Genomic DNA, 57,671 nt, shown 5'->3' on the forward strand with positions numbered 1-57,671 from the left:
AGCAGCGTCGCGCTTTTCGCTGCTTCCGCGTAGACCGGGTTGGCCGCGGCGATCAGCGCGGGCACGGCGGCCGCATTACCTGCCGTATTCGCCGCGGCGGTGCCCGCGACTCCCGTGCCGCCCGTCAGACGGTCGGCGAGATAGAGCGGAATGCCGGTAACGATCACGACGGCGATGCCAAGACCAATGCCGAGCACGCCGGCCTGCCATACCTTATGCAGGTCCAGACTGGCCCCGAGCGCCAGCGCGAAAAAAGGAATCATGACCGGGACAGCTTTGCCGAGAAACGCCCGCATTTCGCGGTCCAGATTGCCGAGCAGCATGCCGAAAACAAGCGGCAATATGCTGCCGACGAGCGTGGGCCACGGAAACGCGGACAGGCCGGCGACGCCCAGCGTGACCATCGTCAGGAACGGTCCCGATTCGAGCGACATGATGGTGTACGCGCCGACGTCCTCGGAACGGCCGTACTGGCCCATCAACGCCATGTAGAGCCCGCCGTTGGTGTCGTTCATCGCCGCGACCACGGCAAGAGTCGACAGGCCGGCGAACAGCCCGGACGAAATCGGCTGTTCACCGAGGAAATGGCCCATCACGACGCCCACGACGATTGCCGCGCCGACCTTGGTGACAAACAGCGCCCCGCCCTTTTTGAGCAGATAGGGGGTCGCTTTGACATCGATGCTCGCGCCCATGCAGACGTAGAACACCGCGAGAATCGGCAGCGCGCCAGTGAAAAGCGCATTCGTGAACGAGCCGAAAAACTTCGGCATGCCCGGCAGAAAGGTCGCGACGAGCGCGCCTAACAGCAGGGGGACGATCATCATGCCGCCGGGTACGCGTTCGATGCCGCGCTTGATGTTTATTTGGGCCATGCCAGTCTCCGCTCTGATTGGGTTTTGATCGGATCGGTCACTTTTTTGATTGAAACGATCATGTCCAAGTGTACTGCGGTCGGCAGACTTGCGCAAATCGCTCATTTTTATGATCGATGTGATCAAAACGGCACAGTGGGAATTAAGGAGTCTGGGCGGTGGCGTCTCGCTAATCATGCGCGCCACGCGTTCGAACGCGGGCAAGCCGCCAGCAAAGCGCAGGCGCGCATGCTCCGCGTAGGGTCGACACGCGGGAGGCAGCGTGGACTAGCTATGGACGTGCGGGGGCATGAGCTTCGGTTACCAGGGAGGGCGATAACCTGCGGACGCGGCGACAGGCGACACTTATCGCCGCGTCCGCGAATGCTTTTTCCGGCGCGGGCAGCGCGGCTGCGAACCCGCCCGCTCCGTCAATCAACGTGCTCTCTGTCGCCCTAGGCAGCAAACGCCGTGCGCAGCGCCTCCAGAAAGCGCACGTAAGCGGTCGCACCGGGGTCCGCATGGCCGATGCTCCGTTCCTGCACCCAGGCGGCACGGCCTTTTCGCGACTGCATCGAGGCCGTGGCGGCGACTTGCGCCTGCGCTGTCGCGATCATCGCGTCGAGCAGTTCGACGGCGCTGCCTTCCGATGCCTCCAGGGTGTCGAGGCTCGGAACAAGCGCATCGAGCACAGTCTTGTCGCCGACCTGACTCTTGCCGCGCTCGACGATGCGAGCCGCCACCGCGCGCCCGATCGTCAGCGCGTCGGCGCGCCCGGCGCTCTGTACCCCGGCCGTCGCCTTGGCAGCAGCAAGCAGGCCGCCGCCCACGAGCGCCGCGAACGTTGACGGGTTGGCGGTCGAGAACGCCTTGCCGGCAGCCAGCAGCACATCCGCAACCGATGCTTCGTCGGGCAGTGCGGAAAGCGCCTTCACCACCGCTGCCGATCCTGCGCGTACCGTGATGCCGAGATCGCCGTCGCCCAATGCCGCGTCGAGTTCGCGCAGTTCGTCGGCGTGGGCCGGCAGCGCGTTCAGTGCGCGCGTCAGAACCTCACGCATTTCCTTGCTGGATACAGTCATTGCCGGACCTCTTCAGGATGCCGTGCCGTCGCGGAAGAACGGCGAATTCGCCGGCGCTTCGAGCAGCGCCTGAAGCTCGTCGTCGAGCAGCATCACCGTAATGGATGCGCCCGCCATCTCGAGGCTCGTCACGTATTCGCCGACATAGGAGCGCGCTACCTTCAGGCCGCGATCCGCGATCAGGCGCGCCGACCGTCGATAGAGCAGATACAGCTCTTCTAGTGGCGTCGCGCCGAGGCCGTTGACGAGCAATGCCACGCGTGAGCCTTTCTCCGCGTCGAGGTCGTCGAGAATTTCGCGCGTGATGCGCTCCGCAATGGCATCCGCGGATTCGAGCTTGCCGCGGTGCGTGCCGGGCTCGCCATGAATACCGATACCGATCTCCATCTCGCCTTCAGGCAGCGTGAAGGTCGGCTTGCCGGCGGCGGGCAGGATCGTCGGCGACAGGCCGACGCCCATGGTGCGGCAACTGGCGTTCGCCTTGCCGCAGATGCGCGCCACGTCGTCGAGCGAATCGCCGCGCTCCGCTGCCGCTCCCGCGCATTTGAACGCGAACAGCATGCCCGCCACGCCGCGCCGGTCCGCGGCGCGTTCTTTCGGTGCGGAAGCGACGTCGTCGGTCAGCACCACTGTCTGAATTTCGATGCCCTCCGGCTCGGCCAGATCGGCGGCGAGATCGAAGTTCAGCACGTCGCCGCCGTAGTTTCCATAGACGTAGAGCACGCCGGCGCCGCCGTTCACAGCCTTGGTGGCCTCCAGAATCTGCTCGGCGGACGGCGACGAAAACACGTTGCCCACCGCGACGCCGCTGCACAAACCCTCGCCCACGTAGCCGAGAAAGCCGGGCAGATGACCCGAACCGCCGCCCGTCACGATGCCCACGCGCCCCTCTTTCGGCGCGTCCTTGCGGACCAGCGCCCGCTTGTCGGCCGTTGCGCTTTTGATCCACGCCGGATGGGCGGCAAGCAGCCCTTCGATAATCTCGTCGACGAAGACATCCGGTTCATTGATGATTTTCTTCACGTGCTGCTCCTCCGGTTTTGGGGTGCTTTCACAGATGCAATAAGGCGCTTACTGCTTGCGCCGCTGACTGAGCGCATCCAGCAGGACCGCCGCGAAGATGACGCCGCCCTGTATGAACTGCGTCCAGAACGGATTGACGCCGAGCAGCGACAATCCCACATTGATCACGCCGATCAGCACGACGCCGATAAACGTTCCGACAATCGACCCGCGCCCGCCGGCAAGCGACGTCCCGCCAATCACGACCGCCGCGATGACCTGCAACTCCAGCCCGTTGGCCGCCGAAGGCAGCGCGGAATTGAGCCGCCCCGCCAGCACGATCCCGGCAATCGCGGCCGTCACGCCGGCCAGCATGTAAGTGAGGAACACGACGCGATGCACGGGGATGCCCGCAAGACGCGCGGCTTCCTGATTGCCACCCACTGCGAACACCTGATGGCCGAATGTCGTCTTGCGCAACAACACATGGCCGATGGCGAAGATCACCAGCATGACGATCATCGGCATGGGCAGGCCCGCGACCGTCTTCGCGCCGAACGCGGTGAAGGCATTCGGGAAATCGAATTTGGTGCGGCCGTCCGAAATGGCGAGCGTGAGGCCGCGCGCCATCGCCATCATCGCGAGCGTGACGATGAAGGGCACGAGCCGCAGCCACGCCACCGCGAGGCCGTTCAACGCTCCCGCGGCTGCGCCGACCGCGAGCGCCACGCATAGCCCAGCAATGCCGAGGCCGACCGCGCCCGGCGTGGACCCCGCCATCACAGTCGCGGCGACCATGCCGGTCAACGCGACGAGCGAGCCGACCGAAAGATCGATCCCCGACGTGATGATCACGAAGGTCCCGCCCACCGCCGCTATGCCGACCACCGACACCTGCACCATGATGTTGGTCAGCGTGCTGGTCGTCAGAAACTCGGGCGATGCGATCGACAACGCGATGCAGATCAGCACGAGCGCCGCGAACAGTGGCCCGATTCCGCTCCTCAGTTGGCGAATCACGCGGCGCGACAGCGCCTCCGTATCCGCGCGGTTGGCTGCCGTGGAGGTCATGCGCCTGCTCCTGTTGTAGCCCATTGAATGACAGCTTCGGAATGCGCGTTGTCGCGCGCAATTTCCGTCACGATGCTGCCGCGATACATCACGAGCACGCGATCCGACATGCCGAGCAGTTCCGGCAATTCGGAGCTCACCATGACGACCGCGGCGCCCGCGCGCGCCATCGACACCATATGCGCGTAGATTTCCGTCTTCGCCCCTACGTCGATGCCGCGCGTCGGCTCGTCGAGCATGATCACAACGGGTTGTGTTGCGGTAGCGCGCCCGAGAATCACCTTCTGCTGGTTGCCCCCGGACAGCGTGCCCGTGACCTGCAGGACCGACGACGAACGCACGTTAAAGCGCGTGCTGGCGTCGCGTGCCAGTTTCCGCTTTCTGGCGCGGCTGACGAATCCGCCCGTGGCGAGCGCCTTCAGACTGGACAGCGCGATGTTTTCCTCGATGCTGGCATCGAGCACGAGCCCCTCTAGCTTGCGATCCTCGGACGTATAGACGAGGCCATGACGCACGCCTTCGGTCGGCGAATGATTCGAGATCTTCCTGCCCTTGACGCGTATCTCGCCGGCCGTCGCAGGCAGCGCGCCGAAGATGGTTTTCAGCAGTTCGGTGCGCCCCGCGCCCGCGATTCCCGCTATGCCGACAATCTCGCCCGCGCGCACCTTGAAGCTCGCATTGCGCAGCAGCGGCGCACTGGCGAGATCACGCACCTCGAGCACGACATCGCCGTACTCGCGCGGCTCCCACGGATAGAACGACTCGAGATTGCGCGCGACCATCGCCTGCACGAGTTCGGCTTCGGTCCATTGCGACATGGGACGCGCGCCGACAGTCGCGCCGTCGCGCATCACGACCGCCGAATCGGCCAGCTCGAACACCTCTTCGAGATGATGCGAAATGAAGATGATGCCCATGCCCGCCGCCCGCAGCCTGCGCACCACAGCGTACAGATTGACGATGTCCTGGCTTTGCAGCGCCGCGGTCGGTTCGTCCATCACGAGAATGCGCGCATCGCGCGTAATGGCTTTCGCGACTTCGACCAGTTGGCGCTTGTTGAGCGGCAAATCGCCGAGGCGCATCCACGGCGGCACATCGTCGAGGCCCACGCGCGCGAGCGCCGCCCGCGCGAGACGATTGGCTTCGCGCTGCATGAGGAAACCTTTGCGCGCCGGCATGCGGCCGAGAAACAGGTTTTCCGCCACCGTCATGTCGTTGATCAGCGAGAGTTCCTGATAGATCACGGCGACGCCTGCGTCGATGGCCGCATGAGTGCCGCGCGCCAGCGGCACGCCGTCTATTTCGATCGTGCCTTCGTCGGGCTCATACGCGCCCGACAGCGTTTTGACGAGTGACGACTTGCCCGCGCCGTTTTCGCCGACGATCGCCATCACATGCCCGGCCTGCAATTCGAGACTCACGCCGCGTAACGCCTTCACGCCCGGAAAACTTTTGACGATGCCCTGCATGCGCAGCAGCGGCACAGGTGTCTCGACGGGCACGCGCTCCCGTTCTTCGGCTTGCACTGTCATGTCGCCTCATTCCGTTTGCGGGCTGCGCGCACTGTCCGCTGCAACGCAGCCCGCGACCCGTCTTACTGTTTGACTTCCTCGGACCACAGCCCATATTTCTTCGTCGCATCCGAATCGATATTGGACTTGTCGATCAGCAGGGTCGGCCACGCATAGTTCGCCGGTACGTCCTTTTTCGCGGTGTAATCCGCGACGAATTGCAGCGACTTGGCGGCCATCTGAATCGGGTTCTGCGAAATGGTCGCGTCCTGCTTGCCCGCGCGAATCGCCGACAGTGCCTGCGCCGTGCCGTCCGCGCCGATCACGAGAATGTGCTGCTTGTCGTCGAGCGGCTTGTAGCGGCCCGCATTGTCGATGGCCTTTTCCGCGCCGACGGTGTTGTCGTCGTTAGCACCGAACACCGCGTCGATCTGAGGGTATTTCTGCAGGATATTGGTCATCGCGTTGAGCGACTTCTCCTGATCGAATGCGCCTTCCTGACGCGCGACCACCTTGATGTCGGGATACTTCGCGATCTCGTCGCTAAAGCCCTTCTCGCGATCGGTGGCGGCCGTCGTGCCGACGAGCCCGATGAGGTCGACCACGTTGCCTTTCGCCGAGCCGTAACGCTTCGTCAACTGGTCGGCGATCCATTTGGCGGCCGTCTGCCCTAGCGCAACGTTATCGGATGCAACAAAAGACGTGACCTTGCCGCCATCCGAACCACGATCCAGCGTGAACACCGGAATGTTCATCGCATTGGCTTTTTCGACAGCGGGAATGATGGCCTTCGAATCGATCGGATTGAGTACCAGTGCTGTCACGCCCTGGCTCAGAAGATTGATGGCGTCGTTGACCTGCTGCTGCGCGTCGCCGTTCGCATTGGTCTGCACGAGATCGAAGCCTTGCTCCTTGGCGCCCTTCTCCACGCCCGCCTTGAGGCCGACAAAGAACGCATTGTTGAGCGTAGAGACCGAGAAGCCGATCTTCGTCTTGCCGCCCGCTGCGTTCGCCACGGGCGCGCTCGCCGGCGCGCTCGCGGCTTCACTCGCGCTGCCGGTCGAGCTGCTGCTGGTCGAACTGTTGTCGCTTTTCGAACACCCGGCAAGCGCGGCTGCCGCACACAGCAACACCGCGCAGGTCGATTTACCCAATACGTCCCATCCGTCGAATCTTGCTGAACTCCAGGCCATAGCTGTCTCCGTTGTAGGATTTCTTCACTGCGATGCGAACGACCACTTCCTTCAAGCAAGCGTGCTAATGCTTGGCTTCCTTGCGCCTGCCATACGTCTTGAACTTTTCCAGCACCTCGTCCATCTGCTCACCCGACAGAAGCGGCGGCGCTCCGAGCTGACAGGCGAGCAGATACTGCCTTGCCAGCACTTCCACTTCGTGCGCGAGCCAGACGGCGCGCGCCAGATCGACACCCAGCGCGACCACGCCATGATGCGCAAGCAGGCACGCGCGGCGGTCTTGCAACGCCGCGAGCGCATGGTCCGAAAGCAACTGTGTGCCGAACAGCGCGTACGGCGCGCAGCGAATCGAATCGCCGCCTGCTGCCCCCACCATGTAATGCAGCGCCGGAATGTCGCGTCCATGAATTGCCATCGCCGTGGCCGCGATCGAATGCGTATGCACGACCGCATGCATCTCCTGCCGCGCGCGAAGAATGTCGCGATGAATGCGCCATTCGGACGACGGACGCTTTTCGCGCAGCACGTCCGCGTCGTCGGCCACGTCGAGCGATAGCCACACGATGCTGTCTTCGCGCAGCTCGCGCGCCGGCACGCCGCTCGGGGTGATCAGAAAACCATCGCCGAGGCGCGCGCTCACGTTTCCCGAGGTGCCCTGGTTGATGCCGAGCCGTTCCATCTCGAGCGAGGTCTCGACGATGTCCCGGCGCAACGCGCGCTCCGTTGCCGCACTCATGCCGCGTTCCCTGCCGCCGGAAAGAGACTGCCGAGCGATCGTTCGAACGGCGCCCTCACGATGCCGCGTTCAGTAATGAAACCCGTGACGAGTTCTTGCGGCGTGACATCGAATGCGGGATTGCGGACCTTGATGCCCGGCGCCGCCGTGCGTTGTCCCGCGATATGCGTGACCTCTTCGTCGCAACGCTCCTCGATTTCGATCTGCGCGCCGCTCGGCGTGCGAAAGTCCAGCGTCGACGACGGGCACGCCACGTAGAACGGTATGCCGTAATGCTTCGCTGCAATGGCAACCCCGAGCGTGCCGATCTTGTTGGCAAAGTCGCCGTTGGCCGCCACGCGGTCGGTGCCGACGATCACCAGATCCACGAGTCCCTGCGACATGATCGAAGCGGCTGCGCTGTCCATGATCAGCGTCACGTCGACGCCCGCCTGCTGCAATTCGAACGCGGTGAGACGCGCGCCTTGCAGCAGCGGCCGCGTTTCGTCCGCGAATACCTTGAAGGTCACGCCTTCGCGATGCGCTGCGTAAATCGGCGCGGTTGCAGTGCCGAGGCCCGTCGTGGCAAGCGCCCCCGCGTTGCAATGTGTGAGCACGCCGCTGCCCTGTCCGATGAGCGGCATGCCATGACGGCCGATGCCTTCGCACAGCGCCTGGTCCTCCGCGTGGATCTGCTGCGCCTCGTCGACGAGCGCATCGTAAAGCGCAGCGGTATCGCTTGCGCCGCACGTGAGCACACGTTGCAGCATGCGTCTGAGGCTCCAGCTCAGATTGACGGCAGTGGGACGCGCGGTGTCGAGCCAGCGTGCGCGCCGTTCGAGTTCCGCCCGAAACTGCGCGAGCGGCAATGCGCGGGCATCCTGAACAGCGACGCATAGTCCATACGCCGCCGCGACGCCGATGGCCGGCGCGCCGCGCACCCGCAATTCGTGAATGGCTCGCCACACTGCGGCTGCATCGGCGACATGCTCCACGACGATCTCATGCGGCAGGCGAGTCTGATCGAGCAGCAGAAGATCGCCGTCGCGCCATTCGATCGTAGGGGCCAGCGCGGGGAACAGGGACTGCGCAACCATGAAAGCTCCGTGTGCGTTAAACGTGTACAGGCGTCTCGCGGCGAATCTCGCGCGCGAGCATGGCGACCTGCTCGATGTCGGTGAGCGTCTCGCGTTCGACGAGCAAGGCTTCGGCGCAGCGCAGGCAACGCACTTCGATTCGCGCCCGCGCCTGCGCATCCGGTATGCGCGTGATGTCGGCGACCTTCGCCATGCCGACGATGCGGCGGATCATCTTGCAGCCGGCAAAACCGAGCGTATCGGCAAGCAGGCGGCGCATGAAATGCGCGCAATAGCCTTCGAGCGCGCGTGTCTGCCCCTGTCCGCCGATAAAGCGGCGCTCGCTGCGGCTTTCGTGATCGCGCCACAGCGCAACGAACTGCTCGCTAACGCCGTTCCATATGCCGATCACCTGAGCCAGCAGCCATTCCTCGTAAGCCGCCGGGTCGCCTCCGTCAGCACGGCCATGCCAGTCGCGCGAGAAATAGGCCAGAAGGAGATTGGCCAGCACCGCGCCGATGTCGAAACCCATCGGCCCGTAGAAAGCGAACTCCGGATCGATCACGAACGTCTCGTCCTCGTTGACCATGATCGAGCCGGTATGCAGATCGCCGTGCAGCAAGGTCTCCGCGCGGTTCATGAATGCCCACTTCATGTCGCCCGCGGCAATACGCAATGCTTCGTTCGTTCTCAAACGTTCAAGCGCGGATAGCGGCAAGGCCGGGCTATAAATATTCGACGGATGATCTTCGAAAGGAAACGTGAACACCAGATCTTCAGTGATCCTGCACAGTTCGACATTGACGGCTGCGCTCACCGCCTGCTTTTTGATGTCGGGCGCAAGGAACAGATCCGAGCCATGAAAGAGCGTCTGCGCGAGATAGGTGGACAGATGCGCCGCGAGCTTCGGATAGGTCATGCCGCTCATCAGCCCTTGCCGCAAAATGCAATGCGACGCGAGCCGTTGCATGACCATCAGAAAACGCTGGCTGTCGGCGTGATACACCTTGGGCACATGCTGCGGGCAAAGCGCGCCGAAGCGGCGCAGGGCCGCAACTTCGTGCTCCATGCGCTGACACGACAGCGGCCACGTCTTGCCGACCAGCCGCAAAAAGGGCGGAGCCTGCTTGACCACGACGCTGCGCTGCGGCGCCTTCGCATTCGTCACGAAGTACACATAATTCAGATTGCCGTCGCCGACTTCGGCGACGTCCAGATCGTCCGGCTCGCCGAGCAGCGCGCGCACCTTGGGAATGGCGCCGAGATACGCTGCGAGCTCGCTTGCGGTAAAGGCTTCAAACTCCATCGGTGCCTCCTCCGATGTTGCTTCCGGCGCTCATCGACCAAAGACGTCTTTAGCGACGCTTGCGCACCAGGTCGAACTTGAAGATGCTCGTGTTGTAGTAGTCGTTGCTATAGCAAAGCGGCTCGCCGCTCTGATCGAAATCCACTTCGTCCAGCAGCAGAAACATGCCGAAACCATCGCCCAACTCGGGCAGATCGCGCGGCGTGAGAATAGTGGGCTGTATCGACGTGTGCGTATGCGACAAACGCCGGCCAGTCCGCGCGAACATGCCGAATAGCGATTCGCCCAACTCGCCCTGCGCCTCGTCGAAAAGCGTTTTCGGAATCGTGTCGATGCAGTAAGCGGCAATTGCATCGTCGGCGCGGCGCACCCGTTCGATGCGGATGCAACTGTCGCCCGGCGCGATTCCAAGCTTCTCGGCAAGACTCTCCGATGCGGCAATGCTGTCCATCTGAATACGGCTCGTGGAAGGTACGGCGCCCACGCTCCTGATCATGTCAGTTACAGACATCAGATCATCGAGGCCGCCTTGCAGCTTCAACGAAATTTGTCTGATGAAGGTGCCGCGCCCCTGAATCCGTGACAGCAGTCCATGCGAGATCATTTGCGCCACTGCTTCGCGCAAACTCGAACGGCCGACGCCAAGCAGTTCGCAGAGCTCCAGTTCAGTAGGAATCTGGTCACCCGGCTTGAGCTTGCGCTCACGAATCATGGTCAGCAGCGACTCCTGGATCTTGTCGCTCATCGATCGCTCTACGCTCAGGCGCATGTTGTCTCTCGCTCGTCACTGCGCCCAATATACATCAGACATCTGATGTTTTTGTAGGGAGTTTCCCTTGGTTTTTTCTCGCGTCTACCGCCCTTCACGAGCCGCGAATTGCGTCGCACGCGCAGCAAGTCCAGACGCTCATCCTTGTCGATGCACGCTTCTCGCCGCGCTGCGTTGCGCAAAATCCGGCTTGCGCGGCGATGCCTTGCAAAGTACTGAACGCGCTGTGCCGAGCGCGTTTTTATGGTCGATGTGTAGAATGAATCGCACAACGCCGCGCTATTACAAACGCCTGAATGGGCGCTGCATTCGCAAGGCAAATTTAAGGAGACGACAATGTGGTTTGTCGGCAAGAGCGAACTGCTCTCTTTGATCGAATGTCATTGCCTCGACGAGGTCATGCCTGCCTTTAGCGACCATCGCACGCTGCGTAAGAACGCCGTGATCTATCGGCCGGACGAATCGAGCGAGCACGTGTACCTGCTCAAGAGCGGCAGCGTAAGGCTCTACCGTCTGACCGAGGACGGCCAGGAAATCACGCTTGCGTTCGTGAAGGCGGGCATGATTTTCGGCGACGGCGACGTGCTCAACGAAGAGAACTATTCCCATCACGCGCAGGCGCTGACGCCAAGCATGGTCTGCTATATCCGCAAGGCCGATTTCAAGGAACTGCTCGCGCGTTACGACGTCATCAATCAGTTCGTGCTGCGCAATCACTATCTGCGCTGGCAGGAAGCACAGCAGTTGATCGAGAATCTCTCGCTGCACGATGTCAGAAAGCGGCTCGTCAATATCCTCGTCATGTTCGCGGGCCAGGTGGGTGCGGCCCACGAGCACCCGGAGCACGGCGATACCATCCTGATCGACTTGCCGATCGCACAGGACAAGCTCGCGGAATTCATCGGCACGTCGCGCGAATCCGTCAACCGGCACTTCAGCGACCTGAAGGCGGAAGGCTTCGTCGACATGCACGAGCGCAAGATCGTGCTGACGCCTGCGTTCGTCACGCGCTACATCACCAGGGCGCCCAGCTTTACGGCCGTGCCGGCAAGCGCAAGCCAGGCGCCGCGCGAGTTCAGAGCGCCGCTAATGCGCGCTTGACCGACGCCACGCCGCTCTGCGGACTCGACAGCACCGGCACCGGGAGCGAGCCGAGCGACGGCACGAGGCGCGCCATCGAGACTTGCGCGAGCACGATCACATCCACCTGTCCGGCAAGCTCGATAATCGCGCGCTTGAGGATGTCGTCGTGCTTCGCGGCGTCGCCAGCAAGCAGCGCTTCGAATGCGCCTTGCGCGATGCATTCCGTCACCTCGATCTCAACGCCGCGCTCGACAGCCTTCCTGCGAATGAGGCGCACCGTGGGCTCCAGCGTCGTGGACACGGTAGCGACCACGCCGACCCGCGGTCCCAGCGCGCAGGCCTCGTCAGCCATCGCTTCGTCCACCTTGACGATTGGCGTGCGGATCATGCCGCGCAGCAGATCGGTCGCCTCGCCCACCGATGAGCACGCGTTGAGAATGATGTCCGCGCCGAGCGCTTCCGCATTCGCCATATAGCTATAAAGGCGGCGCGTTACTTCGGGGGTCAGGTGTCCCGCCGAACGCACATCGGCAAGCAGGCTGTCGTCGACGATATTGACGACCCGCGCATCGGCTAATTGCGCGGCGAATTGCGCCTTGAGCGGGTCGACCGTGACTGGGCCGGTATGTATAACGACGATCGTGGTCATGTTCGTGTCCGTTACTTCGTTGAATGATTTTCAGGCGGTGGCGAGTGCCATCACCTTTTCCTGCGATGCTTCCGCCCTGCTCAATTCGCCGCTAATGCAGCCTTCCCGCACCGTCAGAATCCGGTCGCTCACGGCAAGTACTTCGAGAAGATCGGAAGAGATGACGATCACGCCAATGCCCTCGGCCGCGAGCCTCGCAATCAGCGCGTGCACCTCCGCCTTGGCTCCCACGTCGATCCCGCGCGTGGGCTCGTCGACGATCAGCACTTTCGGGCTGCGCGCGACCCACTTGGCGATCACGATCTTCTGCTGATTGCCGCCGCTCAGGTTGACGACCTTCTGCTCCACGCCCGGCGTCTTGATGCCCAGCATGCGCACGAAATGCTGACAGCTCTCGCGTTCACGCGCATGCTGGACGAACTGGCACGGCGAATAGCGCTCGAGATGCGTGAGGCTGAAATTCTCGCGCACGCTCATGCCGAGCACGAGCCCCTGGGCCTTGCGGTCTTCGGTAACGAAGCCCATGCCGGCTCTGATTGCATCGTGGGGATTGCGGATCTCCACCGGCTTGCCGTCGATCCTGATCGATCCCGTGCATGCCCGCATGCCGAAGATCATTTCCATTATTTCGGTGCGCCCGGAACCGACGAGGCCGGCAATGCCAAGCACTTCGCCGCGATGCAGCGTGAAGCTCACGTCGCGAATGCGGGGCGCCGCCCCTCTGACCGGTTTGAGCGACAGCGCCTGCACTTCGAGCACGGCCTCCCCGCTCGCATGAGAATCCGGCTCGCCGTAGAGTTCGCTCAACTCGCGCGCCACCATCATGCGCACGAGTGTCTCGCGGGTCATCTCGGCAATCGGCGCCGTGCCGACCGTGCGTCCGTCGCGCAGCACGGTCACGCGATCCGCGAGTTCGAAGATTTCCTCAAGACGATGCGAGATATACACCACGGCGATGTTCCGTTCGCGCAAGCGCTTGACTATCCCCAGCAGTATGCCCGTTTCGTGATGACTGAGCGACGCTGTCGGCTCGTCCATGATGATGGCCCTGGACTGCGCGCACAATGCCTTGGCGATCTCGATCATCTGCTGCTGTCCGACACTCAGTTCGCTGACGCGCGTGGCGGGATCGATATCCATGTCGATGGTGGCCAGCACCTCGCGCGCCTCGCGATACATGCGCGGACGGTCGATCAGCCCGAGCCGCGTGCGCGGTTCCCTCGCGAGAAAGATGTTCTCGCCGACGGTGAGATTGCCCACGACCGCCAGTTCCTGGTAAATGATGTTCACGCCGAGCGCGCGAGCGTGATGGCTGTCGGCCAGCGTGACTTCCTGCCCTTCGATGAGAATCGTGCCGCCTGCGTCGGGCGCATAGATACCGGTGAGTATCTTCATCAACGTGCTTTTGCCGGCGCCGTTCTCGCCGGCAAGCGCGAGCACTTCGCCCGCGCGGATCTCGAGATTCACGCGATCGAGCGCCTTGACGCCGGGGAAGGTTCTGGAGATGTTGCGCATCTCCAGAAACGGAACGCCTGTCACGGGGCTCATCACTTCGTATAGCTGGTCATGTTGTCCTTCGTGACCACGGTCACGCCCGTGTCGATGTCCTTCGGCTGGCCCTCCTGGCCCTGGATCTGCGCGACGAGATGGTCGACCGCGAGCGAGCCCATCGTCACCGGGCGCTGGACCATGATGCCCTGAATGTAGCCGTCCTTGAGACCTTTGAGCGTGTCCGGAAGATCGTCGAAGGCAAGCACTTCGAGCTTGCCCTTCATCGCGCCGAATTCCCGCGTGTTGAGCACTTTCGCGACCGCCGGCCCGCCGACCTGGCTCACGCCGAAAATGCCCTTGAGGTTCGGATGCGCGCGCAGCGTGGTTTCGACGACCGACACGCCGCGCGCCAGGTCGTCGTCGGTGCCTTGCGTCTCGACCACCTTGATGCCCGGATACTTCGCCAGGCCCTTCTTGATGCCGGCAATGCGTTCGTTCAGATTGACCGCGCCGAGCTGCCCCGTGATGATCGCGACTTCACCCTGACCATTGAGCGCCTTGCCCATCGTTTCGGCCATGGTGGCGCCCGCCTGTTCGTTGTTCGTGCCGATGTACATCGACCGGCCGCTTTTCGGCGAATCCGAATCGTACGTCAGCACCTTGATGCCGCTTTGCTCCGCGCGCTTCATCACGCTCTCGACCGACTTCGGCTCATTGACAGATATCGCAATGCCATCCACGTGCCTTGAAATCAGATCTTCGATGATCTGTACCTGCGTGGAGCCCTGGGTGTTTTGCGGCACCACCCATTGGTATTTCACGCCGGCTTTGTCGGCCGCCGTTTTCGCACCCTTGTTGCAGTCGTCGAAGAACGGCACGGCGACTTTGGGAATGACGGCTACCGAAATATCTTTTGCGTCTTTCGCGTGAGCCGTTGTGCCGACCGATGCGGCCAGCGCGACTAATGCGCCCGCCGTAATGCGTTGCGTGAGTTTCATGCGTGTCTCCTGATGTTATGTTCGCGGCATTCGGTATGACTCGTGTTTCTAGTGTTTCTAGCGTTCCTTGCGGCGCACGCGCCAGATGTCGATGCTGACGGCAATGAGGATCACGCAGCCGGTGATGGCCTGCTGCGCATAGGTATCGATATTGAGCAGCACCACGCCGTTCGTGATGATTCCCGCGAGCGCCGCGCCGATGATGGCGCCTTCCACGCTGCCCGCGCCGCCCGACAGGCTTGCGCCGCCGATGGCAGCCGCCGCGATCACGTCGAGTTCGGCGCCGAAGCCGGAGGCCGGCTCCGCCGATACGAAGCGCGAGAACGCGATGACGCCCGCCATCGACGCGATCAGTCCGGACAGCACATAGACCGAGAACTTGACGCGGGCCGTGCGCACGCCGGACAGGCGCGCGGCCACTTCGTTGCCGCCCGTCGCATAGACATGACGGCCGAAGCGCGTCTGCCGCATGACGATGGAAAAGACGGCTGTCATCGCCAGAAGAATGACGACCGGAAAGGGCACGAAACCGATATAGCCCTGACCGATGAAGGTGAAACTGTCGGGCACGTCGGGCGTGACGGGCACGCCTTTGGTGATGATGTACATGAGGCCGCGGCCGATCGACAGCGTGCCCAGCGTCGCGATGAAAGGCGGCAACTGTATCCACGTGATCATGAAGCCGTTGAACGCGCCGACGGCAAGTCCCACGCCGAGCCCCGCGCCGATCGCCACCGGCGCGCTGTAACCGTGCTGGAAGGCGAGCGCGGTGACGAGCGACGATAAGCCCATGACCGAGCCCACCGACAGGTCGATGCCGCCTGTAATGATCACGAGCATCATGCCGATCGACATCAGCGCGATCAGCGAAAACGAGCGGAACACGCCCATCAGGTTGTTGGTCGTGAGGAAGTATGGCGAGAAGACGCTGATCAGCAAGCCGACCAGCAGCAGCACCGACAGCACGTTCAGCTCGCGTATCCGCAGACACGCCTTGATCCGTTCCGCGGCACGCGACGGCGCAGGCTGGGGTTCCTTCTTCGACGATATTGCGGTCACCGATCGCTCCTCTTTACAAGCCCGGAACAGATCATAGAAGCGCCGGCCCGCGGAAATCTGTGACGCCCGTCATAGATCCGTATCGGGATTCACCCGTAGATTGCGTGCGGATAGCGCGATGAAAGGCCCCGTGCCTATGACGCGCGTCACAGCATTAGCGCGAGGCGCGGCGTTAGGATGCGAGTGGTGTGATCAACGGCGCGGCAAAACCGGACGGCTTTATGAACTGTAAAGGAGACAAGGCATGACCAAGCGAGTGATAGTGACGGGCGGCAGCGGACTTGCCGGCAAATGGGTGGTCGAGGATCTGGTGGCGCACGGCTATGAAGTGCTCAATGTGGACCGCGTACCGATGGCCAAAGGCACGGCGCGAACCCTGATCACCGACATCACCGATGCGGGACAGGTATTCAATGCGTTCGCATCCACTACAACGGCGAAGGAATTCGACGACGACATCGAGCCCAAGCCGATTGACGCGGTCGTGCATTTCGCGGCGATTCCGCGCATTCTCGTCACGACCGACAACGAGGTGTTCCGCATCAACGTGATGGGCACTTACAACGTGCTGGACGCGGCGGCGAAGCTCGGTATCAGGAAGGTCATCGTGGCTTCCAGCGAGACGACATACGGCGTGGTGTTCGCGCATCGCCATCGCGACCCGGCGTATTTTCCGCTCGACGAGGAGTACCCGGTGGACCCGATGGACAGCTACGCCACGTCGAAGGTCATTAATGAAGTGACGGCCAAGGCGTTTCATGCGCGCACGGGCTCGGACATTTACTGCTTCCGTATCGGCAACGTACTCGATCCCGAGGACTACCGGAAATTCCCCGTCTGGCTGAAGGACCCTGCGTTGAGAAAGCGCATCGCATGGAGTTATATCGACGGCCGCGATCTCGCGGCGGCCTGCCGTCTCGGCATTGAAAAAGACGGGCTGGGCTATACGGTGATGAATGTCGCCGCCGACGACGTCTCTTCGGACCGCCCGGTTGCCGAACTGCTGAAGACCTACTACCCGAATGTGCCGGTCAAAAAGCCGCTCGGCGAGTTCGAGACCCTGCTGAGTAACGAGAAGCTCAAGCGTTTGCTTGGATGGCAGCAGGCGTATCGGTGGCGCGAGCAGGTGTCGTCACAGTCGTAGGTCGTAGGTCGTAGGTCGTAAATCGTAAGCGCCGCACGCTGAGGCAAGATCGCACCGCACCGGCATCGCTATGCGGCGCCGATGCGAAACACCGCGACTTGCCGGCTCAACTGCCGGGACTGCTCGTCGAGTAACTGGGCGCATGCGCTCGCCTGCTCGACGAGCGCCGCGTTCTGCTGCGTGATCGAATCCATCATGGTCAGTGCGGCGTCGACCTGCTCGATGCCGACGCGCTGCTCCTCGGCCGCGGCAGTCATCTCGCTCATTACTTCGCGAAAGCGTCCGGCTGCGTCGAGCACGGCCCGGATCGCGCCCTCCGCATGTGTTACGAGCGTCGAGCCATCCGCCGCCGCGCCGACGGAATCCGCCACCAGCACGCCAATGTCCTTCGCAGCCGTCGACGCATGCTGCGCGAGAGAGCGCACCTCGGCGGCGACGACGGCAAAGCCCCGTCCATGCACGCCAGCCCGCGCCGCTTCCACGGCAGCGTTCAAGGCGAGGATATTGGTCTGGAACGCGATGCCCTTGATGATTCCCGTGATGTCCGCGATCTTCCTCGAACTGGCGTCGATGCGCGCCATGGTCTTGCTCACTTCTTCGACGGCATCGTTGCCCTGGTTCGCGGCCGAGGCCGCCTCCTGCGCGACGCCATATGCTTGCTGCGCCCGCGTCGCATTGCGGCGCACCGTCTCCGTCAGACCGCTCATGCTAGCGGCGGTCTGCTCGAGCGACGCCGCCTGTTCTTCCGTCCGCGCGGACAGATCCAGCGTGCCGGCAGCAATCTCACCAACGGCCGTACCGATCGATTCACAACTGTCGCGCACCGCCGTTACCGTTTGCGCGAGCCGCGCCTGCATCTGATGCAGTCCGTCGAGCAGTTGTCCCATTTCATCGGCGCGGTGACGGGCAACCGTGCGGCTCAGATCTCCGGCCGCAATGGCGTCGAAATGCGCGAGCGCGTCGCGAAGCGGTGCAACGATCGCACGGCGCAGCGCCAGCCAACTGAACGCCGCCGCGGCGACGCCGAACGCAAGCATCGCCGTCGATCCCGCAAAGAAAAGCTTGAAGTAGTGTTCCGCGTCGTCGTAGCTGCGTTTCGCATTGGCATACAGCGAGCGTTTGAGCGTGTCGTTCGCCGCGCTCATGTCGTTGAACAGCGTGCTCAACTGCGATACGCCGATCCGCTGCGCAGTCGACCGGTCACCTGACTGCAGCGCGTCGAGGAACGCTCGCATCGCGACACGCATTGCGTCGCGGCGCTGCCCCGCGGCGTCGATAAGAGACGCTTCGCCCGCTTCGTGCGGCTCGTTCACGAAGCTGCGCCACTGTTCGTCCGATTGCTTGAGGAAGTCGGCGGCATGGCGAATCTGCTCCCCCGCGCGCGCGGTGTCCGTCGCGGCCATTGCACCGCCGAGCACGAGGCGGGTACGCGCCATCAGCAGTTCGGCGTTACCGATGTGGACCGCAGCCGTCAGCTTGTTCTCATAGGTATCGCGCGTCGCCTGGTTCGCACGCCATGCGCCCGCCAGTCCGAGCACGCCGATGGCGATCATCAACGCGGCGAGCAACGCCATCGTCAGCGCAATGCGCTGCTGCAACGAAATCGCCTTGCGCAGCCCGGCAGGTGCGGCCGCACGATCTGTCGCGCCGAACGCATCGGCGCGGCTAACCGGGTCCGGTTCGGAGACCGGTGTGGCCATGTCGGCGTTGGAAGCGTTGGAAGCGTTGGAAGCGTTGGAGGCGTTGGAAAAGGACAGCATGATGCGAACCTCTGCTTTTGAAATCGGATAAATGCCGTGGACGCTATGACGCGTCGACTCGCGCACGGCCTTGCCCGTATATGCCGCGCCTGGTTGCGGCAAGCGGCGTTGAGTTACGCGATCGACTGGCTTGCTGCGCGGCGCCGGTTCCAGCCCAGCCAGACGGACAACAGCGCAATGAAGATGAAAACGCCCGACACGTTCATGAAAAGATCGGCAACCGGCCAATGCATCGCCAGCAGGACGCCTCCGAGCACCGAGCCGATTACCGAGCCGAGCTTGCCAATGCCGATGGCCGAGCCGACTCCGGCCGAGCGCAACATCGTCGGATACAGCATGCCGGCCACCGCATAGAGCGCAAACTGACTGCCGATCACGCATACCCCGCTCATGAACGACGCGCCGTAGAGCCAAAGAGCGGGCATCGGCATGCCGAGCGAGATGCAAACCGGAAGCCCGACCAAAGCGAGCAACAGAATCACCGCTATGCCGTAACGGTCCACGCATCGGCACAGCGCGAGCGCACCGACCGTCCCGCCGACCGGAAACATCATCGCGGCTTTCGCCGCCTGCGCCGCCGGCAGCGCGCTCATGCTGAACAGAATCGGCAGCCAGTTCTGCAGAAAATGCAGTGCGAGCGAATTCAGGACAAAGAGCGCCCACAGCAAAGGCGTCACACGGACAAGACCGTTGCCGAACAACGCGAGCGGTGTCGCGCGAATACGCTTTTCGTCCTGAACGATATAGCGCGCAGCCTGGTTTTCCGCGTCGTCGAGAACCCTGTCCGAACCGAGACGGCGAGCGATGCGGGCGACTTCGCGCGGCGCCCGCCCCCTGAGGATCAGGAAACGGACAGACTCGGGCAGCACGGCGAAAGACACGAGGGCGACCGCAATGGCCGCGACGCCGCCCACCTCGAAGAGGACCGGCCAGCCGAAGCGCGGCAGCATCCACGAAGCGATCGCGCCACCGCCGCCGGCTCCGATCGAAAAGCCCGAGAACATTAGCGTGATCCATGTCGCGCGGCGTGCCTTCGGCGCATATTCCGACACCAGCGCGACCGTATTGGGCACCACGCCGCCCATGCCGATTCCCGCAACAAAACGCAGCACGGTCAATTGATCGAGCGATGCCGCCCGGCTGCACGCAAGTGTCAGGATGCCGAACCACAACACGCCGTAAATGATCGTGAGACGCCGTCCAATGCGATCGCCGAGAAAGCCCAGCAGCAACGAACCGACGAGCACGCCGACGAGGCCGTAACCGAACACATGACCGAACTCGGTGGCCTTCACGTGCCATGCGCGGACGAGCGTGGGAGCGGCATAGGCAGCGGCGACCTGATCGTAGCCATCGATGAGCACGATCACGAAGCACCATGCAATCAGGCCCAGCGAAAAGCCGCGCAACTTCTGCCGCTCGATGAGCGCGGTGATGTCAACGGCCGGGGCAACAGCGCTGGCGCTTTCGTGAAGCACAGTCATCGCGTGTATCTCCCATCGGCGCGGCGCATGGCGCGCGCCGACGCGCATCCACAAGCACGTTCGAAGTACGGGCTCATCGGGTCTCCGTGGCTGCGGCCGTTCGCCCGTTTGCGGCGCCGGCCGGCTGATTGTATGAACGCTTCTGTCTGGTCCGGATCAGGAGTCGCCCAGCGCGGAACGCATCTCCTTGATGCGGGCGTCGTCCTGTTTATGCTGTTCGCCGAATCGCGCCTTGTACAACACCGCGAGCACGGTCGAGAAGATGGCGGCGACGAGAAAGAGTCCGGACGCCGCGTAAAACATCTGCGAGATCGGCAGATGCATGGACAGCAGAATTCCGCCGATCACAGGCCCCGATACGGAGCCGATCTTGCCGACGGAGATTGCACTGCCCACGCCCGCCGAGCGGAACGAGGTCGGGTAAATCATCCCGGCCACCGCGTACAGCCCGTACTGCGCGCCGACCACGCAGAAACCCGTCGCGAACACGGCGAACATGAGCCACGCCTCGGACATGCCATGCCCGAGGAAGGCGACCACGGGGCAGCCGACCGCCGGCAACGAGATGATCGCAAGCACGCCGTGACGGTCGACAAAGCGGCACAGGATCAGTCCGCCGAGCACGCCGCCCACCGAGAACATCGTTGTGATGACACCAGCGCTCTGCGGATTGATGCCGACACCTTCCATCAGAATGGGCAGCCAGTTCTGCAAGAAGTACAGCGCCATTGAATTGACGATGAATACGATCCACAGCAACGGCGTGATTGCGCGCAGGCCGTCGGAGAAAATCAGCTTGAGCACAAAGCGCTTCTTTTCCTGCACTTCGCCGGGCACGAACTGCGCGTCGGCGGGAAGCGCCAGTTCGGGGCGCAGACGCGCAACGAGCTTGCGCACCGTTTCCACACTGCGCCGACGCACTACCAGCAGCTTCGCGGATTCCGGCAGCGTCACGATCAGCAGGCACGCGACCGCGAGCGAGCCGATACCGCCCACGACGAACATCACCGGCCAGCCATAGCGATGAATGAGAGCCGACGAAACCAGCCCGCCGGACCCCGCGCCGATGGAAAAGCCCGAGAACATCAGCGTCACCCATGTGGCGCGCAACCGTTTGGGCGCGTATTCGGCGACGAGCGCAACCGAATTCGGCACTACGCCGCCCATGCCGAGACCGGCGATAAAACGCAGCAGCATGAGTTCGTGCAGCGAAGTTGCCCACACCGACAGAAGCGTCAGCAGACCGAAAAACAGGCTGCCCGACACAATCGCACGCTTGCGGCCAAAGCGGTCGCCGAAATAGCCGAAGATGAACGAGCCGATCAACGTGCCGAACAGACCCGCGCCGAAGACCGGTCCAAAGCCGCCGCGTGCGACGTGCCACTCCTTGATGATGGCGGGCGCAGCGAACGACACGGCCGTCTGGTCGTAACCGTCCATCAGCATGATGAGGAAGCACCAGAACAGCAAGCCGACCGCGAAACGTCCTGTCTTCTGCTCTTCGATGAGTGTCGATATGTTGAATGTGCGCTCTGCTTGCATGTGCGTCCCAATATGCCGATCAGGCGGTGGGCGCAGTTGCCGCGCACGCCGCTTCGTTCTGTTTCCCGTTGGCGCCTGCGCCGGGAGCCTCAATATACGGCCCGGCAGCGGGCGACAGAATCAAAAAATCCCGATGATGAAATCGAAATTAGTGAACAAAGCCCGCCGCGTTACCCGGCACACGGCATCCGCGTCACATCAAAACATCTGGTTGATACCGATACGTCCAACCGTCTGCGCACTCGAACTCGACGGCTGATAGCCGAACTGCTCCGCCTTCGCATTCGTGCCCGAGGCCCGTTGCAGGCCGACGCCTGCATAGATCTGCGTGCTCTTGGACAGATAGTGCGTGATGAACAGGTTGTACTGGTTGTACGTCAGCCCCTCGAACATGGAGCGGTTGTACGAAATCCCCATCACATAGAAGCGCTTGCCGCCGCTCAGGTCGATGTTGACGCCCACCTGATAGTTGCGCTCCGTCACCGAGCCCTGCGGATCTTCGAGCTTCACGTCCGTAAAGGTGGCGTGCGGAATGAAGTCGCCCACGACCACCGAGCCGCCGACCGCTATCGTGCTGTAATGGTCAGCGTTGAACAGGGTGCCCTGCTTGAGCCGCTGACCGAGTACCGAGGTCACGCCGAAGATACCGAACAGGTCGGCCGTGCGGTTGTGCGACATCGAATACGCCGCGCCCAGTTTGACTCTGCCGTTCTGGTAGCGCGCACCCACGCTGTACTGACGCCCTTCGCTGAAGTTCGTCTGGTTGCCGAAGGCGTTCATCGCACCGGCCTGGAAACCGCGGTAGTCGATCGATTCGTACTTCACCGAGTTGTCGAGCGCGCGCGTGTTCGCGAGGCCGTCCAGATTGCCCACGGTGTAATACGACGAGATACCCGGCACCGAATTGTTCAACGCGCCCACGTACTCGTACACATAGTCGGGGATATGGCCGAGACTCAGCGAGCCGAAGCGGCTGTTCGTGATGCCCACGTACGCGTCCCGGTTGAAGAAGCTGGCCGGATTGATCTGCGCGCCCGTGTTGGTGAGAAAACCCGACTCCAGCCGCGCGAAAACCGTGTTGCCGCCGCCAATGTCTTCCTTGATGAGAAAGCCGAAACGGTCCGGCGTGCGCTTGCCGGCCGACTCCTGATACAGATGCCCGCCGCGCGAGTTCGTCACGAAATCGACACCCACGTCGACGCTCCCGTAGAGCGTCACCGATGACTGCGCGAACGCGGGGCACCCCAGCACCAACGCGCACGCACCTGAGAACAGACTCGTCGTTTTCAACCCATGTCTCCAATGTCTTTTTTGTCGCCGGCCGCATGTCTGCTGACCGATCCCCATGTGGGTGACAGGCGCCGGTCTGCTGCGCGGTTCGCTGCCGTCTTTCCAGATGTTGCCGGGAGTGTAGCGAATGGATTTAGGCTTTTGAATCGTGAATTATTTATCAACTCATCGAACAAAACGAATAAAGCTTTTAATGGTCGGTGAAAATACCAGGTAAGCGCGATTAATTGGCGCCCACGCTTCTATTAGCCAGAACCCGGTGCTACCATCCGCCGCGTCGGCATTAAGAACCTGCGTCTGGAGACTCGTATGGATATAAGAGGCATGCTGCCGCGGCGCATGGTGGTTGGAATCAGCGGCGCGTCGGGCGTCATATACGGCGTGCGGCTCCTGCAACTGCTGCGCAAGCTCGAAATCGAAACGCACCTGGTGATGAGCCGCTCGGCGCAGGTGACGCTCGCTCACGAATCGGACTTCAGCGTCGCCGACATCCGCGCGATGGCGAGCGTCTGCCATTCCAACACCGATATCGGCGCGTCGATCTCGAGCGGATCGTTCCCGGTGATGGGCATGATCGTCGCGCCCTGCTCGATCAAGACGCTGTCGGAAATCGCCACGGGCATGACCAGCGGCCTGCTTTCGCGCGCCGCGGACGTCACGTTGAAGGAGCGCCGCCGCCTCGTGCTGATGGTGCGCGAGACACCGCTGCACCTCGGCCATCTGCGCAGCATGACGGCGGTAACCGAGTCCGGCGCCATCGTCTATCCGCCCGTGCCCGCGTTCTACGCGAATCCCGAGTCGCTGACCGACATGGTCGATCACACGCTCGGCCGCGTGCTCGACCTGTTCGGGCTGGACGCCGCCACGGTGCAGCGCTGGGGCATGTAGGCGCGCCGCCGTCTCTGCCGTTCAGGGCCACCGCGCCCTTGTCACAGCGCCTGTTCCGATTATCAAATTTCAGTGATGATCCATTCGGATTAATTTGCTTCTTTCGCGCGATTCGCTGAATTAAAGTGATTCCCGATTTCACCGCGTTGGCTACTTATAAAGACTATCGATCGATTCATAACGAAGATCGATAAAAGCGCTCATTACGAAAAAGGTCGAATCGTCGAATGAAGATAGTTATTGCAGGCGCCGGTATCGGCGGATTGACGGCCGCAGCCGCATTATTGAAGAAAGGTTTCGATGTCACGGTGTTCGAGCAGGCGCAGGCGCTCAAGGAGATCGGCGCCGGCGTGCAACTGAGCCCGAACGCCACCCGCGTGCTGTTCCAGCTCGGCGCGGGCGATGCGCTCGAGGGCCTTGCGTGCGAACCGCTCGGCAAGCGCGTGCGTCTATGGAACACCGGCCAGACATGGCGCCTGTTCGATCTCGGCGCGCAATCGCGCGAGACCTACGGCTATCCCTACTTCACACTGCATCGCGCCGACCTGCATCAGAAACTCGCCGACGTGGTGCGCTCCATGAAACCCGACGCCATTCGCCTGAACCATAAGGTGGAGAGCTTCTCGCAACAGAACGGCAAGGTGCTGGTGCAGGCCGTCAATGGCGAAACCTGCGAAGGCGATCTGCTGATCGGTGCGGACGGCGTGCATTCGCGTGTGCGGCACGCGCTCTTCGGCCCTGACGAGCCCGTGTTTTCGGGCGTGATGGCATGGCGCGGCGTGATCGACGCGAGCAAGCTGCCGGAGCACTTGCGTTCGCCTTACGGCGCGAACTGGGTCGGCCCCGGCGCGCACGTCATTCACTATCCGCTGCGCGGCAACGGGCTCGTCAACTTCGTCGGCGCGATCGAGAAGTCGGGCTGGCAAGTCGAATCATGGTCCGAACGCGGCACGCTCGACGAATGTCTCGCCGACTTCGAAGGCTGGCACGAAGATGTGCGCACGCTGATTTCCGCGATCGACATTCCGTATAAATGGGCATTGATGGTGCGCGAGCCGATGGCCCGCTGGAGCCAGGGCCACGCGACGCTGCTCGGCGATGCCTGTCATCCGACGTTGCCGTTTCTCGCGCAAGGCGCCGGCATGGCGATCGAAGACGGCTATCTGCTCGCGCGCTGTCTCGAACGCTATACGCACGACGTGCCGCAGGCACTGCAACGCTATGAGGCGCTGCGGCTCGAACGCACCGCGAAAGTCGTGCGCGGTTCGGCGGCCAACGCGACGCGCTTTCACAATCCGCAGCTTGCCCATGCGGAAGGCGCAGCCGCCTATGTGGACCGCGAGTGGAGCGAGGAGCGCGTGAAGGAGCGCTACAACTGGCTGTTCGAATACAACGTCGACGCGATCGAAGTCTGACCCGCGCCGGGTTTCGCGCGACGCTGCCCCGTACGATCCAGCAATACCAGGAGACACTGTGTCCATCCATCTCGAACCTCCAGCGCCGGTGCTCGGCCTGCATCATTTTGCGTGGCGCTGCCGCGACGCCGAGGAAACGCGTCACTTCTACGAAGACATTCTCGGTCTGCCGCTCGTGCACGTCATCCGCCTGGACCGCGTGCCGAGCACCGGCGAATATTGTCCCTACGTGCATCTGTTCTTCGAAATGGCGGACGGCTCGAACATCGCCTTCTTCGATCTCGGCGATGGAACCGCCGCGCTTGCCTCGCCGAATACGCCCGCGTGGGTCAACCACATCGCGCTGCGCCTGGCAACGCTCGAACAGTTGGAAACGATGAAAGCGCGGCTGACCCACAATGGCGTCGAGGTGCTCGGCGTCACCGATCATCACTTCGTCCGCTCGATCTATTTTTTCGACCCGAACGGCTTGCGTGTCGAACTAACGGTGCCCGTCGCGCCCGCCGAAGAACTCGCGGGTTATAGAATGCGGGCTCGGCCGGTGCTCGACGCCTGGACCGCTGAAAAGAACAAGGCAGTATCGGAGACACGCCCCGCATGAGCGCGCTCAATTCCACGCACGATCCGGCGCGGCGCAGCTGGATCGAATCGGCGAACGCCGGCAACGCGGATTTCCCCATTCAGAACCTGCCGTTCGGCGCATTCGTGCGAGGCGGCGAATTGCGCACCGGCGTCGCAATCGGCGATCGCATCGTCGATTTGCGCGCGCTGCACGACACGGCGCTGCTGGAAGGCGACGCGGCGCTCGCCTGCGCGTCGGTTCGCGACGGTACGCTGAACGCGCTAATGGCGCTCGACGCCCGCCATGTGAGCGCGTTGCGTGGCGCACTGTCGGCGCTGCTCGCGCAGAACGCGCCCGCACGCTCGCGGCTCGAATCGTCGATCGACGCCGTGCTGCCGCAGATGAACGATGTGCAACTGACACTGCCGTGCACGATCGGCGACTACACCGACTTTCTGACGTCGCTTCATCACACCGAGCGCCACGGCCGCTACAAGGGCCTCGCCGATCCGCTGCCGGCCGCGTTCAAATCGCTGCCGATCGCGTATCACGGCCGGGCTTCGTCGCTGCGCGTGAGCGGCGGCGAAGTGCGGCGCCCGTACGGCCAGTATCGCGACGCGGAAGGCCGCGTGTGTTTCGGGCCCGCGCCGATGCTCGACTTCGAACTGGAGCTGGCTGCCGTGATCGGCCGCGGCAACCCGCTGACGCAAGCCATTCCGATCGACGACGCCCGCGCGCACATCTTCGGTTACTGTCTGCTCAACGACTGGTCGGCGAAGACCATTCAATGGTTCGAGCAGGTACTGGGGCCGTTCCTTGGAAAGAGCTTTCATTCGAGCATCTCGCCCTGGATCGTCACCGACGAAGCGCTCGCCCCGTTTCGCAAGGCGGCGCCCGCACGCGCCGCCGGCGATCCGGCGATCCTGCCGCATCTTCACGGCGTGCAGGACCAGCAAAGCGGCGGTCTGGACCTGCAGTTGTTCGCACAACTGTCCACGGCTGCGATGCGGCGCGACCACATCGAGCCTGTGCGAATCACGCACACGCATCTGGACAATCTCTACTGGACGTTTGCGCAGATGGTCGCGCATCACACGAGCAACGGCTGCAACCTGCGCACGGGCGACCTGCTCGGCAGCGGCACGATCTCCGGTGCGAGCGATGAATCGCGCGCCTGTCTGACCGAACTGACCGACGCGGGCAAGAAGCCGCTTGCGCTGCCGAGCGGCGAATCGCGCATCGCGCTCGAAGACGGCGACGAGATCGTGCTGAGTGCGCGTGCGAGCGCGCCCGGCGCAGTGTCGATCGGCTTCGGCGAGTGCCGCGCGCGCATCGCGCCGGCGTTGCCGTATCCGCACGCACCGTATCCGCTGCCGCACGGAGAACACTGAACCATGACGACGCTCAACGGCTTCGCGCAGTTCGGCGGCGGCCCGCATAAAGTCATCGCGCTGAACGGCTGGTTCGGCAGTTCGGCCGACTGGAACGCGCTCACGCCCGCACTCGATCCCGAGCGCTTCAGCTACGCGTTCTTCGACTATCGCGGCTACGGGCTTTCGCGCGACAAAGACGGCGAATTCACCTTCGACGAAGTGGCAAGCGACGTACTTGCGCTCGCGGACCATCTCGGCTGGCAGCGCTTCAGCCTGATCGGCCACTCGATGGGCGGCATGGCGATGCAGCGGGTGATGCTGGCGGCGCCCAGGCGCATCGTGAAGATGGCGGGGGTGTCGGCCGTTCCCGCGTGCGGCTCGCGCATGGACGACACGCGTCTCGCGATGTTTGCCGCCGCAATCGGCGACGTGACGAAGCGCGCGGGCATCATCCACTTTTCGACGGGCAGCCGGCTCGCCGCACGATGGAGCGCGCACCTCGCCCAGCAATCGGAGCGCGAATCGCGCCGCGAGGCTTTCGCGGCCTATCTGCCGCATTGGGCCACCGGCGACTTTGCCGCACAGGTGGAAGGCAATCCCACGCCGGTCAAACTCTTCGTGGGCGAACACGATCCGGCCATCACGGCGGAGCTGACGGCGCGCACGTGGCTGACGTGGTATCCGAATGCCGCCGTCGAAACCTTGACCAATGCAGGGCATTACGCAATGAACGAAGTGCCGGTGGCGCTGGCGACCGCACTCGAAAACTGGCTCTCGGAGCCTTAACGGACCGCGCTAAGCAGTCAGGCACGCGCGCCAACACAACCGGCGCGATGCAGGAGACACCATGTACGAGACCACCTATCTGCGCGCCGCATCGCTTGACGAAGCCGTCGGCTGGCTGCGCGAGCATGAAGAAGCGCGGCCGCTGTCGGGCGGCATGACGCTGATTCCCACCCTCAAGCAGCGCCTCGCCGCGCCCTCGCATCTGATCGATCTCACGCGCATCGACGCGCTGCGTGGCATTGAAGTGCACGGCGGCATTTTACGCATTGGCGCGCTGAGCAAACACGCCGAGGTTGCGGCGTCGAGCGTCGTGCGCGGCGCGATTCCGGCGCTTGCCAGCCTGGCTGGCGTGATCGCCGATCCGCAGGTGCGCAACCGCGGCACGCTGGGCGGCTCGGTCGCCAACAACGATCCGGCCGCCGACTACCCCGCCGCCGTGCTCGGTCTGAATGCGCACGTCGTCACGTCGTCGCAACGGCGCATTCCCGCCGACGAATTCTTCGTGGATACCTTCGAGACCGCGCTGCGCCCGGACGAACTCGTGACCGCAATCGAATTTGCGATTCCGCTGCGCGCGGCCTACGCCAAGTACCGGCATCCGGCCTCCGGCTACGCGGTGGCCGGCGTCTTCATCGCCCAGTACGACGATACGATCCGCGTCGCCGTGACGGGCGCGGGCGCGTCGGTGTTCCGCTGGTTCGATGCGGAAAACGCCTTGCAGCAGGACCTTTCGCACGCGGCGCTCGCGTCGCTTTGCATCGACCGCGATACGCTCCCCGACGACGACAACGCGTCCGCGCCGTATCGCGCTCATCTGATCGAAACCTATACCCGCCGCGCACTGCAGGCGCTGCTTGCGTCGTAACGGCGTCGTAACTGCGTCGTCACAGCGGACGCTCATCGAGGAGACAAGAATGGAATTTACTGGATCGCAAACCATCGCGGCATCGCGCGAACAGGTCTGGCAAGGACTCAACGACGCAGCCGTGCTGCAGGAATGCATACCTGGTTGCGAATCGTTCGAGGCCGAAAGCGAAGACCGCTACAAGGCGGTGGTGGTGGCGTCGGTCGGGCCCGTCAAGGCGCGCTTCAAGGGCACGCTCGAACTGTCGGATCGCGATGCGCCGAGCGGCTACCGGATCGTAGGCCAGGGCGAAGGCGGTATCGCGGGCTTCGGCAAGATGACCGCAACCGTGACGCTCGCCGATGCCGAAGACGGCACGCTGCTCACCTACGTGGCCGACGCGCAGGTCGGCGGCAAGCTCGCGCAGATCGGCTCGCGGCTTGTCACGTCCGTGGCGAACAAGCTCGCCGCCGAATTCTTCAAACGCTTCAACGCGACGCTGAGCGCAGCGAGCCAGGCCGCGCAATGAGCGCAAGAACCGGAAACACAGGTGAATCATGGTTGATGTCCAATTGCAGGTGAACGGCGCGGACGTCGCGCGCGACGTGCCCGACAACACGCTGCTGGTCGAATTCCTGCGCGAGCAATTGCGCCTCACGGGCACGCACGTGGGTTGCGATACGAGCCAGTGCGGCGCGTGCACCGTGCTTCTCGACGGTCAGGCCGTCAAGTCGTGCACCGTGCTGGCCGCGCAGGCGAGCGGCGGCCAGGTCGTCACGGTCGAAGGTCTCAACGCAACGTGCGGCGGCAAACTGCACCCGGTGCAGGCTGCTTTCGTTCAGTGCCACGGTCTGCAATGCGGGTTCTGCACGCCGGGCATGATCATGGCAAGCGCCTTCTATCTGCGCCAAGAGCCGGCGCTCGACCAGGCGAGCATCGCTCATGCGCTGGAGGGCAACATCTGCCGCTGCACGGGCTATGTGAACATCATCGAGGCCGTTCGCCACGCGGCTCGCGAAATGTATCCGGATGCGCCGTTCGCCAGGACGGAGGCTCACTCGTCATGATCGGCAAACCGATACCTCGCGTCGAAGACCAGCGCTTCGTCACCGGCAACGGCCAGTACACAGACGATATTCACGTCGACGCACAGTTGCATGCGGCGTTTCTGCGCTCGCCCCATGCGCACGCCGTGCTGCGTTCGATCGACATCGCCGCCGCCCGCGAAGCGCCCGGCGTGATCGCGGTACTGGCGGGCCAGGATTATCTCGACGACGGCTTCAAGGGGGTGGACCATGTGCCGAATCCCGTCGATGCCATCGACGCGACGAAGAAGGCTTTCCTCACGTCGCTGACCGGCTCGATCTTCAATCAGCCCCATCTCCCGCTGCCGGTCGACCGGGTGCGCCATGTGGGCGAAGCGATCGCGATGGTGATCGCGCAGACGCCGCTGCAGGCGCGCAACGCGACCGAACTGATCGACGTGGACTACGACGTGCTCGACGCCGTGATCAACGGCAACGACGCGATGCAGGACGGTGCGCCGCAACTCTGGGATGGCGCGCCGGGCAACCTGTGCTTTCAGACCCAGATCGGCGATCGTGACGCCGCGCGCGCGATCATCGCCAAAGCGGATCATGTCGTGCGCCGCGAGTTTCATCACAGCCGGCTCGTCAATTGCCAGATGGAGCCGCGCAGCGCAATCGGCGCGTACGACGCGGCAACCGGCGTCTACACGCTGATCTCCGGCAGTCAGGGCGCGGTGCGCCAGCAGCTTTGCCTCGCCGCGGCGCTGAAAGTGCCGCCGGCGAACGTGCGCGTGATTTGCCCGGATACCGGTGGCGGCTTCGGGCCGCGCTCGTTCATCTATGTCGAACAGCTTGCCGTCGTATGGGCCGCGCGCCGCATCGGACGCCCGGTCAAATGGACGAGCGATCGCAGCGAAGCGTTTCTGTCGGACTACCAGGGGCGCGACGCGATCATCCGCTCGACGATCGGTTTCTCGAAAGACGGCCGCATGCTCGCCATCGACAACGAGTGGATCGGCAACGTCGGCGCCCACACGGTCTCGTATGTGCCGATGTCGAACGGCACGCGCATCATGACGACCGTCTACGACGTACCGGTGGCCGCCGTGCATGTGAGCGCGGTCCTGACCAACACCGTGCCCACGGCGCCGTATCGCGGCGCGGGCCGCCCCGAAGCGACGCATGTGATCGAACGTATGCTCGATCTTGCGGCCGCCGGCTTAGGTATTGATCGCGCGGAGATTCGCCGGCGCAATCTGGTGCCGCGAGACAGGCTTCCGTATCGCAGCCCGATGGGTCTCACATACGACAGCGGCGATTTTGCGCGCAACATGGCGCGCGCGCTGACGCTCGCGCAATGGGACAGCTTCGCGGAGCGCCGCGAGCAGTCGCGCGCGCAGGGACGGCTGCGCGGCATCGGCCTTGCGAACTACATCGAATCGCCGGTGGGCGCGCCGCGTGAGCGCATCGAACTGACGGTGCGCGCCGACGGCGGCATCGATATCGTGTCGGGCACGCAGTCGACCGGCCAGGGACACGAAACCACGTTCGCGCAGGTGGTCGCGCATCATCTCGGCGTGCCGATGGAAGCCGTCAAGCTGCGCACGGGCGATACCGCGTTCGTGAGCGTCGGCGGCGGCAGTCACTCGGACCGCACGATGCGGCTCGGCGGCATGCTGCTCGTGGATACCGCGCAACAGATCATTGCGGCCGGCAAGCGCGTCGCCGCGGTCTTGCTCGATGTGGACGCAGCGAGCGTCGAATTCGCCGACGCGCAATTCACCGCGCCCGCGAGCGGCCGTCGAGTGAGCCTTGCCGGGATCGCGCAGCATGTGGCGAAAGACGGCCTGCCAGGCGACCCATCGGCGAAAAAGCTGCACGCCCACGCGGAAGTCAGCACGCGCGTGCCCGCCCATCCGACCGGCGCGGCCGTCTGCGAACTCGAAGTGGACCCCGACACCGGCGCGGTCGAGCTGGTGAACTACACGTCGGTGGACGACGTGGGGCAGCCGATCAATCCGCTGATCGTCGAAGGCCAGGTGCATGGCGGCCTCGCGCAGGGAATCGGCCAGGCGCTCTCGGAAGGCTTCTACATGGATCGCCAAACCGGCCAGGTGCTGACCGGCTCCTACATGGACTACGGCGTGCCGCGCGCCGGCGTGATTCCGCCGCTCAACGTGGAGCTGACGGAAGATCCGACGCAGGGCAATCCGCTGCGAGTGAAAGGCGGTGGAGAAAGCGGCATCACGCCGGCTACGGCCACCATTTTCAACGCGCTGGCCGACGCGCTGCGCGACTACGGCAGCGACGAACTCGCGATGCCGGCCACGCCCAGGGTGATCTGGGAATACATACACCGCGCGCAAGGAGGCGCTCATGTCGACTGAATCCGTGACTATCCGCCGTGAGGGCGCGTTGCTCGAAGTGGTGCTCGACCGTCCTGAGAACGGCAACCTGATCGACCAGGCGATGAGCGATGCGATCATCGCCGCCCTGACCACGATCGACGACGACACCAAGCTCGTGCGCATTGTCACGAGCGGCAAGGACTTCTGCAAAGGACGCCAGTCGCCGATGCCGCCGGCAGGCGCGAAGCCGTCGGCGGAAACGCTGCGCCGCGTCGTCGCCGCGCCGCCGCTCGCGCTCTACGATGCGCTGAAGGCGGTGCGTGTGCCGGTGCTGTCGGTCGTGCGCGGCGAGGCGATTGGCGTGGGATGCGCGCTCGCGGGCGTTTGCGATGTCGCGCTTGCCGCCGACGACGCCGTGTTCCAGATCCCCGAGATGGAGCGCGACATTCCGCCGACGCTCGTCATGTCGGCGCTGATCGGACGCGTTCCAGTCAAGACGGTTGCACACATGGTGCTGAGCCGCGCGCGGCTCTCCGCGCACGAAGCGCTGGCGGCGGGGCTCGTGAGCCGCGTCGTTGCATCCGCCTTGCTCGACGCCGAAGCCGGGGCGCTCACCGAAACGCTGCTCGGCTGCAGCGCCGTCACGCTGCGCGCCGTCAAGCAGTTCCTGCATCTCGCTCCGGAGATGCCCGCGGCGGCTTCGAGCGGCTTTGCCGCCCATCTTGCAGCCACAGCGCTGTCAGCCCGCTTCTGAGGGCCGCGCGCCGCCCCTCGCACAAGGACACGACATTGAGACCGAAGACCACCATCGCTTCCACCGCGCAAGGCGCGGAACTGCCCGACCTGGAGCGCTTCCGGCTGCGCCGCTTTCTCGACTCGCTCGACGAAACGGAACTCGATAGACGCAGCGAGCCCGTCGATCTGGCCGATATCGCCGCGATCATGGAAGGCAATCCGCGCGCCGTCTGGTTCGCGCAACCGGCGGGCGGCAGCGTGCCGCTCGCGGGCAGCGTGGCGGCGAGCCGCTCGCGCCTTGCCAAAGCGTTCGACACGACACCCGGTCAGTTGCTCGAAGTCGTGCGCGACCGTTTGCGCACGAAGGGCAAGCTCGTCGAAGTGAGCCGCGCACAGGCACCCGTTCAGCAAGTGGTCCTGACCGGCGACGATTGCGATTTCACGGCGCTGCCCGTTCATCTGCAACACGATCTGGACGGCGCGCCGTATATCTCGGCGTCTATCGACTTCGCGGTCGACCCCGACACGGGCTGGACCAACGTCGGCATTCGCCGGCTGATGCTGCGCGGGCGCCGCACCGCCGGAATCGATCTCGTGGCGCCGTCCGATCTGCGCGCGATCTCGCTCGCACATTCGAAGCGCGGCGAGCGGCTGCCGATCGCTTTCGCCGTCGGCACGCACCCCATCGATCACGTCGGTGCAACGATGCGCATTCCCGCCGACGAACTCGAGCTCGTTGCCGCGTTGCGCGGCGCGCCGATGGGCGTCGTCAAATGCGTGACCAGCGATCTGCTGGTGCCGGCCGACGCGGAGTTCATTCTCGAAGGCTATCTCGACGAGCGCGGCCACGCGGAGCCCGAAGGACCGTATGGCGAATTCCTCGGCTATTACGGCGGCATCAAGACCAACCCGGTGTTTCATCTGACTGCGATCACGCATCGCAAAGACGCTGTGTTCCAGACCTGCACGATCGGCGGCCGCACGATGGCGCGCACCGATACCGCGCAACTGGCCGCGCTGCGCACCGAAGTCACCGTATGGCGCGCGCTGGAAACGGCCGTGCGCGAGATCAGGGCGGTGTACGCGAGTCCCGCGACGGGCGGCATGTTCAACGTGCGGGTCGCGATGCAACAGCGTGTGCCTGGCGAAGCGCGCAACGCGATCGCCGCCGTGTTCGCGTCGCTTGCCAACGTCAAGCATGTTTTCGTGGTCGACCCCGACATCGATATCTTCTCGGACGAGCAGATGGACTGGGCGCTCGCCACGCGCTTCCAGGCGGACCGCGATATGGTGATGCATGGCGGCATGCGCGCGATGCCGCTGGACCCGTCGCTCGCCGGCGCAACGGTCACCGCCAAACTCGGCTTCGACCTGACGCTGCCGCTCTTGCGCCCCGGCGAACAGCGCGATCTCGAACATCGCGTTCCCACGCCGCCGGTTCTGACGGGCGCGCGTTTCCATTCGCTGCAAGCCGCACTCGAGCACGGTCCGAAGCGTTTCACCGAACTCATGTCCGCGACAGGAACGCGCGATGGCCGCGAGATCGTGCGCTGGCTCGAAGACACGGCGGCAACCCGCGCCATCGTCCGCGACGAGGAGGGGCGATACGCGTTTGCATGACAGGTGCGGCGCAACGGCGCCGTCGCATCGTCATGGACATGTAAGGGGCGATCGGGTGTTGTCCCGGTCGCGGATACCCGAGCGCGGCGATAGAATCCCGGCAGCCCTCTCGTGCCCTTCCCACAGGACCGCCGCATGAATCTGTCCCTGAAACAACTGAAGGTCTTTCTCGGCGTGGCGAACGCGTCGAGCTTCACGAAGACCGCGCAGAGCTTGCATCTGAGTCAGGCGGCGCTGAGCGCGATCATCCGCGAGCTCGAGACCCAGCTCGATTGCCGGCTGTTCGAACGCACCACGCGCACGGTTGCGCTCACGGAGGCGGGTCACCTGTTCTATCCAACGGCGATGAAGATCGTCGACACGCTTGAAAAATCCGTTGTCGAACTCAACGAACTCGGCCGGCAGAAGCAGGCGTCGCTGCTGCTCGGCTGCACGCCGATGATCGCCGCGAGTCTGATGCCGCAAGTGCTTGCGCGTTTCGCCGAGACGAGTCCGCAAGCGCAGATCGAACTCGTCGACCGTCCTCCCGGCGAGCTTCTGAAGATGGTCGAGGACGGCGATCTCGATGCGGCGTACGGCATCTTCTTCTCGCAGTTGTCCGGGATAGACCGCGTGCCTATCTTTCCGACGCGGCTCGTCGTGGTCTCGTCGCCCGTGGAAGGAGCGCATGGCATCGGCAAGGTGCCGCGCGACGGAGTGCAATGGCGCGCGCTCGAAGGGTTGCCGCTCATTACCCTGCCGAAGGAGAACCCGTTGCAGCGGCTGATCGAAGCGTCGTTGTCGAAAGAAGAAGTGACGGCGGGCCGGCGTACGGTTGTCGGTCATTTGCAGACCGCGGTCGCGATGGCTCACGAAGGACTGGGCGTTGCGATCATGCCGTCGTTCTGCGAACACATCTGCCGGCACTATCAGGTGCGCATCGACGTGATCCGGCCAGAGGTGGAATTTTCGTTCTACCGGATCACGCGCAGCGGACGCGACACGCTGCCCGCGCTGGATCAATTCACGCGGATGTTCGCCGCGGCGGCTCAACTCAGCCCGTTCGTGTCTGGATGAATGGCCGCGTGCCACGCCCGTGCCGCGACGATGCGTCGAGCCCGGAGAACATATCGTCGACATTGCCGTTCGATATCTGCCGGGCGATGGCCGGCAAATCGGCGGAGTCGGCGGAATCGGGCTTGCCGATCAGCGCATAGGACAGTTCGTTCTGCCGCCACGAAACGACGTTCATACCGTCCATCTCGCGCTGGGCGATGGACTCGTCAGGGCGCGAATCCTTCATCACGCACAGCGCCACCGGCATGCCATGCTCGGGGAGATACACCATCTGGACGAGCGGCTTGCCGTTATAGCGCAACCGCTCCACCGCCTTGAACGATAGCCCCGCCGCCTGCAGATCGGGCATGCGCAAGCGGATGCCGTCGACCTTGCGGATCGCATCGACAGTGCGGGCGGCAGCGGCGCCATCGGGAACGACACTGGCGACCGTCTCGCGCGTGTACATGCGCTGATAGTCGACCGCGACGCTGATCCACGAGCGCGTCTGGACGGCCGCCGTGGAGACTCCGCGATTGCCGGACGCGCCGGGCCATCCGCCAAGATGCTGCACGAGGCCCGCGCAAAAAGCGCCCGCAATGAAAGCGGCGGCAAGCCACACGCGGCGCTGCGAACGCTGTGCTTGCGGCGCGGGAGTGCTCGATGCCTGCGGCCCCGCGGCCTGCGCCATCGACTCGATCCGGCGCCGGAGTTCGTCAGGCAGCGGCGGCAATTTCTGCGCCGCGAACGCTTCGCGATAAGGAAGCCGCGACGCTCGCAGCAACGCCACGCTCTCTCTCAGATCGGCGGATTGCGCGAGCGCGCTCTCGACCGATGCCGCTTCGCGAGCACTGAGTTCGCCGTCGGCATACGCGATCAGTTGGCTGTCGTCGGGCTTCATTGGACGATAGGCTAAGGAGAGAAAGGGCTGTGTGAATGAGTGAGTGGCGTCACGGCGGGCACGAACGCCCGTGCTGCCGAAGGCTTCCATGATAACCGTACTGGCGGTGCGTTCCCACCCGAGGCAGTGCGCGCGTCAATGTGCGCGGGCCCGCGCCGCCGCTTCTTCACTCGTGCGGCGCTGCAGGGACACGGCATAGGCGGCGGATCGTGCGGCAAGCAGCGGATCGGCGGAAGGCGCAATGCCGTCCGGCAAAACCGTTGGATCGAAAGCAAGATCGCGGCACGCACCGTCGATCTGCGTTTGCGCGCGATCTATCACGAGCGTGCCTGCGTCGATTCTCGGCCGGCGCGGCGAACTCACCCATTGCCGGGTGGAGTCGTCGGTCGTGTCGCCGGGCATGGCGACGTTCATAAACAGATGCCAGCGCAACGGCCCCTTGCGCAGACTTTTCGACAGATCGTAGAACAGAAAATCCGGATCGCGCAGATCGCCGGCATCGACGGCACGATAAGGCTTGTCCGGCACCACTTCCCACCGAACGAAGCGACGGATACCGTGCGCGTCGATAGTCTGGAACGCGCTGATGCCGTAGTACGTGGCGTTGTCGTAGCCCGACGACGGCGGATGCTGCTCGATAAAACGCCTGAAAGCGCGGGCCTCGGGATGACTGTCGAGGAACGCCTGCATCTTCGCCGGATCGCGGCGGCCCGTGCGCGGATCGCGCGCATCCGCTTGCAACTGCTCGAGCAACGCCTGAGGCGTGCGCACCGGGAACACAGGCGTGGAGTTCATCGCAAGACGCCACTCCTCGCCGCGTGGCAACGTCATGCGCAGCGCGAGGCTGCGCACCGTGGCGGCGGCGTCGTCCTCGCCGGGATCGCCGCCGGGTATCGACAAGCGTCCGACAACCGCATAACGCCCCTTCGCAAACACGCTGGCACGTGAGAGCAGCGCGCCGTCTCCGTTGCTGTCGAAGTGGCCGGTCACGCAAATTCCTTTCGCATGATTGCGCCTGAAACCGGGGTGCGGCGTGGTCGTCGCCTCGAACGCATTGACGATGCGCCGTGCGTTCAGCCGTGGAGAAAGCCAGCCCACGCAAGAAAGGAACACAGCGGCGAGCGCCGCGGGTATCGCGCATACGGCGAACGTGCGCAATGTGCGACGCGATGATCGCGGACGCGCCGGCTGATCGCGCAAGTAGCCGAACCTCATGCGTTATGCGGCCGGCGGCGCGTGCGCTTCAACGCGGCGTGCCCGAGCGGCGCGTGACCAGCGAATGCGGCGCGACTCGTCACGCACATCGAACCGCTAAGGTTGCGCTCAACTCTGCTGGACATCGGTGCCGGTGCGGTTGTCGCCGACGGTCGCGGATACCCGGCCATCGTAAAGCTGCCTGCCGAGCGCATCCAGATCGACTGCACCTGGCGTGCCGATCAGCGCATAGCCCACCTCGCCGCGCCGCCACGCGACCACATTCATGCCTTCGACTTTCGCGTTCGACGGCGCTGCATCCGCCTTCGGTTCTTTCAGCACGCACAGCGCGACCGGGTCGCCCTTCTCCGGCAAATAGACGATCTGCACCAGTGGCTTGCCATGAAAGCGCAGCCGCTGGACGCGCTTGAAAGTCAGCCCCTGGCTGCGCAAATCGGGAATCCGTACGGGCAGCTCATCCACCTGCTGGATGTCTGCAACGGTCGTCGCCGTGGTGCTCATGTCGGGCTGCAGCAGAGCGACCGTGTCGCGTGTGTACAGCTTCTGATAACCGGCCGCCGCCTTGATCCACGGCGTCATGCCCGAGTCGTCAGAGGCCGTGGTGAGCGCGCCGCCACCACCGGCCAGTTGCGGCACGAGCCGCAGCGCGAGGCCGCAGCAGAACGCGCCCGCGACGAACGCCACCGCGAGCTTCGGCCACGTGGGCCACTGCGGCAGCGACAGCCATTGCCGCGACTTCGTCCGAGGCCTTAGCGGCCGCACATTGTCGCCAGGCTGTTCTTCGGTGCCGCGCGAGTTATCCGCTTCTGCCGCTTCTGCCGCTTCTGCCGCTTGGGCCACTTCTGCCGCGTCAGCGCCCGCGCTCCGCTCGGCACCCTCGCGCTCCACATGCTGACGGATCAACGCGTCGACGCTACGGCCCAGCGATTCCGGCATGGGCGGCAACGCCTGCTGTTCGAACGCATGCCGATAAGGCAGTTGCGAGGCGCGCAGCATCGACACGCGGGACGCGAGGTCTTCCGATTCGCGGATCGCCTTTTCCACCTGTTCGCGCTCGGGGCCCGACAACTCACCGTCGACATAAGCCAACAGGCTGGCATCATCGATCTTCATTGCGCCGCTCGCTGGTTTTTCGACGATCGTGCCGAAGACGTATCGTGGTCGCTGAATTGCGCGCCGATTGTCTGGCGCGCGCGGGAGAGCCGGCTCATGATCGTGCCGATCGGCACGCCGAGCACCTCGGCCGCCTCCGCATAGCTGAACCCTTCGACCGCCACGAGCAGCATCACGGTGCGCTGCGCGTCGGGAAGACGCTCCACCGCCGCGATGATCTCGCTCACGCTGTCGGCAGGATTGCGCGCCCCTGGGTCGGGCACGGTTTCGAGAAAGTTGTCGTCCCACTCCATGCTCGAGCGGCTGCGCACGTTGCGCGCACGTAGTTCGTTGAGCCAGGTGGAATGGACGATGGAGAACATCCAGCTCAGAGGCGAGGTGCCCGGCTGCAATTGATGAGCACGTTCGAGCCCCCGCACGCACGCGCGCTGGAGCAGATCCTCGGCGTCGTGCTGGTTCCCGCACAGGCGCAGAGAGAATGCCCAGAGCCGCGGCAGCATGCCCGGTAGAAGACTGGGCAGATTCTCGACATCTGCTGTTGACATGATTGACTGGCTCGAAGCAGGGTTACCGTCCGGCGCGCCGGCTGCTGACTGACCGTTCCTGCGGGTGAAGGAGTTCGCGGATTGTACAGCGTGCGTCAAACGTTTGCTTCCGGGCAGCCACGCCTCTTTGCCGCCTCAGGTGGAATAACCGCTCGCCGTCAGTTGTTCTGTCATGGACCGGAAACACCGAACGAAATCACGCGAGCGCGTCCGCCGTTTTCGCTCGCGCTTGCACATGCTCTCCTCTTCCAGTTCGACATGACCGACTCCTACACGACGAATGCCCTGCTTTCCCCTATCGACGATGCGGCGCCGGCCGGGCTCAACCTGGAATACGATCCCGCCTTCACCGAACTCGAACTGCTGGCGACACCGACGCCCGAGCGCGCCATGGGCGACAGTCTGAAAGCGGCTCAGGAACCCGACTGGGACAAAGTCGCAAGCGCCGCCGGCGCACTGCTCGCGCGCACGAAAGATCTGCGCGTCGCGGTCCACCTGTGTTCTGCTCGAACCCGTAGAGAAGGTCTGTCCGGATGGGCAGCGGGCCTCGGCCTCGTGCGCGGGCTGCTCGAACGCTACTGGGACCATGTGCATCCACAACTGGACGCAGACGATAACAACGACCCCACCGCCCGCGCCAATGCGCTGATGCCGCTTGGCGATCCGCAAAGCGCGCTCGGCATGTTCAGGCTTGCTCCGTTTGTGCAGTCGCCGCGTCTGGGCCGCTTTTCGCTGCGCGATCTGCGCGTCGCGACGGGCGCGATCAACGCGTCGCCGTCGCAGGACGGCGCGCCGGCTCCGACGCTCGTCGATCTCGAAGCATGTTGCATGGACTGCCCGGAGGATCAGTTGCCGCAATCGGCCGCAACGCTCGCAGAAGCACAGGAACATGCGCAAGCCATCGTCGCGTTGGTGCGGGAAAAACTCGGCACGGCGAGCCCCGACCTGGCGCTGTTGTGCGGCGATATCGCGGAGCTGAAAAAATTCGTCGATGCGCAAGTGCAGCGCCGGTTTCCTGGACGACCGGAAGCGGGCGTCGGCGCGTCGCCGGCCTCGCTGTCGGGCTCGCTTCTGGACTTGTCTTCGTCTTCGCCTGTGTCGCCGCACGAGGGCGCCACGCATGAGCCGGCCAACGCGAGAATCTCCGGCCAGGCCGATGTGATCCGGCGGCTCGACGAGATTTGCGACTACTACGAGCGCGTCGAACCTTCGAGCCCGCTACCGATTCTGCTCAAACGCGCGCGGCGCCTCGTCGGCAAGAGTTTCGCCGAGGTGCTCAGGGACATCGCGCCAGGCGGGCTGTCGGAGCTTCAGACATTGTCGGGTTCCGAGAGCGAATAAGCGCGGCCGGCGAGGCGCGGCCGGCCAGGCGCGGCCGGCGAGGTGCGGCCGCGGAGGCGCGTTCAGCAGACCGCATCGCGGCCCTCAACGGCGATCATGACGCCAGCATCAACGAGTCAGCATCAACCACCCGGCGGCAAGCGCGCCGGCCACCGCGACCAACAGCAGCAGCATCCATAGCGCGGACGAGCGGCCTCGCTTCACAGGCATCTGCGCGCTGCCGGCATCGCGCCGCCGAATCGGCACGGGCTGGCGCCGTGCGGCACCCGCAGGGACGCTTCGACGCACCGTATCGCGCCCATCGGAGGGCGCTTCGCCGACGAGCGAATCAAGCAAGCGTCGCCGCCGCTGCCGATATGCATCGCGTTCGATGCGGCCAAGCCGATGCATTTCATCGAGCGCCCGCAACGCGTCGTTGACCTGCTGCTCGCGCATGCCCGGCTCCTCATGTGGCGTCACCGCAAGCTCCGCCTGCAGGTCGCGCCGCGCCGCCCGTCTGCGCTGTCCGCCCCGCCGCATTTCGCTGCCCGTCATGCGTTCGCCTGGCTGTGCCGGTCGCTGCGCGCGGGCAGCGTCATTGAAACCGACGCCGCCGCGCTCGCCGCGTCGCCGCTTTCGACCCGCGCCTTGATCTGGTCCAGCAGCGCGCTCAAGCCGCCTGGCGGCAACGCGATGCTCGCGCCGATGTCGCGCTCCATCTGCTTCATCGCTTCAGGGTCGGCTGCCTGCGCGGTATCGAAGCGTGCCTGCAGCGCCTGCAGATCCGGGTCGGCCATCGGCTGATCGCGCGCGGCCAGGATTGCCGCCGCGAGCAGATAGCGTTGCGCCGCGTCGCCGAGTTTCTGATCGCCGGAAAGCGCGTCGGCACCCTGCGAGGCGACGCGAGCGGCGTCTTGCAGATGGCCCGCGCGGCCAAGCGCGCGAGCATTGCCGAGATACGCGTTGGCAACGAGCTGCGGCGCGCCGCTCGTGAGGAACGCGTTGCCGGGTTCCAACGCGCGCATCCGGTTGAGTGCCGCGAGAGCACGCGCTCCGTCGTTGGCGGCAGCGGCGAGCCGCAGCGCGTCCATTTGCGCAGCCGCGTCGCCGCTCGCCGTCAACTGGTCGATGCGTTGCTGCTGCAACAACTGCAGCATCCGGTCACGCTGAGCGGAAAGACCCGGCGAATGCGGCGCATAACGCAAGCCGACCTCGATGACGTCCAGCGTCCGATGCGCCAGCAGCGGATCGGTCACGCGAGACGCCGCGGCGACGATGCCGTCGGCGAGCGCGTCTATTGCGGTGCCGGTTTCCGACGAAGCGTCGTTTTGCAGCGCGCTCATCGCCCGGCTCACGCCGTCGAGCCACGATGCACTGGCTGACGGATTAGCCGCCAGTTCCACGAGCGAGCGGCGCGCATCGGGCACGCTCATCGCGGCGGCAGGCGTCCCATGATTTTGTGTCGCCGATGCCGCTGCGGCCGCCAGTTGTCCGCGCCGCCGCTGCAAGCGCGAGGAGTCCGGAAACAGTTGCAGGGCCAGCGCGATCCGCGCCCGCGCTTCGTCGAACCTGGCCGAGTCGAGCGATTGCCCGATCGCGGCGTCGTAGCGCGATTCGATCTGCGGACTCTTCAGCAACGCGCTGCCCGGGTCGAGCATGCGAATCCGCTGCAGGATGTCCGCCGCGCTGCCCGGCTGGTCGTCGAACAACGCGTCGCGATCGAGCGCTTCGTCGAGGCTGCTCGCGAGCTTCGCGAGCATGTCGGCGCGCTCATCGTCGATCTGCTTGCGCCGCACGTCGAATTCCGGCGAAAACAGCTTCAACTGGTCGCGGATCTGAAACACGTGCTGGGCGGCCGCATAATCGATCCGCCCGAGCGGCGGGCTCCAGTACGCGTCGAGCCGGCTTGCGAGAAAGCGCTGGATCAGATCGTTCTGGTTCAGCACGAGGCGTTCGCGCTCGTCCACGCCAAGCAAGGCGAGCGCCGCGACGGCCTGGTCTTCGTTCGCGTAGTGCCGTGGATCGCTATCGGCAAAGCGTGCGATGGTCGCCTCCAGTTGCCGATGGCGATGCTGGCTATGCCATGCGGAAGCGCCTGCGGCGAGCACCGCCACGGCGAGCGCGCCCGCGCAATATGGCAACAGGCGCTCGCGCATTTTCCTCGGCCGCAGCCCTTCGACGAGCGCGCCCACCGTCTGCAACCGCTCGCCGCCGCGAAAAGCCACCGCCTGGCACAGCGCCCGGTATTGACGCCGCCCGAGACCCGGCACTGGCGGCGGCACTGCACTCTCGCGCAACGCGACGTCGGCGCTGTGCCGGTCGAACGGATGGCGGCCGGTTAGCAACTCGAAAACCACACAGCCGAGCGCGTACACGTCGTCGCGCACCGACGGCGCCGCGCCCTCGATCATGTCGAGGCTCGCATAGGCCGGTGTCATCGCGCCGAGCGTGCCGGCATCGAACACGGTCTGCTCACCGGCCGCGCCCGCCGCAGCGAGCCCCGCCCGCGCGATGCCGAAGTCGAACACCTTCGGCACGCCGTCGCGCGTCACCATGACGTTGCCCGGCTTGAAGTCCGAGTGCACGATGCCGCTCGCATGCGCGCGCTGCAACGCGCGCGCCATCGCGTCGATCAGCGGCCACGCCTCGCGAAACGGCATTCCCGAGGGACGCCCGCGAATCAGCGTGCGCAGATCCGTGCCGTCGATGTACTCCATCGTCATGAAAACGATCGTGCCGTCCTTGTCGAAATCGTAGACGTGCACGATGTTGTCGTGAGCAAGCCGTTGCGCGCGGCGCGCTTCGCGTTGCAAGGCAATCAGCGAATCCGGGTGGCGGCGGAACTCGTCGTTGAGCACCTTCACGGCCACGTAGGGATCGCGGTCGCGGGCCTCGACCTTGCGCTCGTCGCGCGCCAGATAGACGACGCCCATGCCGCCGCGCCCCAGTTCGCGCTCGAGCAGAAAACGTCCTTTGAGCAGCTTGCCCACCGATGCATGATCGCTACTTTGTGCCTGAGCTACACGCTGCCAGGTATCGCGGTTCAGGCTGCTGTCGCTGGACTTGCTATCGCTGGCGCTGCTGCCGTTCACATCGCTGTCGTTCACATCGTTGCTTCGGACTTCTTCCGATCCCGCGTGGCTGACGGAACGGCTCGCGGGTTTGACGACGGTCGCGTCGTCCCACGATGCGCGCGATGAAACCCCCACTGCGGGTTGCACGACAGTGAGGCCGTCGCCGGCGTCAGCGGGCCTCGCATCGAGCGCCACTTGCTCGCGGCGGTACACGGAAGAAGAGGAAACCGGCGCGGCGCGCCGCGCGAACAACCGCCGTGCGCGGGCCTCGATCAGAAGGAACAGTTGCCGTGCGCGCGCGCCGCCGGCGCCGAGGCGTGAGTAGATGTCGTTCATCGAAGGTCTATCAGGCTGCTTCAAGCCGTACGATCACGGCGGAAAGGTTGTCGCGGGCGCGGCGCGCAAGCGACAGCGCGAACAGGCGGTCCACCAGTTGCTGCGGGGTGTGCGGATCGCGGCATGCGTCGGCCAGTTCGCCGTCGCTCAGTTCCTTGTTGATCCCGTCCGAGCACAGCAGGAACAGCATGCCTGGGCGGCTGCCCGCCACCGCCCAGTCGACGAACAGCGTGTCCTCGACGCCGATTGCGCGTGTCAGCACCCCCGCCCCCGCTGCCGGCGCGCGCGTGCCGAACTGTGTGATGTCGGCTGGCTGACCGTGCACGTGATCGCGCGTGAGCTGAACCAGCGCGCCGTTTTCGTGCACATAGACGCGGCTGTCGCCAACCCAGCCGCACAGCACGAATGCCGGGGCGTGGACCAGCAGCGCGAGCGTCGAGCCGATCACGTCGACCTGCTGCTGAGCGGCTGCCGCGCGCAGCTCGGCGTTGACCTGCTGCAACGTATCTTCGATGGCCGCAATGAAGTCGTTCACGTCGGCGTCGCGAGTCAGCGCACCCAGCCGCTCGACGATCAGCGTGCTGGCGTAGTCGCCGGCCGCGTGGCCGCCGAGTCCATCGGCGACGACCCACAGTCCGAGGTCGTCGCGCACGAGGATCGCGTCCTCGTTACGGCGGCGCACGTTACCCGTTTCCGTGTGGCCGGCTGAGCGGCAGACCGTCCTCATGCGTCTATCTCCACGACCGCGAGCGGCCATTCCGCGGACGGCGCACGAAGCCCGGCCGCATTCGCCAGATAGGCGCGCACGTCGTCGCAGGTCGGCAGCGCCAGCGCCGTGGCGAGACAGTCGCGCGAAAGCCGCGTGAGTTCGCGTGTGGCGAGCAGAAGCAGACGGTCGCCGCGTTCGAGCGAAAGCGCCGCTTCGTCGCAGTTCGGATCGCCGTGGGCGCCGATGCCGGGCATGTCGAGCCATGCGTCGCCGAACAGCAGATCGTCCAGCTCGCCGCCCGCGCCGGCCGCGCGCTCGACGAACGGCGCGAGCAACTGGCCGGAGCGCCAGTGCCACAGCGCCGCGGCGCCGACGCGCATCACGCGGGCGGACGCGCCCTCGAAACACACGACGACAGCCGCGCCGTTTTCGGCAGCCGCCCCGCTTGCTTCACGGCTTGCTTCACGGCTTGCTTCACGGCTTGCGTCATGGCTTGCGTCGTGGCTTGCGTCGTGGCTTGCGTCGTGGCTTGCATTACGCAGCCGCGCATGGAGCGACATCAGCCCGGCCCTCAGCATCCGGGCGTCGGGCGCGTTCAGCAGCACCGTCCCGCGGATGCCGCGCGCGGCCACGCGGCGTGGCTCAGGCGGACCGTCGTCGGCGCTCACGAGCAAAGTGCGGCCGTTGTCCAGCCACATCGTCGTGCTGCCGATCGGGGCGGTGCGAGGGACGAGGTCGGGACTGCTTGAGGTCGCGATCAAAGGCTCGCTTGCGGAGGCGCAGACTGCCGTCGTCGACGCGGCGTCGCCTGCATCGATATCCGACGAGCTAAAAGTATCGTCAGCGCGCAAGGGTTGCTCGTACGGTTGATACTGTCGATACGCTCCATGCGGTCCGTGCAGTTCCTCCAGTTGGTGCAGCCCATATACGTCCTGAACCGCCAGGCGTGAAGGCGCAAGCAGCGCCGCATAACTGCGCGGCAACCCGCGCGTCGCCAGCAATCGCGCCGCGCCCGCGGTCCACCACAGGCACCACGGCCCCGGCCTCATGCAAAGCTGGCGCCATGCCTCGCTCAGAATCAGGCCGGCGCACGTGCTGTCCGTTATGCCGAGTTCCCATTGCCCGCTGTCCCACGGCAACTCGCGCCAAAGCGCCGACAAATCGCGCGCGTCGCTGAATGGCCGGGGCAGCGTCACGACGCGCGCGTCGAAGGTCTCGACGCTGACTGCCTCGCCTTGAGCGCCGCGGTACACCCGCTCGAGCGCGTCGAACCAGCCGGGATTGCCGAACAGCTCCGCGACTTCGCCGGAACAGCGCGCCGCCAGCACGGTCGGGAATGCACGGCCGACACGGTCCACGGCCGGACCGGCGAGACCGCACCACGAGCCGTTGCCGCATACCTGTGACGGAAGCACGAACCGCCATGCCGGGGCGTGCTGCCAGGCGGACGCCCATCGCTCGCCGGTCTCGCGCCGCCCGATCTCGACCGCGCGCTGGAAGTGGCGATCCCATGCGTCGACGAAATCGGGCGGCAGCCGGCGCCGCACAAAGTCGCCTGCGCCGGGCAGCTTGCCGTAGAAGCCGACGGCGCCGCTCATCGCGGGCACCTGAAGCGCCGCACTTCGTTGCTGTCGAACGGATTGCGCAGACTCGCCGGCTGGATCGGCAGCTTCAGAGCATGGCCGTCGAAATCGAACGTCGCCAGATAGCGAAGATCGCCCTGCTTTTGCAGGCGAGCGGCGTCGAGCGCATGGAAGAACGCCCATTCGCCGTCGAAGCGCAACGGCGTGCCGAGCGGACGGCCGGCCACATCGAAAGCGCTGACCGACACGTGGCCCGGCTGCGGGCCCGGCCATGCCATCGCGACGCTCGACGCCCCGTTAGCCGAATAGTCGTACTTCTGCCCGTCGATCTCGATCACGGCCCGCGCGATGGGCGCCTCGAACTGCGGCGCGAGCAGCGTGAAGCCGACCTGCACCTGAGCGCCGCTGCGAAAGAACATCTGACGGATGTCGTCGGCGGCCTGCGCGCCGGCCAGCACCGATTGCGGTCCCGGCGGCGCGCCCGGTTTCCAGCGCCATGCACGGCCGCCCGTATCGACTCTCTGCGCAAGCGTCGATTTGAAAAAACTGTCGAATCTGCCGCCGTTGCCAAACAGCTCGGCGAAATTCTGCAACGGGATATCCGAGCCGCCGCTTGCCGCAAACGGATAGCGTCCATCGACGAAGTTTGCGCAGTCGCTGCCCGCCGCCGCGCGAAACTGATCGGCAAGGGCCGCGCTGCTGCCGCTCGCAACCAGATCGGCGCTCTTGCCGGTGAGACCCTGAATCAGCCCGGCCACCTGCGGCGGCAGTTGCCCCGCTTCCTGGCGCGCGGCAAGCAGCGCCGGACTGTTCTGCGCGGCAGGGTCGCCCAGGTCGTTCATAGTCAGCAGGGTTTTGCCAAGCTGATCGAGCACGGCCAACGTATGGTCGAGCGGCGTCGCGCCGCTCGTGCCCGTGCCCGTGCCCAGTTGATCGATCTGCGCGAAATGTTCTTCGATGGCCGCGCCCGGCTGCCGCGAGCCGGCCGGGTTCGCATCGCCCGCCTTGAGCGTGACGCCGACGGGCAGCGGCGCGCCTGCGTTGCGCAGTTCGCCCGCGAGGCGCGTGTTCAGCGCGCGCTTCGCCGCGATGTTTTCACCCGCAAGCCGCGCCTGCGAGGCCAGCGAGTCGGCGCCCGCCGCCGCGGCGCTTGCCGGCGCGCGCAACATGTCGCTCGTATTGTCGCGAACCAGGTTGAGCAGCGCTTTTAGCGGCGAACTCGGTCCGGACAGTTTCGCGGCCATCGCGCTCGCGTCCTGAATGCTCGTGACCGGCTGCAATTGCAGATCGGCGAGCAAGGCATCCCAGTTCCGGATGTAGTCCTGCTCATAGAGCGTCAGCACCTGTTGTTCGTAGCGCGAGCGGGCTAGCGGATCGACGCGCCCGCTGTCGAACACCCAGTAGTCCTTCACGAAACGATCGACGGACTGGTCTAGCCCGCCGCTCACCTCGGACTGGAAATACGGCCGCGTGAAAAGAACCGGCAAAGGCTCGGACAGCGGCGCCCCGCTCTGGCGGCGGAACACGTTGCCCAGCAACCCGAGCGACTGGTCGAGCCGCACCGGCGACGCGCCGGAGCGGCCCGCGTCCAGTTGCACGCTGCCGTAGATCAGCGTGGCGACGTCCGCCGTCTTCAGCGTCGAGCGCGCCTGAGCGATCAGTGCGTTGTCGAGCGGCAGTGCGCGCGGCTTCTGCGCGTCGCCGAGCCGGGCGGAGAAGTGCTTGTCGAGCGCAGTGCGAATCGCCGGGTCCTGCGGAAACAGCCGCTGCCACTCGACGCGCGCAAGCGCGGCCAGTTCGTCCGCGTCGAGATGCTGCGGCTCGCCGAGCATCAGGTAGCCCTTCAGATCGTCGTAGAGCGCTTGCGGATTGCTGGCGTTCTCGACGAGACCTTCGCGAAACCGCAGGTCGACGCCCGGCAGCAAGGTGCCGTCAAGCTCGCGCAGATATGCGCTGTGCGCCTGCGCGAAGAGCGCGTTGCCCTGATACAGCCCGAAGCGCATCGACCACGGCACATGCGCGCGGTACTGACCCGCGGCGTCCTGCGTCGCGGAGATCACCTCGAGCCGCGCGAGCGCCCGCGCGAAATACGACTTGAGGTCAGGCGCGCCGGCAAGCGTAGCGGCATCGGGCAGATCCTTCAGCGCGCCCTGAACTTCCGCGACGAACGCGCGGTTGCGCGCATAGCTGGTCGCGAATCCCGCGACCAGCGCGAGGGTCACGACGGCGAGGCCCGCATAGGCGGCGGCCTGCATGAAGAGCTTTTGCCGCTCGAAGCGCGGATTCGTGCCCGCGAGACCGGACTCGCGAAACAGCACATCCTTCAGCAGGCGCTCGACGAAGTAGGTGTGCCGCTGCCCGGCGCCGGCCTGCACTCGCGCGGCGTCGACGCCGAAGGTGCGCGCGACCGCTCCCAGGATCCGGTCGATCGGCGCGCCCTCCTGGGTGCCCGAACTCAGGTAAGCGCCACGCAGCATCGGTGGAGCGCCGTACTCGTGACGCCCGAACGCGGCCTCGACGAACTGCCGGGCGATCTCGCGAAACGCACCCAGTTGCTGCGGAAAGCTCAGCACCGACGCACGCCGGCCGCGATCGCGCTCGCCGTGCAGGCGCTCGATCAGGCGCGTGTTGAGGCGGTTGAGCAGCAGATCGTATTCATCGGCGAAACGGCTGGGCGCACTGCCGTCGAGGCTCGCGCCCAGCGGGAAGGTGACGCCCCACACCTGGCTGCGCAACTGAGCGCCCAGGTCGTCGAAGAACTCGCCGAAACCCGCCACCAGGTCGCATTTCGTGAACACGAGATACACGGGCACGGCGACCTTCAGATGCTGCGCGAGTTCGTCCAGACGACGGCGCACGGCGCGCGCATGCTGTTCGCGCGCGGCGTCGTCGAAGCCGAGCAGATCGGACACGCTCATCGTCACGATGACGCCGTTCAACGGCCGGCGCCTGCGATAGCGGCGCAGCAGCGCGAGAAACGACTGCCATGCGCTTGCATCGGCTTGCGCGTCGGAATCCTGCGTCGTGTAGCGGCCCGCGGTGTCGAGAAACACGGCCTCGTCGGTGAACCACCAGTCGCAGTTGCGTGTGCCGCCGATACCGCGCAACGCGTCCTTGCCGAAGCGCTCGGACAACGGAAAGTCGAGACCGGAGTTTTGCAGAAGCGTGCTCTTGCCCGAGCCGGGCGGCCCGATCACGACATACCACGGCAGCGCGTACAGGTTGTTGCCGTTGCGGCGTGTCTTGCGCAGCGTGTGGATTGCTTCACGAAAGCGCTGCAGCAGTTGCGCACGCTCCTCGCTGCCGGGCTCCGCGGCGGCGAGCTGCGTTTCCTGGCCCGCGAGGTCGCCGGAAAGCCGTGCCGTCTTGCGCTGCGCTCTCCATTGCAGGACCTGCAAGGCGATCACCCATGCGAGCACCACGGCGAGAATCAATGCGACCCGCGCCGCCGCGCTCGCGAGCGGTTCGCGCTCGCCAATGCCCACGTAAGGGCCGCCGAGCCAGATCAGTGCCGCGATCAGCAGCAGGCCGAGCGCGTGCGTGAACCACCGGGACTTGACCCAGGTTTTCAGCGTGTTCATGGGTTCAGTTCTCCGGGATAAACAGAATTTCCACGCGACGGTTGCGCGCCCGGTTCGCCGGCAGATCGGCCGGCGTCGCGATCGGCTGCGACGAACCGGCGCCGTTTGCCTCCAGCCGGCGCGGATCGTCGAGTCCTTGTGCGAGGACCGCCAGCGTGTTCTGCGCGCGCGCCGTCGACAGCGCGAAGTTGTCCTTGAATCGGAGCGAGTGCACCGGTTGATCGTCGGTATGGCCCACCACGATCACGCGCCCGCGCACCTGGTTCAGCGCCGAGGCCACGCGGCGCAGCAGCGGAATCTCGTCGGGTAAAAGATCCGCTCCGCCCGAAGGAAACAGCGCGCCTGCCGCAAGGCGTATCGTGTCGCGGCCGTCGGCCTGCTCGTCCACGGCGAGCGCGCCCGATTGCTCGAGCGGCGCAAGCAGCGCCTTCAGGCTGGGGCGAGCGGGCCTGGGCGCAGCGGCCCCGGCGGGCGGCGGCGCGCTGCCTGTGCCGATCGCGGCAAGCTGCGCGCCGACGGGTTCGGCGAGCGCATTCAGCCGCGTGAAGAAGTACAGGAACGCACCGATCACGATGACCGCCGACGCGGCAGCCGCGATCCACAGCGGCACATGACGCATGACCGGATTGCGGCGGTCATCGACGCCGCGCCAGTGCGGCGCCAGTTCGGCAGCGGGCGCTTCGCGCAAGCCGCGAATCCGGCGGTACAGATCGTCCTGAATGTCGGCCAGACGGCCGAGGCCGCCCGGCTCCACCAGATAGCGTCCGCCGAAACCGAGCGCGAGGCAGATGTACATCATCTCGATCAGATCCAGATGACGCGAGAAGTCCACGCTCAGCCGGTCGAGAATCTGGAAGAACTTGGCGCCGCCGTAGGTCTCGCCGTGAAACGTCACGAGCAGCGTCTTTTGCGCCCATCCGCTCAGGTCGCCCCACGGCGCGTTGTTCACGGCTTCGTCGAGCATGGTGCACAGCACGTAGCGCGCGGCCATGACGGTTTGCGTGTTGACACCGGCATCCTGCGCGTGACGCTCGAAGCTGTGCACGTGCGCGACGGCCTGTTCGCGCAGCCGCGCGACATCGGCGGGCGCCGCCACGCTGTGCCGCAACTGCACGCTGAGGAGCAGCAGCGGATTGGCGGCGCGCACGAGCGGATTGACGACGCCGTTCATCAATTCGCGAAGTTCGATACGCGGCGCGGCAGAAGCGGCCTGCTCGTGGCCGCGCGAAGGCGCATGCCGCGGCATGATGCGCGTTGCGTCGTCGGCGCCGGCTTGCGGCTGCGGACGGATCACGGTGGCGTCGAAGCGCCCGGCCGGCTCATCGTTGCGATTGGCGGTGTTCATGCGCGAACCGCCCACAGTTGAAGATCGAGGCCGGCAAAGCCGCTGCCGAAATGCATCGCGATGCCACCGGATGTCTTCAACATTCGCCACATCGCCGAACCGCGGTCGCACTCGAAATACACGAAGCCGGACGTATAAGGCAACTGGCGCGGCGCGACCGCCATCGACGACACGCCGATGCCCGGCAGTTGCAGATTCACGAGGTCGCGGATTTTCTCCACGGGGCCGATTTTCGATTGCGTGGGCAACTGCCGGCGCATGTCCTCGGCTTTCATATCGGCTCGCGCGGCGAGCACGAAGGTTGCCGTGTCGAGGAGCGTCGAATCCGGCACGACGCCGACCCACACGCCGTACTTGCGTTGCTGCAGCGGAATCGGCACCGCGCTCTGTTCGAGCACGGCGCTCAGCGCGATCCTCAATGCGGCGATCACCGGCTCGAAGCTCTCCCGCAGCAGTTCGTGCCGGTACGCCGGAAAGCTCTGCGCGCGCTTGGCCGGCGCGGTGAAGGTGGCCAGTTCGCCGGCCAGTTCGAGCAGCAGCCGGTACAGCGCTTCGGGATGCAGCAGCGGCGCTTCGGCCAGATGCGCAACGAGCGGCTGGTAACGGTTGATGACCTGCAGCATCAGGAAGTCGGCGATCTCCGCAGCGCCGCCCCGATCCGTTTGCGTGACGCGGCTCGCGAGCGCTTCGCCGCGCTGGTGAAGCAGGCCGAGCAGTTCCGACAGAAACGTCACCAGACGCTCGGCAGCCTGAGTCTGCAACGCGCTCGGCATGAAGCCGTCGTCGAGCGTCACGCGCCGGTCGGCCCGGCACTCGATCACGCGGGCGAGCGGAATCTGCATCAGTCCCTCGGCGGGCTGCGACTCCGGCATGAGCCGCGTGCTCATGCCCGCGACTTCGAGCACGATAAGCCCTTCCATGCTGCCGGACGCGTCGTGCACTTCCGTCTCGCGAACCCGATAGCGCAATAGCTGGTCGGCGGCGCCCGCGCCGGTCCATCCGCTGTCTGCCCGCGTGGACGAGCGCAGCGGCAAGCTCAGGTGAACGACCTGATCGCGCCAGTTCGAATCGATGTCGAGCGGCGCCGGCAATGGATCGTCGCCCGGCATCGAAAACGGCGTGCCGTCGGGAAACACGCCCCGCGCGCGCTTGATGCCGAGCTTGCCTATCGCGAGCAGGTCGGGTTCGAGTTCGAGCTCCTGGAAGCCCCACGCATGCGGGCGCAGCCCGCCCGCGCGCAGTTCCACGTAGCGCTCGAAGTAGCGTTCCTGCTGCTGCATGTGCTGCGGCCTCAGAAACAGGCCTTCGCTCCATATGACTTTGTTGCGGTGGGTCATGTCGTCGGTTCGATCAAGAGTTCTGTGTGCGCCGCCCGGCTGCGGGCGGTGCGCTGACGCGGTGGCTGGGGTCACTATTGCGGGTCGTCGGCCGAGCGGGCTTTGAGGTGCGCGAGCTGTTGCTCGTAGGCCCGCGCGAATTCGTCGCCGAACAGGCGCCGAAAGCATTCGTCGGGGTCTCGGGTTAGCGCGTCGAACTGCTCCTTGTAGCGCTCCCAGTGGCGCGGCCGGCCGCCGAGCGGCAAGCGTCGCGCGCGGCCTTCGGACTCCTCGATGCGCGCGGGATCGAACTGGGCCAACATCGACTGGAATGCCGAACGCACGCCGGCAAGCATGGCCATCTGGTGATTGCGGATGTCGGCGGCGGCATCGTTGAGCGCCGCGTTGCCGGACAGGAAGCCGCCGTCCGGCGGCGCGAACAGCCGCCTGACCGCTTCCTGCGCGGTCGGCGCGAACTTGAGCGGATTGTTCTCCGAACGCTGGATCAGCGTTGCAGGCAGCCGGAAGCGGTTCTTCAGCTCGGCGCGGGCGCGCAGCACGTCCATCATCGCGTCGACCGCGATGTGGAGCATGTCGGTCAATTGTTGCGCTTGCGCCTCGGCATCGGCGGAGGCTGGCGGGGACGCGCTGGTTGTGGCGGGGCTTGGGTCGGGGGTCGTGGGTGGCGTCGGTGGCGTCGGTGGCGTGGCTGATGCTGATGTCGATGGCGACGTTGCCGGCGTGGGTGACGAATCCGTAAGCGGAGCCGCTGCCGCCGGATCGACTGACGGAACCGCTGCGCCCGTCGGAATCGATGAGACCGGCGCGGCGGCCGGAGCCGGAGCCGGAAAATCCACCATAGCCGGCGACGCATGCTGCCAATCCGCCGGCTGCCGTGAGTCCGTCGCCTGCGCTACATCCGCCGACGTCCCGGCGACGGGCTCGACATCGACCGGCTCCCGTTGCGGCCCGGAACGCGGTTCGACCCGGCTTCCGGTTGCGTCCCAGTCGTCCGGCAGCAGCGGGCCGCTTGTTCGCGGCAGTTCGACTTGCGGCGGGCGGAAGCGGTCCGCGACCGCCGGCATGTGGTTCCAGTCCGGCGCAGGCGGACCTGCGGGCGCAGCCTCGTCGGAATAAGAAGGCGGCGCGTCGAATAGCGCGAGCGGATCGAGACTCGCGCCCGCCGCTGCAGCATCGGCTGCACCGGGAATCAGCCCTTCCGCAAACCCTGCGCCGCCAGATGCGCCGGCACGCGCGGACGGCAGCAGCAGACCCAGATCGAGCGGCTCGGCGTTCCGCGCGCGAGCCGCTCCCACGTCGGAGGCGGGCAACGGCGACGGTCCTGCCGACGCTGGCGGCAACGGCGCGGGCGCCGCCGCTTTGCGGGCATCTGTTGAAACGTCGCGCGAAACGTCGCGCGAGGTATCGTCCTGCCCGGCCGTCGCGCCGGAAAGACGCACCGTGATTTCGAATGTATCGATCTGCAGCCGGTCGCCGTTTTTCAGCGCCGCGGGATCGCCCCTTTGCAGCGCGGCGCCATTGAGCAGCATGCCGTTGGTACTGCGGTCCTCGACGAAATAGAGGCCGTTCAGATAGCGCACCAGAGCGTGCAGCCGCGACACACCCTCGGTGCCGAGCACCCAGTCGCAGTCTTCCGAGCGGCCGATGCTGCCGTCGCGACAGTCGAACACGTACTCGCGCCGGCCGCCCAGACGCTCGGCCCGTTCGCCCTGCACCGAGAGAATCAGATTGTGCGCGGTGCTCATTGCGTCGCTCCGTCCATATCGTTAGGGATGCCGAGCAGGCTCAGCGCGTCGCGCACGAACGCGGTGCGGCGCGCGTCGATCTGCGCCGGGACCAGCGCGGCCATGTAGCTGACGGCCGCCGTGGCGGCAATCGCGCTCAGGTGCTCGGGCGGCGGCGTCGGCTGCCCGTATCGTGGATTCAGGTTGCCGCCGGTCCAGCCGGCGGAGGCACAGGCCCATGCGCCGATCGTCCGGTAGCGGTGCTCGTTGGCAAACGACGCCGCGGCGGCGCGCTGCGCTTCGCCCGGATCGCGCACCCACGCTTCGGCAAGCGCGACACCTTCGCGGTCGTGCGCGCCGAGGGGCTGGCGGCTCGCGCACTGACATACCCACGCGACCGTGTAGCGACGCGGCAAGAGGCGCGCGAGCAGGCTCAGCGCGTCGGCGGCGAGTCCGTCGTCGAGCAGCGTCTGTACGGCGGCGCGCGGCGTCATGCCTGGTTCCAGGCGGGCGTTCGCCGGCGCGGATAGCCGCATCTGCCGGGCAGCGTCGAAAAGCGTAGTCATAGCGGCAGGATCATCGGCGCCGCGCCGCCGAGTATCGCGGTGGCCGTGCCGATCAGTTGCAGGTTGGTGGACTGCACGAGGCAGTCGGCCTCGGAGAGAATCTCCATCGCGGCAATCGAACTGATGTTCAGATTCGCCTTGGAATTGAGTTCCATCGCGAGCCCCGACGTCATCGCCACGTTCAGTTCGCCATTCACCGTAACGTTGGTGCCCTCGATCGCGATCTCACCCGTGCTGTTCAACGTGATGCTCGCGAGTCCGGTCACCAGCCTGATCTGCTTGCCGGCCGTCAGCGTGTAATTGCGCGCCACCTGCACGTCGTGGTCATGCTCCGATTCCTCGCGCAAATTCTTCTGCGCATGAATCAGCACCTTCTTTCGCTGCTCTTTTGTCCTCGAAGCGGATTTCGTTGTAGTCCTCGGTGGAACCGGTGTGGCTGCGGCTTTTGACGCCGCTCTGCGTGCGGTTTTCGGGCAGGCTGTACGGCGGCATGTTGTCCGCGTATAGACGCTGCCGATAATCAGCGGCCGGTCCGGATTGCCGTCGAGAAAGCTGACTACCACCTCCTGTCCGACGCGCGGAATAAACTGCGCGCCCCAGCGCTTGCCCGCCCACATCTGCGCGACGCGCACCGGGCAAGAACTCTGCGCGTTTGGTTTGGCCGGGCGGTTCCAGAAGAACGTGACCTGCACACGGCCGTATTTGTCGACTGCGATGTCCTCCGGCGTGTTGCCTTCGACCACCGCGGTCTGCAGGCCGGCAATCACAGGGCGCGGCGTGAGCGGCATCGTGCGAAACGGCTGACGGCTGCGAATCGCCCTGAACGCGCAGCGAAACGGTTCCTCGCCTTCGTCCGCGCCGCCGCCCGTCACGTAGTCCGGCTCGACGAGCCGCATCTCGGTTTCGATCACGAGATATTCCTGGTTGGCGTCCGCAAGCGGAAAGTCCTTCAGCCTGAATAACGCACCCGTGGTGACGCCGCATGCGTCGGTGTGCCCGGCGCTCGTCAGCATCGGCACGTTGAGCGCATCGGCGCGCACCTGCGCGTAGCGCTGACCGTCCTGCAGACGCTGGTCGTGGCCGACGTAGTCGTACGCGTAGTCGTAGATGTCGAGACCGCTCAGGCTGTGGGCATCGTGCTTATCGGTGACATCCTCAGTGGCGAGCAGCGACGCCTTCGGTTTCAGATAGTCGTAGTCGTCCAGTTGCACACGCGTTGCATTCATCGCGCGCGCAGTGGTCCAGTCGCTGATCGACGCCTTCATGCGTTTGCCGCGCGCGGTCGGCGGCGCATACGGAATCTGCTCGAAACCGGGTACAGGTGAATGCGCGCCGAGCGCGTCGGCAAGCACCATCGTGTGGACACCGTCCGCATGCGTGAAGAAGTAGTAGATGCCCTCCTGCTCCATCAGGCGGCTGATGAAATCGAAGCTGCTCTCGCGGTATTGCACGCAGTAATCGCGCGGCGCGTAAATGCCGCTCAAGCTCAGTTTTACGTCCGCGTAGCCGGCATCGGCGAGCACCGATTTGACGATCTGCGGCACGCTCATGCTTCGATAGATACGACAGTCGCGCCGGCGCGTCGCCAACCACGCCTTCGGCACGACTCCGAAGGTGTAGACGGCGTAACGCACGTTGTCGATGTTCACGAAGCCGCCCTGCTCGCACTCGTTGACCATGCCGTTGAAGTACCGCGTATAGCCCTGAGGGGTGACGAGCTTGACGGTCATCGGCGTGCCGAGCAGTGCGCGCAGATCGACCTGCGGGTTCTTGCTGATCGCCTCGATCCGGTATGAAAACAGACGGCCGAGCGATTCTGTCGCGGTCATGTTCGAGAACAGCAGACTGGTGCCGGGGTTCGAGGCGAGCGTGATTGCGTGAGCCATGTGATTGACGAAAGCGGGTTGTGTGCGGAACTGGTCAGTGCGGCGCGCGAAGCTGTGCGATGGTGCGTGCGTCCATGCGTGCTAGAGGACGACGTCCACGCTGAACCTCGGCAGGTTCGCCGCGGACTTCACGTTTTTCTCGACCTGTGTTTCGAGCGACGTTCTGAAGTTCTCGCGAATCTCGCTTTTGAAACGCGACACCGAGACCCAGCCGTCAAGCATCTCTTTGAGTGCTTCCTTTGTGATCAAGGTTTCTTTTGCGGGCAGCGCCGAATCCTCTATCAGCTTTTTGCGCAGCGTTTCCAGGTTGTCGCTGCGCTTGTCCCAGCCGCCGTCACTCGCACCGCCGATGTGGATCGACTCGGGTCCGACATCGACCGTCACGCCGCTGTCCTCGATGGTGTCCTGCACACGCTTGCGCCGCACCGTCAGATGAAACTTGCTGACATTGATCTTGAGCGGCGAGGTCTTTTTCAGCTGACCGATTTTCAGCGTGGCGTTCACATGCGCGGACAGAAACAGAACGTCCTGCGCACCGTCTTCTTCGCTCACTGTCCACGGAATCACGACGGCGTTCGAAATCAGGTTCACGGACTTCGACTTGTTGTCTTTCGCGTCGTCGGCCAGCACGTTCCTGTATGTGAAGCGGGGATTCGATCCGTGCTCGAAGTTCTGGATCAGCCTCGTCACGAACTGCACGACATTCTTGTCGCTCAGTGTCGA

At 65.0% G+C, this 57,671-nt stretch carries 48 protein-coding genes (1 of these 48 running past the window's edge); 15 read left to right on the forward strand and 33 right to left on the reverse strand.

Annotated elements, in window-relative coordinates; genetic code table 11:
* The 10 genes from BGRAMDRAFT_RS15480 to BGRAMDRAFT_RS15525 all read right to left on the reverse strand — a co-directional run.
* Positions 1–875 (reverse strand): 2-keto-3-deoxygluconate permease (locus BGRAMDRAFT_RS15480; protein ID WP_044021166.1); only part of this gene is annotated, 875 nt, incomplete at its 3' end.
* 434 nt (positions 876–1,309) lie between these two features.
* Positions 1,310–1,936: a DAK2 domain-containing protein gene (locus BGRAMDRAFT_RS15485; protein WP_006049722.1), complete on the reverse strand. Its 627-nt coding sequence runs from the start codon at positions 1,934–1,936 to the stop codon at positions 1,310–1,312.
* A 12-nt stretch (positions 1,937–1,948) separates the two neighbouring features.
* Positions 1,949–2,959, reverse strand: coding sequence for a dihydroxyacetone kinase subunit DhaK (locus tag BGRAMDRAFT_RS15490; protein ID WP_006049723.1), 1,011 nt, complete (start codon positions 2,957–2,959; stop codon positions 1,949–1,951).
* Between the two features lie 48 nt (positions 2,960–3,007).
* Positions 3,008–4,009: an ABC transporter permease gene (locus BGRAMDRAFT_RS15495; RefSeq protein WP_006049724.1), complete on the reverse strand. Its 1,002-nt coding sequence runs from the start codon at positions 4,007–4,009 to the stop codon at positions 3,008–3,010.
* On the reverse strand, positions 4,006–5,541 hold the full coding sequence (locus BGRAMDRAFT_RS15500; RefSeq protein ID WP_006049725.1) for a sugar ABC transporter ATP-binding protein: 1,536 nt from the start codon (positions 5,539–5,541) through the stop codon (positions 4,006–4,008). The genes BGRAMDRAFT_RS15495 and BGRAMDRAFT_RS15500 overlap by 4 nt, the downstream gene beginning before the upstream one ends.
* Positions 5,542–5,603: 62 nt before the next feature.
* On the reverse strand, positions 5,604–6,713 hold the full coding sequence (locus tag BGRAMDRAFT_RS15505) for a sugar ABC transporter substrate-binding protein (protein ID WP_006049726.1): 1,110 nt from the start codon (positions 6,711–6,713) through the stop codon (positions 5,604–5,606).
* A 64-nt stretch (positions 6,714–6,777) separates the two neighbouring features.
* Positions 6,778–7,449 carry a class II aldolase/adducin family protein gene (locus tag BGRAMDRAFT_RS15510; protein WP_006049727.1) on the reverse strand — a complete coding sequence of 224 codons (672 nt, stop codon included), beginning with the start codon at positions 7,447–7,449 and terminating at the stop codon, positions 6,778–6,780.
* A complete protein-coding gene (gene mtnA, locus BGRAMDRAFT_RS15515) occupies positions 7,446–8,525 on the reverse strand; it encodes an S-methyl-5-thioribose-1-phosphate isomerase (RefSeq protein ID WP_006049728.1) in 1,080 nt (359 codons plus the stop codon). The genes BGRAMDRAFT_RS15510 and mtnA overlap by 4 nt, the downstream gene beginning before the upstream one ends.
* Positions 8,526–8,541: 16 nt before the next feature.
* On the reverse strand, positions 8,542–9,810 hold the full coding sequence (gene mtnK, locus BGRAMDRAFT_RS15520) for an S-methyl-5-thioribose kinase (RefSeq protein WP_006049729.1): 1,269 nt from the start codon (positions 9,808–9,810) through the stop codon (positions 8,542–8,544).
* Positions 9,811–9,859: 49 nt separating this feature from the next.
* On the reverse strand, positions 9,860–10,555 hold the full coding sequence (locus tag BGRAMDRAFT_RS15525) for a GntR family transcriptional regulator (RefSeq protein WP_006049730.1): 696 nt from the start codon (positions 10,553–10,555) through the stop codon (positions 9,860–9,862).
* 360 nt (positions 10,556–10,915) lie between these two features.
* On the opposite strand from BGRAMDRAFT_RS15525, the gene BGRAMDRAFT_RS15530 reads away from it, so the two are divergent.
* Positions 10,916–11,680, forward strand: a complete 765-nt coding sequence (locus BGRAMDRAFT_RS15530) for a Crp/Fnr family transcriptional regulator (RefSeq protein ID WP_006049731.1) — start codon at positions 10,916–10,918, stop codon at positions 11,678–11,680.
* On the opposite strand, the gene BGRAMDRAFT_RS15535 is transcribed toward BGRAMDRAFT_RS15530, so the two are convergent.
* Genes BGRAMDRAFT_RS15535 through BGRAMDRAFT_RS15550 form a run of 4 tightly spaced genes read right to left on the reverse strand, consistent with a single transcriptional unit; the run spans position 11,655 to position 15,859 of the window.
* Positions 11,655–12,311, reverse strand: a complete 657-nt coding sequence (locus tag BGRAMDRAFT_RS15535) for an aspartate/glutamate racemase family protein (RefSeq protein WP_006049732.1) — start codon at positions 12,309–12,311, stop codon at positions 11,655–11,657. The two genes, BGRAMDRAFT_RS15530 and BGRAMDRAFT_RS15535, sit on opposite strands and share 26 nt — an antisense overlap.
* Positions 12,312–12,341: 30 nt before the next feature.
* Positions 12,342–13,859, reverse strand: a complete 1,518-nt coding sequence (locus BGRAMDRAFT_RS15540) for a sugar ABC transporter ATP-binding protein (RefSeq protein ID WP_006049733.1) — start codon at positions 13,857–13,859, stop codon at positions 12,342–12,344.
* Complete coding sequence (locus BGRAMDRAFT_RS15545) at positions 13,859–14,800, reverse strand: sugar-binding protein (protein WP_006049734.1); 942 nt, start codon at positions 14,798–14,800, stop codon at positions 13,859–13,861. The genes BGRAMDRAFT_RS15540 and BGRAMDRAFT_RS15545 overlap by 1 nt, the downstream gene beginning before the upstream one ends.
* A 57-nt stretch (positions 14,801–14,857) precedes the next feature.
* Positions 14,858–15,859, reverse strand: coding sequence for an ABC transporter permease (locus BGRAMDRAFT_RS15550; RefSeq protein ID WP_006049735.1), 1,002 nt, complete (start codon positions 15,857–15,859; stop codon positions 14,858–14,860).
* Positions 15,860–16,103: 244 nt separating this feature from the next.
* Between BGRAMDRAFT_RS15550 and BGRAMDRAFT_RS15555 the strand changes: the two genes are divergently transcribed.
* On the forward strand, positions 16,104–17,003 hold the full coding sequence (locus tag BGRAMDRAFT_RS15555; RefSeq protein WP_006049736.1) for an NAD-dependent epimerase/dehydratase family protein: 900 nt from the start codon (positions 16,104–16,106) through the stop codon (positions 17,001–17,003).
* Positions 17,004–17,071: 68 nt separating this feature from the next.
* Here the strand turns inward: BGRAMDRAFT_RS15555 and BGRAMDRAFT_RS15560 are convergent, their stop codons facing one another.
* The 4 genes from BGRAMDRAFT_RS15560 to BGRAMDRAFT_RS15575 all read right to left on the reverse strand — a co-directional run bounded on the left by BGRAMDRAFT_RS15560 (position 17,072) and on the right by BGRAMDRAFT_RS15575 (position 23,079).
* A complete protein-coding gene (locus BGRAMDRAFT_RS15560) occupies positions 17,072–18,763 on the reverse strand; it encodes a methyl-accepting chemotaxis protein (protein WP_006049737.1) in 1,692 nt (563 codons plus the stop codon).
* 113 nt (positions 18,764–18,876) lie between these two features.
* Complete coding sequence (locus tag BGRAMDRAFT_RS15565) at positions 18,877–20,247, reverse strand: MFS transporter (RefSeq protein WP_006049738.1); 1,371 nt, start codon at positions 20,245–20,247, stop codon at positions 18,877–18,879.
* Positions 20,248–20,403: 156 nt separating this feature from the next.
* Positions 20,404–21,789, reverse strand: coding sequence for an MFS transporter (locus BGRAMDRAFT_RS15570; protein ID WP_006049739.1), 1,386 nt, complete (start codon positions 21,787–21,789; stop codon positions 20,404–20,406).
* 198 nt (positions 21,790–21,987) lie between these two features.
* On the reverse strand, positions 21,988–23,079 hold the full coding sequence (locus BGRAMDRAFT_RS15575; protein WP_006049740.1) for a porin: 1,092 nt from the start codon (positions 23,077–23,079) through the stop codon (positions 21,988–21,990).
* Between the two features lie 309 nt (positions 23,080–23,388).
* Between BGRAMDRAFT_RS15575 and BGRAMDRAFT_RS15580 the strand changes: the two genes are divergently transcribed.
* The 12 genes from BGRAMDRAFT_RS15580 to BGRAMDRAFT_RS15635 all read left to right on the forward strand — a co-directional run bounded on the left by BGRAMDRAFT_RS15580 (position 23,389) and on the right by BGRAMDRAFT_RS15635 (position 35,734).
* Entirely contained in the window at positions 23,389–23,967 is a 579-nt protein-coding gene (locus BGRAMDRAFT_RS15580) for a UbiX family flavin prenyltransferase (RefSeq protein WP_006049741.1), read from the forward strand.
* 227 nt (positions 23,968–24,194) lie between these two features.
* The gene (locus tag BGRAMDRAFT_RS15585) at positions 24,195–25,382 is read left to right on the forward strand and encodes an FAD-dependent monooxygenase (RefSeq protein ID WP_006049742.1); all 1,188 of its coding nucleotides are present in this window, start codon (positions 24,195–24,197) and stop codon (positions 25,380–25,382) included.
* A 58-nt stretch (positions 25,383–25,440) separates the two neighbouring features.
* The gene (locus BGRAMDRAFT_RS15590; RefSeq protein ID WP_006049743.1) at positions 25,441–25,983 is read left to right on the forward strand and encodes a VOC family protein; all 543 of its coding nucleotides are present in this window, start codon (positions 25,441–25,443) and stop codon (positions 25,981–25,983) included.
* Complete coding sequence (gene fahA, locus BGRAMDRAFT_RS15595; RefSeq protein WP_006049744.1) at positions 25,980–27,335, forward strand: fumarylacetoacetase; 1,356 nt, start codon at positions 25,980–25,982, stop codon at positions 27,333–27,335. The genes BGRAMDRAFT_RS15590 and fahA overlap by 4 nt, the downstream gene beginning before the upstream one ends.
* 3 nt (positions 27,336–27,338) lie before the next feature.
* Complete coding sequence (locus tag BGRAMDRAFT_RS15600) at positions 27,339–28,103, forward strand: alpha/beta fold hydrolase (RefSeq protein WP_006049745.1); 765 nt, start codon at positions 27,339–27,341, stop codon at positions 28,101–28,103.
* Positions 28,104–28,164: 61 nt separating this feature from the next.
* The gene (locus tag BGRAMDRAFT_RS15605; protein WP_006049746.1) at positions 28,165–28,968 is read left to right on the forward strand and encodes an FAD binding domain-containing protein; all 804 of its coding nucleotides are present in this window, start codon (positions 28,165–28,167) and stop codon (positions 28,966–28,968) included.
* Positions 28,969–29,017: 49 nt separating this feature from the next.
* The gene (locus BGRAMDRAFT_RS15610; RefSeq protein ID WP_006049747.1) at positions 29,018–29,476 is read left to right on the forward strand and encodes an SRPBCC family protein; all 459 of its coding nucleotides are present in this window, start codon (positions 29,018–29,020) and stop codon (positions 29,474–29,476) included.
* Positions 29,477–29,504: 28 nt separating this feature from the next.
* Positions 29,505–30,014, forward strand: coding sequence for a (2Fe-2S)-binding protein (locus tag BGRAMDRAFT_RS15615; RefSeq protein ID WP_006049748.1), 510 nt, complete (start codon positions 29,505–29,507; stop codon positions 30,012–30,014).
* A complete protein-coding gene (locus BGRAMDRAFT_RS15620) occupies positions 30,011–32,362 on the forward strand; it encodes a xanthine dehydrogenase family protein molybdopterin-binding subunit (RefSeq protein ID WP_006049749.1) in 2,352 nt (783 codons plus the stop codon). The genes BGRAMDRAFT_RS15615 and BGRAMDRAFT_RS15620 overlap by 4 nt, the downstream gene beginning before the upstream one ends.
* A complete protein-coding gene (locus tag BGRAMDRAFT_RS15625; RefSeq protein WP_006049750.1) occupies positions 32,352–33,077 on the forward strand; it encodes an enoyl-CoA hydratase/isomerase family protein in 726 nt (241 codons plus the stop codon). Before BGRAMDRAFT_RS15620 ends, BGRAMDRAFT_RS15625 begins: the two co-directional genes overlap by 11 nt.
* Before the next feature lie 35 nt (positions 33,078–33,112).
* Positions 33,113–34,678 (forward strand): UbiD family decarboxylase, encoded by a 1,566-nt coding sequence (locus tag BGRAMDRAFT_RS15630; RefSeq protein ID WP_006049751.1) that lies wholly within the window; start codon positions 33,113–33,115, stop codon positions 34,676–34,678.
* 135 nt (positions 34,679–34,813) lie between these two features.
* The gene (locus tag BGRAMDRAFT_RS15635; protein ID WP_006049752.1) at positions 34,814–35,734 is read left to right on the forward strand and encodes a LysR family transcriptional regulator; all 921 of its coding nucleotides are present in this window, start codon (positions 34,814–34,816) and stop codon (positions 35,732–35,734) included.
* Here the strand turns inward: BGRAMDRAFT_RS15635 and BGRAMDRAFT_RS15640 are convergent.
* From BGRAMDRAFT_RS15640 to BGRAMDRAFT_RS15655, 4 genes are all read right to left on the reverse strand, one after another.
* On the reverse strand, positions 35,712–36,614 hold the full coding sequence (locus BGRAMDRAFT_RS15640) for an anti-sigma factor family protein (RefSeq protein ID WP_006049753.1): 903 nt from the start codon (positions 36,612–36,614) through the stop codon (positions 35,712–35,714). The genes BGRAMDRAFT_RS15635 and BGRAMDRAFT_RS15640 overlap by 23 nt on opposite strands.
* A 135-nt stretch (positions 36,615–36,749) precedes the next feature.
* Positions 36,750–37,829, reverse strand: a complete 1,080-nt coding sequence (locus tag BGRAMDRAFT_RS15645; RefSeq protein ID WP_044021171.1) for a catalase family peroxidase — start codon at positions 37,827–37,829, stop codon at positions 36,750–36,752.
* 108 nt (positions 37,830–37,937) lie between these two features.
* Positions 37,938–38,942 carry an anti-sigma factor gene (locus BGRAMDRAFT_RS15650; protein WP_006049755.1) on the reverse strand — a complete coding sequence of 335 codons (1,005 nt, stop codon included), beginning with the start codon at positions 38,940–38,942 and terminating at the stop codon, positions 37,938–37,940.
* Positions 38,939–39,487, reverse strand: a complete 549-nt coding sequence (locus BGRAMDRAFT_RS15655) for an RNA polymerase sigma factor (RefSeq protein ID WP_006049756.1) — start codon at positions 39,485–39,487, stop codon at positions 38,939–38,941. The genes BGRAMDRAFT_RS15650 and BGRAMDRAFT_RS15655 overlap by 4 nt, the downstream gene beginning before the upstream one ends.
* Positions 39,488–39,745: 258 nt before the next feature.
* Between BGRAMDRAFT_RS15655 and tssA the strand changes: the two genes are divergently transcribed.
* Entirely contained in the window at positions 39,746–40,828 is a 1,083-nt protein-coding gene (tssA, locus tag BGRAMDRAFT_RS15660; RefSeq protein WP_044021215.1) for a type VI secretion system protein TssA, read from the forward strand.
* A gap of 108 nt (positions 40,829–40,936) precedes the next feature.
* Here the strand turns inward: tssA and BGRAMDRAFT_RS15665 are convergent, their stop codons facing one another.
* The 11 genes from BGRAMDRAFT_RS15665 to BGRAMDRAFT_RS15715 form a co-directional block, all read right to left on the reverse strand.
* Positions 40,937–41,362 carry a hypothetical protein gene (locus BGRAMDRAFT_RS15665; RefSeq protein ID WP_232292277.1) on the reverse strand — a complete coding sequence of 142 codons (426 nt, stop codon included), beginning with the start codon at positions 41,360–41,362 and terminating at the stop codon, positions 40,937–40,939.
* On the reverse strand, positions 41,359–44,217 hold the full coding sequence (locus tag BGRAMDRAFT_RS15670) for a serine/threonine-protein kinase (protein WP_006049759.1): 2,859 nt from the start codon (positions 44,215–44,217) through the stop codon (positions 41,359–41,361). The genes BGRAMDRAFT_RS15665 and BGRAMDRAFT_RS15670 overlap by 4 nt, the downstream gene beginning before the upstream one ends.
* Before the next feature lie 10 nt (positions 44,218–44,227).
* Positions 44,228–44,944 (reverse strand): PP2C family protein-serine/threonine phosphatase, encoded by a 717-nt coding sequence (locus BGRAMDRAFT_RS15675; protein WP_006049760.1) that lies wholly within the window; start codon positions 44,942–44,944, stop codon positions 44,228–44,230.
* A complete protein-coding gene (gene tagF, locus BGRAMDRAFT_RS15680; RefSeq protein ID WP_006049761.1) occupies positions 44,941–46,524 on the reverse strand; it encodes a type VI secretion system-associated protein TagF in 1,584 nt (527 codons plus the stop codon). The genes BGRAMDRAFT_RS15675 and tagF overlap by 4 nt, the downstream gene beginning before the upstream one ends.
* Positions 46,521–50,090 (reverse strand): type VI secretion system membrane subunit TssM, encoded by a 3,570-nt coding sequence (gene tssM / locus BGRAMDRAFT_RS15685; protein WP_006049762.1) that lies wholly within the window; start codon positions 50,088–50,090, stop codon positions 46,521–46,523. Before tssM ends, tagF begins: the two co-directional genes overlap by 4 nt.
* A 4-nt stretch (positions 50,091–50,094) precedes the next feature.
* Complete coding sequence (gene icmH, locus BGRAMDRAFT_RS15690) at positions 50,095–51,435, reverse strand: type IVB secretion system protein IcmH/DotU (RefSeq protein ID WP_006049763.1); 1,341 nt, start codon at positions 51,433–51,435, stop codon at positions 50,095–50,097.
* Positions 51,432–52,772 carry a type VI secretion system baseplate subunit TssK gene (gene tssK, locus BGRAMDRAFT_RS15695; RefSeq protein WP_044021173.1) on the reverse strand — a complete coding sequence of 447 codons (1,341 nt, stop codon included), beginning with the start codon at positions 52,770–52,772 and terminating at the stop codon, positions 51,432–51,434. Before tssK ends, icmH begins: the two co-directional genes overlap by 4 nt.
* A 74-nt stretch (positions 52,773–52,846) precedes the next feature.
* Positions 52,847–54,517, reverse strand: coding sequence for a type VI secretion system-associated FHA domain protein TagH (gene tagH, locus BGRAMDRAFT_RS15700; protein WP_006049765.1), 1,671 nt, complete (start codon positions 54,515–54,517; stop codon positions 52,847–52,849).
* On the reverse strand, positions 54,514–54,990 hold the full coding sequence (locus BGRAMDRAFT_RS15705) for a DUF6931 family protein (RefSeq protein WP_006049766.1): 477 nt from the start codon (positions 54,988–54,990) through the stop codon (positions 54,514–54,516). The genes tagH and BGRAMDRAFT_RS15705 overlap by 4 nt, the downstream gene beginning before the upstream one ends.
* Before the next feature lie 68 nt (positions 54,991–55,058).
* Positions 55,059–56,948 carry a type VI secretion system Vgr family protein gene (locus BGRAMDRAFT_RS15710; RefSeq protein WP_006049767.1) on the reverse strand — a complete coding sequence of 630 codons (1,890 nt, stop codon included), beginning with the start codon at positions 56,946–56,948 and terminating at the stop codon, positions 55,059–55,061.
* Between the two features lie 81 nt (positions 56,949–57,029).
* A protein-coding gene (locus BGRAMDRAFT_RS15715) for a hypothetical protein (protein ID WP_006049768.1) crosses the window boundary here: on the reverse strand, positions 57,030–57,671 show its 3' portion. 39 nt of this gene lie beyond the right edge of the window; only the last 642 of its 681 coding nucleotides appear in the window; its start codon lies off the right edge, out of view; its stop codon occupies positions 57,030–57,032.

Source organism: Paraburkholderia graminis C4D1M (assembly GCF_000172415.1).
GTDB classification, from domain to species: domain Bacteria; phylum Pseudomonadota; class Gammaproteobacteria; order Burkholderiales; family Burkholderiaceae; genus Paraburkholderia; species Paraburkholderia graminis.

Excerpts from the sequence above, each read along its gene's own strand:
- BGRAMDRAFT_RS15485 (WP_006049722.1), bottom strand. The coding sequence starts at position 1,936 with ATGACTGTATCCAGCAAGGAAATGCGTGAGGTTCTGACGCGCGCACTG.
- BGRAMDRAFT_RS15495 (WP_006049724.1), bottom strand. The coding sequence starts at position 4,009 with ATGACCTCCACGGCAGCCAACCGCGCGGATACGGAGGCGCTGTCGCGC.
- BGRAMDRAFT_RS15500 (WP_006049725.1), bottom strand. The coding sequence starts at position 5,541 with ATGACAGTGCAAGCCGAAGAACGGGAGCGCGTGCCCGTCGAGACACCT.
- BGRAMDRAFT_RS15505 (WP_006049726.1), bottom strand. The coding sequence starts at position 6,713 with ATGGCCTGGAGTTCAGCAAGATTCGACGGATGGGACGTATTGGGTAAA.
- BGRAMDRAFT_RS15510 (WP_006049727.1), bottom strand. The coding sequence starts at position 7,449 with ATGAGTGCGGCAACGGAGCGCGCGTTGCGCCGGGACATCGTCGAGACC.
- mtnA (WP_006049728.1), bottom strand. The coding sequence starts at position 8,525 with ATGGTTGCGCAGTCCCTGTTCCCCGCGCTGGCCCCTACGATCGAATGG.
- mtnK (WP_006049729.1), bottom strand. The coding sequence starts at position 9,810 with ATGGAGTTTGAAGCCTTTACCGCAAGCGAGCTCGCAGCGTATCTCGGC.
- BGRAMDRAFT_RS15525 (WP_006049730.1), bottom strand. The coding sequence starts at position 10,555 with ATGAGCGACAAGATCCAGGAGTCGCTGCTGACCATGATTCGTGAGCGC.
- BGRAMDRAFT_RS15530 (WP_006049731.1), top strand. The coding sequence starts at position 10,916 with ATGTGGTTTGTCGGCAAGAGCGAACTGCTCTCTTTGATCGAATGTCAT.
- BGRAMDRAFT_RS15535 (WP_006049732.1), bottom strand. The coding sequence starts at position 12,311 with ATGACCACGATCGTCGTTATACATACCGGCCCAGTCACGGTCGACCCG.
- BGRAMDRAFT_RS15540 (WP_006049733.1), bottom strand. The coding sequence starts at position 13,859 with ATGAGCCCCGTGACAGGCGTTCCGTTTCTGGAGATGCGCAACATCTCC.
- BGRAMDRAFT_RS15545 (WP_006049734.1), bottom strand. The coding sequence starts at position 14,800 with ATGAAACTCACGCAACGCATTACGGCGGGCGCATTAGTCGCGCTGGCC.
- BGRAMDRAFT_RS15555 (WP_006049736.1), top strand. The coding sequence starts at position 16,104 with ATGACCAAGCGAGTGATAGTGACGGGCGGCAGCGGACTTGCCGGCAAA.
- BGRAMDRAFT_RS15560 (WP_006049737.1), bottom strand. The coding sequence starts at position 18,763 with ATGCTGTCCTTTTCCAACGCCTCCAACGCTTCCAACGCTTCCAACGCT.
- BGRAMDRAFT_RS15565 (WP_006049738.1), bottom strand. The coding sequence starts at position 20,247 with ATGACTGTGCTTCACGAAAGCGCCAGCGCTGTTGCCCCGGCCGTTGAC.
- BGRAMDRAFT_RS15570 (WP_006049739.1), bottom strand. The coding sequence starts at position 21,789 with ATGCAAGCAGAGCGCACATTCAACATATCGACACTCATCGAAGAGCAG.
- BGRAMDRAFT_RS15580 (WP_006049741.1), top strand. The coding sequence starts at position 23,389 with ATGGATATAAGAGGCATGCTGCCGCGGCGCATGGTGGTTGGAATCAGC.
- BGRAMDRAFT_RS15585 (WP_006049742.1), top strand. The coding sequence starts at position 24,195 with ATGAAGATAGTTATTGCAGGCGCCGGTATCGGCGGATTGACGGCCGCA.
- fahA (WP_006049744.1), top strand. The coding sequence starts at position 25,980 with ATGAGCGCGCTCAATTCCACGCACGATCCGGCGCGGCGCAGCTGGATC.
- BGRAMDRAFT_RS15600 (WP_006049745.1), top strand. The coding sequence starts at position 27,339 with ATGACGACGCTCAACGGCTTCGCGCAGTTCGGCGGCGGCCCGCATAAA.
- BGRAMDRAFT_RS15605 (WP_006049746.1), top strand. The coding sequence starts at position 28,165 with ATGTACGAGACCACCTATCTGCGCGCCGCATCGCTTGACGAAGCCGTC.
- BGRAMDRAFT_RS15610 (WP_006049747.1), top strand. The coding sequence starts at position 29,018 with ATGGAATTTACTGGATCGCAAACCATCGCGGCATCGCGCGAACAGGTC.
- BGRAMDRAFT_RS15615 (WP_006049748.1), top strand. The coding sequence starts at position 29,505 with ATGGTTGATGTCCAATTGCAGGTGAACGGCGCGGACGTCGCGCGCGAC.
- BGRAMDRAFT_RS15620 (WP_006049749.1), top strand. The coding sequence starts at position 30,011 with ATGATCGGCAAACCGATACCTCGCGTCGAAGACCAGCGCTTCGTCACC.
- BGRAMDRAFT_RS15625 (WP_006049750.1), top strand. The coding sequence starts at position 32,352 with ATGTCGACTGAATCCGTGACTATCCGCCGTGAGGGCGCGTTGCTCGAA.
- BGRAMDRAFT_RS15635 (WP_006049752.1), top strand. The coding sequence starts at position 34,814 with ATGAATCTGTCCCTGAAACAACTGAAGGTCTTTCTCGGCGTGGCGAAC.
- BGRAMDRAFT_RS15640 (WP_006049753.1), bottom strand. The coding sequence starts at position 36,614 with ATGAAGCCCGACGACAGCCAACTGATCGCGTATGCCGACGGCGAACTC.
- BGRAMDRAFT_RS15645 (WP_044021171.1), bottom strand. The coding sequence starts at position 37,829 with ATGAGGTTCGGCTACTTGCGCGATCAGCCGGCGCGTCCGCGATCATCG.
- BGRAMDRAFT_RS15650 (WP_006049755.1), bottom strand. The coding sequence starts at position 38,942 with ATGAAGATCGATGATGCCAGCCTGTTGGCTTATGTCGACGGTGAGTTG.
- BGRAMDRAFT_RS15655 (WP_006049756.1), bottom strand. The coding sequence starts at position 39,487 with ATGTCAACAGCAGATGTCGAGAATCTGCCCAGTCTTCTACCGGGCATG.
- tssA (WP_044021215.1), top strand. The coding sequence starts at position 39,746 with ATGACCGACTCCTACACGACGAATGCCCTGCTTTCCCCTATCGACGAT.
- BGRAMDRAFT_RS15665 (WP_232292277.1), bottom strand. The coding sequence starts at position 41,362 with ATGACGGGCAGCGAAATGCGGCGGGGCGGACAGCGCAGACGGGCGGCG.
- BGRAMDRAFT_RS15670 (WP_006049759.1), bottom strand. The coding sequence starts at position 44,217 with ATGAACGACATCTACTCACGCCTCGGCGCCGGCGGCGCGCGCGCACGG.
- BGRAMDRAFT_RS15675 (WP_006049760.1), bottom strand. The coding sequence starts at position 44,944 with ATGAGGACGGTCTGCCGCTCAGCCGGCCACACGGAAACGGGTAACGTG.
- tagF (WP_006049761.1), bottom strand. The coding sequence starts at position 46,524 with ATGAGCGGCGCCGTCGGCTTCTACGGCAAGCTGCCCGGCGCAGGCGAC.
- tssM (WP_006049762.1), bottom strand. The coding sequence starts at position 50,090 with ATGAACACGCTGAAAACCTGGGTCAAGTCCCGGTGGTTCACGCACGCG.
- icmH (WP_006049763.1), bottom strand. The coding sequence starts at position 51,435 with ATGAACACCGCCAATCGCAACGATGAGCCGGCCGGGCGCTTCGACGCC.
- tssK (WP_044021173.1), bottom strand. The coding sequence starts at position 52,772 with ATGACCCACCGCAACAAAGTCATATGGAGCGAAGGCCTGTTTCTGAGG.
- tagH (WP_006049765.1), bottom strand. The coding sequence starts at position 54,517 with ATGAGCACCGCGCACAATCTGATTCTCTCGGTGCAGGGCGAACGGGCC.
- BGRAMDRAFT_RS15705 (WP_006049766.1), bottom strand. The coding sequence starts at position 54,990 with ATGACGCCGCGCGCCGCCGTACAGACGCTGCTCGACGACGGACTCGCC.
- BGRAMDRAFT_RS15710 (WP_006049767.1), bottom strand. The coding sequence starts at position 56,948 with ATGGCTCACGCAATCACGCTCGCCTCGAACCCCGGCACCAGTCTGCTG.